Annotated in this window: 54 protein-coding genes (2 of these 54 only partly in view); 41 read left to right on the top strand and 13 right to left on the bottom strand. The window is 64.9% G+C overall.

Annotated elements, in window-relative coordinates; genetic code table 11:
- Positions 1-1,072, top strand: the 3' portion of a protein-coding gene (gene eno, locus ACFFJ6_RS20700) for a phosphopyruvate hydratase (RefSeq protein WP_378391360.1). The gene continues 212 nt to the left of window position 1, outside the view; 1,072 of the gene's 1,284 nt are visible here — the last part of the coding sequence; the start codon falls outside the window, past its left edge; it ends in the stop codon at positions 1,070-1,072.
- 49 nt (positions 1,073-1,121) lie between these two features.
- Here the strand turns inward: eno and ACFFJ6_RS20705 are convergent, their stop codons facing one another.
- Both ACFFJ6_RS20705 and ACFFJ6_RS20710 read right to left on the bottom strand, forming a co-directional pair.
- A complete protein-coding gene (locus ACFFJ6_RS20705; protein ID WP_378391362.1) occupies positions 1,122-1,400 on the bottom strand; it encodes a hypothetical protein in 279 nt (92 codons plus the stop codon).
- Positions 1,401-1,422: 22 nt separating this feature from the next.
- Positions 1,423-2,313, bottom strand: a complete 891-nt coding sequence (locus ACFFJ6_RS20710) for a Y4kA family protein (RefSeq protein ID WP_378391364.1) — start codon at positions 2,311-2,313, stop codon at positions 1,423-1,425.
- Between the two features lie 235 nt (positions 2,314-2,548).
- Here ACFFJ6_RS20710 and ACFFJ6_RS20715 point away from each other — a divergent pair, with 235 nt between their 5' ends.
- Together ACFFJ6_RS20715 and ACFFJ6_RS20720 are read left to right on the top strand one after the other, a co-directional pair.
- On the top strand, positions 2,549-3,685 hold the full coding sequence (locus ACFFJ6_RS20715; RefSeq protein WP_378391366.1) for a zinc-binding dehydrogenase: 1,137 nt from the start codon (positions 2,549-2,551) through the stop codon (positions 3,683-3,685).
- A gap of 85 nt (positions 3,686-3,770) precedes the next feature.
- Positions 3,771-4,574 carry a hypothetical protein gene (locus ACFFJ6_RS20720; RefSeq protein ID WP_378391368.1) on the top strand — a complete coding sequence of 268 codons (804 nt, stop codon included), beginning with the start codon at positions 3,771-3,773 and terminating at the stop codon, positions 4,572-4,574.
- Positions 4,575-4,707: 133 nt separating this feature from the next.
- Here the strand turns inward: ACFFJ6_RS20720 and ACFFJ6_RS20725 are convergent, their stop codons facing one another.
- Entirely contained in the window at positions 4,708-5,322 is a 615-nt protein-coding gene (locus ACFFJ6_RS20725) for a LysE family translocator (protein ID WP_378391370.1), read from the bottom strand.
- A 100-nt stretch (positions 5,323-5,422) separates the two neighbouring features.
- Here ACFFJ6_RS20725 and ACFFJ6_RS20730 point away from each other — a divergent pair, with 100 nt between their 5' ends.
- From ACFFJ6_RS20730 to ACFFJ6_RS20785, 12 genes are all read left to right on the top strand, one after another.
- Positions 5,423-6,568 carry a CaiB/BaiF CoA transferase family protein gene (locus ACFFJ6_RS20730; protein WP_378391372.1) on the top strand — a complete coding sequence of 382 codons (1,146 nt, stop codon included), beginning with the start codon at positions 5,423-5,425 and terminating at the stop codon, positions 6,566-6,568.
- 116 nt (positions 6,569-6,684) lie between these two features.
- Positions 6,685-7,242: an NADPH-dependent FMN reductase gene (locus ACFFJ6_RS20735; RefSeq protein ID WP_378391374.1), complete on the top strand. Its 558-nt coding sequence runs from the start codon at positions 6,685-6,687 to the stop codon at positions 7,240-7,242.
- A 117-nt stretch (positions 7,243-7,359) separates the two neighbouring features.
- The gene (locus tag ACFFJ6_RS20740) at positions 7,360-7,677 is read left to right on the top strand and encodes an FtsB family cell division protein (protein ID WP_378391376.1); all 318 of its coding nucleotides are present in this window, start codon (positions 7,360-7,362) and stop codon (positions 7,675-7,677) included.
- Between the two features lie 151 nt (positions 7,678-7,828).
- Positions 7,829-8,863, top strand: a complete 1,035-nt coding sequence (gene pdhA, locus ACFFJ6_RS20745) for a pyruvate dehydrogenase (acetyl-transferring) E1 component subunit alpha (protein WP_378391378.1) — start codon at positions 7,829-7,831, stop codon at positions 8,861-8,863.
- Positions 8,864-8,946: 83 nt separating this feature from the next.
- Positions 8,947-10,356, top strand: a complete 1,410-nt coding sequence (locus tag ACFFJ6_RS20750) for a pyruvate dehydrogenase complex E1 component subunit beta (RefSeq protein ID WP_378391380.1) — start codon at positions 8,947-8,949, stop codon at positions 10,354-10,356.
- A gap of 6 nt (positions 10,357-10,362) precedes the next feature.
- Positions 10,363-10,659, top strand: a complete 297-nt coding sequence (locus ACFFJ6_RS20755) for a DUF5076 domain-containing protein (protein ID WP_378391382.1) — start codon at positions 10,363-10,365, stop codon at positions 10,657-10,659.
- Between the two features lie 9 nt (positions 10,660-10,668).
- Positions 10,669-12,105, top strand: a complete 1,437-nt coding sequence (locus ACFFJ6_RS20760) for a pyruvate dehydrogenase complex dihydrolipoamide acetyltransferase (RefSeq protein WP_378391384.1) — start codon at positions 10,669-10,671, stop codon at positions 12,103-12,105.
- Positions 12,106-12,306: 201 nt separating this feature from the next.
- Positions 12,307-12,708, top strand: a complete 402-nt coding sequence (locus ACFFJ6_RS20765; RefSeq protein WP_378391386.1) for a hypothetical protein — start codon at positions 12,307-12,309, stop codon at positions 12,706-12,708.
- Between the two features lie 51 nt (positions 12,709-12,759).
- Positions 12,760-13,422 (top strand): hypothetical protein, encoded by a 663-nt coding sequence (locus tag ACFFJ6_RS20770; protein WP_378391388.1) that lies wholly within the window; start codon positions 12,760-12,762, stop codon positions 13,420-13,422.
- A 108-nt stretch (positions 13,423-13,530) separates the two neighbouring features.
- Complete coding sequence (gene lpdA, locus ACFFJ6_RS20775) at positions 13,531-14,955, top strand: dihydrolipoyl dehydrogenase (RefSeq protein ID WP_378391390.1); 1,425 nt, start codon at positions 13,531-13,533, stop codon at positions 14,953-14,955.
- A gap of 255 nt (positions 14,956-15,210) precedes the next feature.
- Positions 15,211-15,993 (top strand): dihydroxy-acid dehydratase domain-containing protein, encoded by a 783-nt coding sequence (locus ACFFJ6_RS20780; RefSeq protein ID WP_378391392.1) that lies wholly within the window; start codon positions 15,211-15,213, stop codon positions 15,991-15,993.
- Positions 15,980-16,801 (top strand): tetratricopeptide repeat protein, encoded by an 822-nt coding sequence (locus ACFFJ6_RS20785; protein ID WP_378391394.1) that lies wholly within the window; start codon positions 15,980-15,982, stop codon positions 16,799-16,801. The genes ACFFJ6_RS20780 and ACFFJ6_RS20785 overlap by 14 nt, the downstream gene beginning before the upstream one ends.
- 126 nt (positions 16,802-16,927) lie before the next feature.
- Here the strand turns inward: ACFFJ6_RS20785 and xth are convergent, their stop codons facing one another.
- Positions 16,928-17,719, bottom strand: coding sequence for an exodeoxyribonuclease III (xth, locus tag ACFFJ6_RS20790; RefSeq protein WP_378391396.1), 792 nt, complete (start codon positions 17,717-17,719; stop codon positions 16,928-16,930).
- Between the two features lie 142 nt (positions 17,720-17,861).
- Between xth and ACFFJ6_RS20795 the strand changes: the two genes are divergently transcribed.
- From ACFFJ6_RS20795 to ACFFJ6_RS20810, 4 genes are all read left to right on the top strand, one after another.
- The gene (locus ACFFJ6_RS20795; RefSeq protein ID WP_378391398.1) at positions 17,862-18,992 is read left to right on the top strand and encodes an efflux RND transporter periplasmic adaptor subunit; all 1,131 of its coding nucleotides are present in this window, start codon (positions 17,862-17,864) and stop codon (positions 18,990-18,992) included.
- A gap of 4 nt (positions 18,993-18,996) precedes the next feature.
- Positions 18,997-22,125, top strand: a complete 3,129-nt coding sequence (locus ACFFJ6_RS20800) for an efflux RND transporter permease subunit (protein WP_378391400.1) — start codon at positions 18,997-18,999, stop codon at positions 22,123-22,125.
- Positions 22,126-22,338: 213 nt separating this feature from the next.
- The gene (locus ACFFJ6_RS20805) at positions 22,339-22,719 is read left to right on the top strand and encodes a helix-turn-helix domain-containing protein (protein WP_378391402.1); all 381 of its coding nucleotides are present in this window, start codon (positions 22,339-22,341) and stop codon (positions 22,717-22,719) included.
- A gap of 142 nt (positions 22,720-22,861) precedes the next feature.
- Complete coding sequence (locus ACFFJ6_RS20810; RefSeq protein ID WP_378391404.1) at positions 22,862-23,824, top strand: hypothetical protein; 963 nt, start codon at positions 22,862-22,864, stop codon at positions 23,822-23,824.
- Positions 23,825-23,953: 129 nt separating this feature from the next.
- On the opposite strand, the gene erpA is transcribed toward ACFFJ6_RS20810, so the two are convergent.
- Complete coding sequence (erpA, locus tag ACFFJ6_RS20815; RefSeq protein WP_378391406.1) at positions 23,954-24,286, bottom strand: iron-sulfur cluster insertion protein ErpA; 333 nt, start codon at positions 24,284-24,286, stop codon at positions 23,954-23,956.
- Between the two features lie 108 nt (positions 24,287-24,394).
- Between erpA and ACFFJ6_RS20820 the strand changes: the two genes are divergently transcribed.
- The 13 genes from ACFFJ6_RS20820 to surE all read left to right on the top strand — a co-directional run bounded on the left by ACFFJ6_RS20820 (position 24,395) and on the right by surE (position 39,938).
- Positions 24,395-25,609 (top strand): deoxyguanosinetriphosphate triphosphohydrolase, encoded by a 1,215-nt coding sequence (locus tag ACFFJ6_RS20820; protein WP_378391408.1) that lies wholly within the window; start codon positions 24,395-24,397, stop codon positions 25,607-25,609.
- Positions 25,610-25,657: 48 nt separating this feature from the next.
- Positions 25,658-27,451, top strand: coding sequence for an arginine--tRNA ligase (argS, locus tag ACFFJ6_RS20825; protein ID WP_378391410.1), 1,794 nt, complete (start codon positions 25,658-25,660; stop codon positions 27,449-27,451).
- A gap of 102 nt (positions 27,452-27,553) precedes the next feature.
- A complete protein-coding gene (locus tag ACFFJ6_RS20830) occupies positions 27,554-29,179 on the top strand; it encodes an SPOR domain-containing protein (RefSeq protein ID WP_378391412.1) in 1,626 nt (541 codons plus the stop codon).
- A 48-nt stretch (positions 29,180-29,227) separates the two neighbouring features.
- Positions 29,228-30,253 (top strand): beta-N-acetylhexosaminidase, encoded by a 1,026-nt coding sequence (gene nagZ, locus ACFFJ6_RS20835; RefSeq protein ID WP_378391414.1) that lies wholly within the window; start codon positions 29,228-29,230, stop codon positions 30,251-30,253.
- Positions 30,250-31,080: a segregation and condensation protein A gene (locus ACFFJ6_RS20840; RefSeq protein WP_378391416.1), complete on the top strand. Its 831-nt coding sequence runs from the start codon at positions 30,250-30,252 to the stop codon at positions 31,078-31,080. The genes nagZ and ACFFJ6_RS20840 overlap by 4 nt, the downstream gene beginning before the upstream one ends.
- A 20-nt stretch (positions 31,081-31,100) precedes the next feature.
- Entirely contained in the window at positions 31,101-32,312 is a 1,212-nt protein-coding gene (scpB, locus tag ACFFJ6_RS20845) for an SMC-Scp complex subunit ScpB (protein WP_378391418.1), read from the top strand.
- A gap of 151 nt (positions 32,313-32,463) precedes the next feature.
- Positions 32,464-32,703, top strand: coding sequence for a twin-arginine translocase TatA/TatE family subunit (locus ACFFJ6_RS20850; RefSeq protein WP_378391420.1), 240 nt, complete (start codon positions 32,464-32,466; stop codon positions 32,701-32,703).
- A gap of 190 nt (positions 32,704-32,893) precedes the next feature.
- Positions 32,894-33,442 carry a Sec-independent protein translocase protein TatB gene (gene tatB / locus ACFFJ6_RS20855; RefSeq protein ID WP_378391422.1) on the top strand — a complete coding sequence of 183 codons (549 nt, stop codon included), beginning with the start codon at positions 32,894-32,896 and terminating at the stop codon, positions 33,440-33,442.
- Positions 33,439-34,236: a twin-arginine translocase subunit TatC gene (gene tatC, locus ACFFJ6_RS20860; protein WP_378391424.1), complete on the top strand. Its 798-nt coding sequence runs from the start codon at positions 33,439-33,441 to the stop codon at positions 34,234-34,236. Before tatB ends, tatC begins: the two co-directional genes overlap by 4 nt.
- A 216-nt stretch (positions 34,237-34,452) precedes the next feature.
- A complete protein-coding gene (gene serS, locus ACFFJ6_RS20865) occupies positions 34,453-35,880 on the top strand; it encodes a serine--tRNA ligase (protein ID WP_378391426.1) in 1,428 nt (475 codons plus the stop codon).
- 92 nt (positions 35,881-35,972) lie between these two features.
- Complete coding sequence (locus ACFFJ6_RS20870) at positions 35,973-36,539, top strand: CAP domain-containing protein (protein WP_378391428.1); 567 nt, start codon at positions 35,973-35,975, stop codon at positions 36,537-36,539.
- A 297-nt stretch (positions 36,540-36,836) separates the two neighbouring features.
- Positions 36,837-39,032, top strand: coding sequence for a TonB-dependent siderophore receptor (locus ACFFJ6_RS20875; RefSeq protein ID WP_378391430.1), 2,196 nt, complete (start codon positions 36,837-36,839; stop codon positions 39,030-39,032).
- A 138-nt stretch (positions 39,033-39,170) separates the two neighbouring features.
- Complete coding sequence (gene surE / locus ACFFJ6_RS20880; RefSeq protein ID WP_378391432.1) at positions 39,171-39,938, top strand: 5'/3'-nucleotidase SurE; 768 nt, start codon at positions 39,171-39,173, stop codon at positions 39,936-39,938.
- A 37-nt stretch (positions 39,939-39,975) separates the two neighbouring features.
- Here surE and ACFFJ6_RS20885 read toward each other — a convergent pair whose 3' ends face one another.
- Positions 39,976-40,347, bottom strand: coding sequence for a response regulator (locus tag ACFFJ6_RS20885; RefSeq protein ID WP_378391434.1), 372 nt, complete (start codon positions 40,345-40,347; stop codon positions 39,976-39,978).
- Between the two features lie 210 nt (positions 40,348-40,557).
- Between ACFFJ6_RS20885 and ACFFJ6_RS20890 the strand changes: the two genes are divergently transcribed.
- Positions 40,558-41,211, top strand: a complete 654-nt coding sequence (locus ACFFJ6_RS20890; protein ID WP_378392239.1) for a protein-L-isoaspartate(D-aspartate) O-methyltransferase — start codon at positions 40,558-40,560, stop codon at positions 41,209-41,211.
- Positions 41,212-41,323: 112 nt separating this feature from the next.
- Positions 41,324-42,748 (top strand): peptidoglycan DD-metalloendopeptidase family protein, encoded by a 1,425-nt coding sequence (locus tag ACFFJ6_RS20895; protein ID WP_378391436.1) that lies wholly within the window; start codon positions 41,324-41,326, stop codon positions 42,746-42,748.
- A gap of 240 nt (positions 42,749-42,988) precedes the next feature.
- On the opposite strand, the gene ACFFJ6_RS20900 is transcribed toward ACFFJ6_RS20895, so the two are convergent.
- Both ACFFJ6_RS20900 and ACFFJ6_RS20905 read right to left on the bottom strand, forming a co-directional pair.
- Positions 42,989-44,719, bottom strand: a complete 1,731-nt coding sequence (locus tag ACFFJ6_RS20900) for an outer membrane protein (protein WP_378391438.1) — start codon at positions 44,717-44,719, stop codon at positions 42,989-42,991.
- Between the two features lie 108 nt (positions 44,720-44,827).
- Positions 44,828-45,817 (bottom strand): ATP-binding protein, encoded by a 990-nt coding sequence (locus ACFFJ6_RS20905; protein WP_378391440.1) that lies wholly within the window; start codon positions 45,815-45,817, stop codon positions 44,828-44,830.
- Positions 45,818-46,005: 188 nt separating this feature from the next.
- On the opposite strand from ACFFJ6_RS20905, the gene yajC reads away from it, so the two are divergent.
- The 5 genes from yajC to ACFFJ6_RS20930 are packed head-to-tail and all read left to right on the top strand — an operon-like array spanning position 46,006 to position 50,425.
- Positions 46,006-46,428: a preprotein translocase subunit YajC gene (yajC, locus tag ACFFJ6_RS20910; RefSeq protein ID WP_378391442.1), complete on the top strand. Its 423-nt coding sequence runs from the start codon at positions 46,006-46,008 to the stop codon at positions 46,426-46,428.
- Positions 46,429-46,469: 41 nt separating this feature from the next.
- Positions 46,470-48,071, top strand: coding sequence for a protein translocase subunit SecD (gene secD, locus ACFFJ6_RS20915; protein ID WP_378391444.1), 1,602 nt, complete (start codon positions 46,470-46,472; stop codon positions 48,069-48,071).
- A gap of 25 nt (positions 48,072-48,096) precedes the next feature.
- The gene (secF, locus tag ACFFJ6_RS20920) at positions 48,097-49,185 is read left to right on the top strand and encodes a protein translocase subunit SecF (protein WP_378391446.1); all 1,089 of its coding nucleotides are present in this window, start codon (positions 48,097-48,099) and stop codon (positions 49,183-49,185) included.
- A gap of 2 nt (positions 49,186-49,187) precedes the next feature.
- The gene (locus ACFFJ6_RS20925) at positions 49,188-49,571 is read left to right on the top strand and encodes an Mth938-like domain-containing protein (RefSeq protein ID WP_378391448.1); all 384 of its coding nucleotides are present in this window, start codon (positions 49,188-49,190) and stop codon (positions 49,569-49,571) included.
- Positions 49,568-50,425, top strand: coding sequence for a phytoene/squalene synthase family protein (locus tag ACFFJ6_RS20930; RefSeq protein WP_378391451.1), 858 nt, complete (start codon positions 49,568-49,570; stop codon positions 50,423-50,425). Before ACFFJ6_RS20925 ends, ACFFJ6_RS20930 begins: the two co-directional genes overlap by 4 nt.
- Before the next feature lie 104 nt (positions 50,426-50,529).
- Here the strand turns inward: ACFFJ6_RS20930 and trmFO are convergent, their stop codons facing one another.
- From trmFO to ACFFJ6_RS20945, 3 genes are all read right to left on the bottom strand, one after another.
- The gene (gene trmFO / locus ACFFJ6_RS20935; protein WP_378391453.1) at positions 50,530-51,972 is read right to left on the bottom strand and encodes a methylenetetrahydrofolate--tRNA-(uracil(54)-C(5))-methyltransferase (FADH(2)-oxidizing) TrmFO; all 1,443 of its coding nucleotides are present in this window, start codon (positions 51,970-51,972) and stop codon (positions 50,530-50,532) included.
- Between the two features lie 138 nt (positions 51,973-52,110).
- A complete protein-coding gene (locus ACFFJ6_RS20940) occupies positions 52,111-52,263 on the bottom strand; it encodes a DUF1127 domain-containing protein (RefSeq protein ID WP_378391455.1) in 153 nt (50 codons plus the stop codon).
- A 466-nt stretch (positions 52,264-52,729) separates the two neighbouring features.
- Positions 52,730-53,629: a DUF2189 domain-containing protein gene (locus ACFFJ6_RS20945; protein ID WP_378391457.1), complete on the bottom strand. Its 900-nt coding sequence runs from the start codon at positions 53,627-53,629 to the stop codon at positions 52,730-52,732.
- A 415-nt stretch (positions 53,630-54,044) separates the two neighbouring features.
- On the opposite strand from ACFFJ6_RS20945, the gene ACFFJ6_RS20950 reads away from it, so the two are divergent.
- The gene (locus ACFFJ6_RS20950) at positions 54,045-54,437 is read left to right on the top strand and encodes a DUF3597 domain-containing protein (RefSeq protein ID WP_378391459.1); all 393 of its coding nucleotides are present in this window, start codon (positions 54,045-54,047) and stop codon (positions 54,435-54,437) included.
- A gap of 200 nt (positions 54,438-54,637) precedes the next feature.
- Entirely contained in the window at positions 54,638-55,429 is a 792-nt protein-coding gene (locus ACFFJ6_RS20955) for a fumarylacetoacetate hydrolase family protein (protein WP_378391461.1), read from the top strand.
- 44 nt (positions 55,430-55,473) lie between these two features.
- Here ACFFJ6_RS20955 and ACFFJ6_RS20960 read toward each other — a convergent pair whose 3' ends face one another.
- The gene (locus ACFFJ6_RS20960; protein ID WP_378391463.1) at positions 55,474-55,764 is read right to left on the bottom strand and encodes a GNAT family N-acetyltransferase; all 291 of its coding nucleotides are present in this window, start codon (positions 55,762-55,764) and stop codon (positions 55,474-55,476) included.
- 225 nt (positions 55,765-55,989) lie between these two features.
- On the bottom strand, positions 55,990-56,022 hold the final stretch of the coding sequence (locus ACFFJ6_RS20965) for a potassium channel family protein (RefSeq protein WP_378391465.1). Its footprint extends 744 nt past the window's final position; 33 of the gene's 777 nt are visible here — the last part of the coding sequence; the start codon falls outside the window, past its right edge; the stop codon is at positions 55,990-55,992.

Below are 56,022 nucleotides of genomic sequence, written 5' to 3' on the forward strand. Positions count from 1 at the left end.
CAACGGCGAGCTGTTCGATGCGCTGGGCGGCATGGACGCCGAGCAGCAGGTGCAGATCGACCAGACCATGATCGAGCTCGACGGCACTCCGAACAAGGGCCGCCTCGGCGCCAACGCGATCCTCGGCGTGTCGCTCGCGGTCGCCAAGGCCGCGGCGGCGTCGTACGACCTGCCGCTGTATCGCTACGTCGGCGGCACCTCGGCGCGGACGCTGCCGGTGCCGATGATGAACATCATCAATGGCGGCGTGCATGCCGACAACCCGATCGACTTCCAGGAATTCATGATCATGCCGGTCGGCGCGCCGACCTTCGCCGACGCGCTGCGCGCCGGTTCGGAAATCTTCCATACGCTGAAGGGCGAGCTGAAGAAGGCCGGCCACAACACCAATGTCGGCGACGAGGGCGGCTTCGCGCCGAACCTGCCGTCGGCCGACGCCGCGCTCGACTTCGTCGTCTCGGCAATCGGCAAGGCCGGCTACAAGGCCGGCGAGGACGTGATGCTGGCGCTGGACTGCGCCGCCACCGAGTTCTTCAAGGACGGCAACTACGTCTATGGCGGCGAGAACAAGACCCGCTCGCGCAGCGAGCAGGCCAAGTATCTCGCCGATCTTGTCGCGCGCTATCCGATCGTGTCGATCGAGGACGGCATGAGCGAAGACGACATGGACGGCTGGAAGGAGCTGACCGATCTGGTCGGCAGCAAGTGCCAGCTGGTCGGCGACGATCTGTTCGTCACCAATGTCACGCGCCTCGCCGACGGCATCAAGAACGGCCGCGCCAATTCGATCCTGATCAAGGTCAACCAGATCGGCACGCTCACCGAGACGCTCGCGTCCGTCGAGATGGCCCACAAGGCCGGCTACACCGCGGTGATGTCGCATCGCTCGGGCGAGACCGAGGACTCGACCATCGCCGACCTCGCGGTCGCCACCAATTGCGGGCAGATCAAGACCGGCTCGCTGGCGCGCGCCGACCGCACCGCGAAGTACAACCAGCTGCTGCGCATCGAGCAGGAACTGGGCTCCAGCGCCCACTATGCCGGCAAGGCCGCGCTGAAGGCGTTCCGCTGAAGCGGAGCGCATCGCGTGCGGGGCGCCCGGTCTCGGGCGCCATCCGCCACTAATTGCGGTGCTCGAAGCAGGTTTCTTCGGCCATTGTGCGTGCCTCCAGAGGAGACAGCCGGTCGTCGTGGCGAAGTTTGTGTTCGAGCCCGTGCTTGGCCAGAAAGTCCTTCACCAGGTGGACTATCTTCGGTCCGACGACGACAAATCGGTCTGACTGCAGCGTGAGGCATTCACGCAGAAATTCCGGCTCGAGTTTGGCGTCGACGATCGCCTTCATCACTTCGAGAACCTTCTGGATTGCAACGTCGTAGGACGGATCTGCGGATTCTGTCATGACCTTGCTCCTGGCGTTTCGATCAGGGTGAGTTGCCGAGTTTGTTGATGATACTGCGCTGAATCGCGCCGTCGGCGGCGGCGTTGCTCTGCTCCGTGGCGGTGGCCGGCGCGCGAAGCGGCGCACCGCCGAAGAGGCCAGTGCTCGGCGGTGGCCCGTTTGGCGGCGGCGGCAGGGCCAGCGCGACAATCACTTGGTGGATGTCCTTGCGCATCGCCGATGCCGTCAGCGAGCCGCCCGCCAGATAAGTGCGCTGGCCTAGCGGCGCCAGCGTCACCTGCGGGCCGACGGATCCGGAGAATGTGGTCTGGAACTTGAAAGTATCGGTGAGCGTCGGCACCTTGTCTTCCTTGCCGGTGAGCTTTTGGAACTGGTTCAGATCCACGAAGGTCTTAATCATCTCGGCGAGGCCGATGGTTCCGCTGACCGGATAGAGTAAGTTTTCCGGCGAGCCGTCGTCAGTGCAGCGACGTGACGGGAACAGCATCAGTTCGTGGAAGGTGTCGTTGGCGCGGAATATTCGCACGGTCTGGCGCTGCAGGTCTCCGGTCCCCCTCGGGCCGACGCTGAGCACGCCGCGGCTGAAAAGGTGAACGATGTCGGCTTCTCCCGACAGCGTGTTCTGTTCGGTGATGTCGAAAGTGAAATCGTAAGTAATCGCCGCGCCCCGATACTTGATGATGTTGTCCCGCGCGGGCTGCGCGAGCTCGCCCAGGCCCCGCGTGAATTCCTCGAACGGCAATTCGCCGGATTGCAGTCGCCCCGCTATCGCCATCAATTCGGGCTTCTTGGTGTGTCGGAAGTAATCGACGATGGCCGATTTGATCGCGGCGCGGGCTTCGCAGCGGATGTGATGCACGATCTCGCTAGTCCGGAACTCGGCACCAATGACGTCTTCGGGCAACGGATGCACAGAGCATCCGGCCACAAACAATGGCGCCAATCCCGCAATTACAAGCCGAAGCATGAAATGCCTCGCTGAAATAAATAACTGCACAACTATGCGGAGCAGAATGACAGTTTCCCGTGTTGGTGTATGTAGCCATCGTGCCACAATCGGATTTTTAGCGTGGTGGCGCGGCGCGGCTTGAACCCTGCGCGCGGCTGCCCCAAGGTGCGGCCGCGCTGACACAACAGGGAGAAGACGCGTGACCGAGGCCACCACCGGACTGCAACTGCGCTCGCTGATCAAGGCGAGCGGCGACCTCGAAGTGTCGCTGGTGCCTGTCACGCTTCCCGAGCCCGGCCCCGACGAAGTTATCGTCCGGGTCGAGGCCACCCCGATCAACCCGTCCGATCTCGGCCTGCTGTTCGGCGCCGCCGATATGTCGACCGCCAAGGCGTCCGGCACGGCCGACGCGCCGGTGATCACCGCCCGGGTGCCCGAAGCCGCCATGAAGGCGATGGCGGGGCGACTCGACGAGTCGATGCCGGTCGGCAACGAAGGCGCCGGCACGGTGATCAAGGCCGGCAGCTCGGATGCAGCGCAGGCGTTGCTCGGCAAGACCGTGGCGATGATCGGCGGCGCGATGTACGCACAGTACAGGACGATGAAAGCCGCCGACTGCCTGCAGCTGCCGGACGGCACCACGGCCGCCGAAGGCGCCTCGTGCTTCGTCAATCCGCTGACCGCGCTCGGCATGACCGAGACGATGAAGCGCGAGGGACACAAGGCGCTGGTGCACACCGCGGCGGCGTCGAACCTCGGCCAGATGCTGAATCGCATCTGCCTCAAGGATGGCATCGATCTGGTCAACATCGTGCGCAGCGAGGCCCAGGCCAAGCTGCTGCGCGACATCGGCGCCAAATATGTCGTCGACTCCACGGCGCCGAGCTTCATGGACGACCTGACCGAGGCGCTGGTCAAGACCGGCGCGACCATCGCGTTCGACGCGATCGGCGGCGGCCGGCTCGCCGGGCAGATCCTGAGCTGCATGGAAGCTGCGATCGCCAAAACCGCGAGCGGCCCCTACAGCCGCTACGGCTCGAGCGTGCTGAAGCAGGTTTACATCTATGGCGGGCTGGACACACGTCCCACCGAGATCGTGCGTAACTTCGGGATGATCTGGGCGGTTGGCGGCTGGCTGCTGTTTCCGTTCCTGCAGAAGATCGGAGCCGCCGACGCCGCGAAACTGCGCGCCCGGGTGGCCGCTGAGATCAAGACCACCTTCGCCAGCCACTACACGCGGACGGTATCGCTCGAGGAAGCGCTGAGCCTCGATGCCATCGCGGTCTACAACAAGCGCGCCACCGGGGAGAAATTCCTGATCACCCCCAGCGCATAGCTGCCATCGGGGGTGCGAAATCCGCTGGTGCTGATCGCAGTTGCTAGCTAGTCTCAACAAGGCGAAGCAGCCCAGCGGAGATTTCATGGATCAAATGGCTGAACGGCGTCCGTCGGAACTGGCGGAGGCAACTGCTGCGTTGATCAATCACATCGTCGGCGCAATCGAGTCGGCGGCTGTCGTGATGGAGCCGTTCTATCACCTCGAATTCGTCGGGATATTTCCGGCGCTGGTCTACGCCGCAATGCTCCAGGCTCTGCCGCGGAGCAACGACTACCGGCCGATGCACGGCCGCAGCAAGGGCAACGATCTCGCCGACGGTACCCACACCCGTGTAAAGATCGATCTGTTCCCGGAGTACATCCGCCATCTGCCGCCGCAGCAGCGCTCGATCTGGCGCATGGTCGGTGATGCGCTGTGCTCGGAGCCGGTCAAGGACGCGTTCCGGCGCAAGCTGGCACCGGCGCTGGAAAAGCGGTTCGGCCCGGGTGCGCAGGATGTCGGCATGTTTCCGATCCCGATCCTGACCCGCGACATCCCGGGCTACAAGATCACGCCGCACACCGACACGCATTGGAAGGGCATCACCGTGCAGCTCTATCTGCCGCACGACGAGTCCCACACCGACATCGGCACCATCTTCCACGACGTGTTGCCGGACGGTTCGATGCCGAAGACGCGGCAGATGAAGTTCGCGCCGAACTCCGGCTATGCCTTCGCGGTCGACAAGCACACCTGGCACTCGGCCGATACGGTGCCCGTCGGCGTCGAGACCCGCGACAGCATCCTGCTGACCTATTTCGTCGATCAGGGCGTGCTGAAAGTCCTGCGTAACCGCGGCAAGCGCGTCGGCAATTTCCTGCTCAACGAAATCCGCGCGCGGACTTAAGCAACACCGTCATTGCGGGGAGCACTCGGATCGGCGCGTCGCGCCGTCCGAGCATAGGCTCCGCGACGAAGCAATCCATGCCGTTTGTGGGGCGCTGGATTGCTTCGCTTCGCTCGCAAGGACGCTGACCCGGTCAGCGCTCCGCCGTCGCCAGCTTCGCACCCAGCGCGACGAAAGCGGCGGCGAACCCGCGGCGCATCCATGTCAGCACGCGGGGGCGGGTGATGACGTGGTCGCGGAGCCATGCGGCGAACAGCCCGTAGATCACGAACACCACGAAGGTCATCAACATGAAGATGGCGCTCAGCTCGACCATGCGGCCGAGCGGATGCGCCTCGTCGGTCGACACGAACTGCGGCAGGAACGCGAGGAAGAAGATCGACAGCTTCGGATTGAGGATGTTGATCAGCACGCCGGTTACCGTCATCTGCAGCGCCGAAGGCGCGCCGACCTCGGTCTCGACGCTGAGCGGCCCGCGCTCGCCCAACGTCTTCCAGGCCATGTACAGCAGATAGGCGACGCCGAGATATTTGAAGGTCTGGAACGCCACCGCGCTGGTGTGGAGCAGGGCGGCGAGGCCGAGGATCGCCGCCGCCATGTGGGGCACAATCCCGATGGTCGAGCCGAAAGCGGCGATCACGCTGGCGCGCGGTCCGCGGGAAAGCCCTGCCGCGAGCGTGTAAAGCACGCCTGTGCCCGGGGAGGCGACCACGATCAACGAGGTGAGGAGGAATTCGGCACTGATCATGGCTGGGTTCCACAGATGCGAGAAGCTTGCAATTTCGATCGCGGCACGGAAACAGTGCCACGACCATTACGACGGTTCGACTGTAAAATTGGAGACGCACATGGCTGGACCCCTCGCCGGGATCAAGGTGATCGAGATCGCTCAGGCGATCGCCGGTCCGATGGCCGGCATGATCCTTGGCGACATGGGCGCCGATGTGATCAAGGTCGAAAAACACGACGGCGGTGATGATGCCCGGCACTGGGGCCCGCCCTTCATCGAGGGCGACTCGCTGTTCTTCCACGGATTCAACCGCAACAAGCGATCGGTGACGCTCGACATCAAGAGCCCGGACGACGTCGCGCGGCTGAAGGAGCTGGTGAAGGACGCTGACATCCTGATCCAGAACCTGCGCTCCGGCGTGGTCGCGTCCTGCGGGATCGGACCGGACGTGATGTGTGCGATCAATCCGCGGCTGATCTATTGCTCGGTCTGGGCATTCGGCAAGACCGGCCCGCTCAGCAAGGAGCCCGGCTTCGATCCGCTGCTGCAGGCCTATGGCGGGGTGATGTCGCTGACCGGCCGGCCCGACGATCCACCGGCATTCTGCGCGCCCGCGATCAACGACTGCGCCACGGCGCAATGGTGCGTGATCGGCGCGCTGGCGGCGCTGCAGCAGCGCGCCGTCACCGGCAAAGGCTGCGTCATCGACACCTCGCTGTTCGACACCGCGATCGGATGGGTCGGCACCCAGCTCAACGGCTATCTGTTCTCCGGCGAGGCGCCGCCACGCCACGGCACCGCCAGCGCGACGCTGGCGCCGTATCAGGTGTTCGAGACCGCCGACCGGCCGATCGTGATCGCCGCCGGCAACGACCGGCTGTTCGCCAAATGCGCCGAGGTGCTCGGCCATCCGGAATGGAGCGTGGATCCGCGGTTCGCGCGGGTGCGCGACCGCGCCGAACATCGCCACGAACTCGTCGCGCTGATCCAGCCGGTGCTGGCCGCGCGGCCGGCCGCGGACTGGCTGAGCGCCCTGAAGCGCGCCGGCGTGCCGGTGAGCCCGGTCAACGACATCCCCGAACTCGCGGCAACCGAGCAGTTCGCGGCGGCCGATATGATCCGCACGATGCCGGAGACCGGCCTCAAGGTCGCCGGCCTGCCGATCATGTTCGACGGCCAGCGGCCGCATCCGGTCCTCAACACGCCGAAACTCGGCGCGGATAATGAAGAGGTGCTCGGCGGACGTGCCGATGCGGCCGAGTAGAGATCACAACTTCGTCAGCAGGGCGCGTGGGCAGTACGTTGTCGTGCCCGCGCTTGCCACGTCACGTTAGGTTCGGGCGTCGTCCGACCCCTCCTTCAGAACCAGGATAGATCCGTATGCCCAATCCATATCGCGTCGCTGTCGTCGTCGGCAGTCTGCGCAAACAGGCCTTCTCGCTCCGTATCGGACAGGCGCTGGCCAAGCTCGCCCCCGACGCGTTGAAGCTCGAGATCGTCACGCTGCACGATCTGTCGTTCTACAACCAGGATCTGGAAGCACAGGCGCCGGCGGACTGGCTGGCTTTCCGGGACAAGATCAAGAGCGCCGACGCGGTGCTGTTCGTTACGCCGGAATACAATCGATCCATTCCGGGCGTGCTGAAGAACGCCATCGACGTCGGCTCGCGGCCCTACGGCCAGAGCGCGTTCGACAAGAAGCCGGCCGGCGTGGTGTCGAATTCGCCCGGCGCGATCGGAGCGTTCGGCGCCAACCACCACCTGCGGCAGTGCCTGACCTTCCTCAACATGCCGGTCCTGCAGCAGCCCGAAGCCTATGTCGGCGGCGTCGGCGACGCCTTCAACGAGCAGGGCGATCTGGTGAAGGATTCGCTGCGGGAATTCCTGCAGAAGTACATCGACGCCTTCGCCGCCTGGGTGGCGCAGCAATACAAATAGTCCGCGCGGCGCACGCCTGCCTTGCGGGCGTGCGCCGATCGTTTCGCGGTATATCGGATATGCCGCTGGCGATGCGCCGTTAGTGCTGCATTAACCGCAGCCGGGCATGGTTGACCCATGGTTAGCCGCAGTCGCCTCAAATCCATTCTTGTCGGTATCGCGCTCTACGCAATCGCCTCGGCGGCGATCGCGTATTTCGGCATGAACGCCTATACGGGCCGCTACGGCCTGACGGCGCAGCAGGAGCTCGACCAGGAAATCATCGCGCTGACCTCCGAACTGGTGCGCCTCCGAGCCGAGCGGGCCGAGGGTGAAAAGCGCGTGGCGCTGCTGCGCTCGGATCGACTCGATCCCGATATGCTCGACGAACGCGTGCGCTATCAGCTCGACTTCGCGCATCCCGCGGATCTGGTTCGGATGAATCCGACCCGCTGAGTCTCATATTCCAAAAACCAAGATAAACGATCGCGAAAATTTCACGACGTTGCACTGCGGCACAAGCTTTTGCGTGCTGCGGCACGCGGCTCCTTTCACAGCGGAATAAGTTACGGTAGAGAGGCTGATCTACTCTCTCATCGGAAACGCCATGGCCGCACCAAAGAAGAGCGCCGCGAAAGAGACGGGGCAGGACACTTCGTCCGCACCGAGCAAACCGCGGGTCCCGGACTTCTCCAAGGAACAGGAGCTGCACGCCTTCCGCGACATGCTGCTGATCCGCCGCTTCGAAGAGAAAGCCGGCCAGCTCTACGGCATGGGTGCGATCGGCGGGTTTTGCCACCTCTATATCGGCCAGGAGGCCGTCGTCGTCGGCATGCAGATGGCGCTGCGCGAAGGTGATCAGGTGATCACCGGCTATCGCGACCACGGCCATATGCTCGCCTGCGAGATGGACCCCAAGGGCGTGATGGCCGAGCTGACCGGACGGCGCGGCGGCTATTCGAAGGGCAAGGGCGGCTCCATGCACATGTTCAGCATGGAGAAGCACTTCTACGGCGGCCACGGCATCGTCGGCGCGCAAGTCTCGCTCGGCACCGGCATCGCCTTCGCCAACCGCTATCGCGACAACGGCAATGTCTGCCTCGCGTATTTCGGCGACGGCGCCTCCAATCAGGGCCAGGTCTACGAGAGCTTCAACATGGCGGAGCTGTGGAAGCTCCCCGTGGTCTACGTCATCGAAAACAACCGCTACGCGATGGGCACGTCGGTGACGCGTTCCTCGGCGCAGACCGATTTCTCCAAGCGCGGCGTGTCGTTCAACATTCCGGGCGAGCAGGTCGACGGCATGGATGTGCGCGCGGTGAAGGCCGCCGGCGACAAGGCGGTTGCGCATTGCCGCGCCGGCAACGGCCCCTACATCCTCGAGATGCAGACCTATCGCTATCGCGGCCACTCGATGTCGGATCCGGCGAAGTATCGGACCCGCGAGGAGGTCGACAAGATCCGCAACGATCAGGATCCGATCGAGCAGGTCCGCCAGCGCTTGCTGCAGCAGGGCATGACAGAGGACGACCTCAAGAAGATCGATGCCGAGGTTCGCAAGATCGTCAACGAGTCCGCCGACTTCGCCCAGAACGATCCGGAACCCGATCCGTCGGAACTCTACACCGATGTGTATCGCTGATGTTCGCGCCGGCGCTCGCACGCCGGTTGTTCTCTCCTGTCGCCTTGCGGCGATCCCGCGCTTGATCTGACTGCGGAGCCACGATGCCTACTCAAATTCTGATGCCCGCGCTGTCGCCGACCATGGAAAAGGGCAACCTTTCGAAATGGCTCAAGAAGGAAGGCGACAAGGTCAAGAGCGGCGACGTGATCGCGGAGATCGAGACCGACAAGGCGACGATGGAAGTCGAAGCCGCCGATGAAGGCACGCTCGGCAAGATCCTGATCCCCGAAGGCACCAACGACGTCGCGGTGAACACGCCGATCGCCACCATCCTGGGCGACGGTGAAAGCGCCGCCGACGCGGATAAGGCCGCAGAGCCCGCGGCGCAGACCAAGGCCGCGCAATCCGCGCCGCCGGCCGCCGAGCCGGAAGCCGCGCAGGCCAAGTCCGCCGCGGCTCCGGCGCAGCACGCACCCGAAGCGCCGACTGTCTCTGCTGCGGCCGATTTGGATATTCCGGCCGGCACCGAGATGGTGACGCAGACCATCCGCGAAGCGCTGCGCGACGCGATGGCCGAGGAAATGCGCCGCGACGCCGACGTGTTCGTGATGGGCGAAGAGGTCGCCGAGTATCAGGGCGCCTACAAGGTCACGCAGGGGCTGCTGCAGGAATTCGGCGACCGCCGGGTGATCGATACGCCGATTACCGAGCACGGCTTCGCGGGCGTCGGCGTCGGCGCCGCGATGGCCGGGCTGAAGCCGATCGTCGAATTCATGACCTTCAACTTCGCCATGCAGGCGATCGACCAGATCATCAACTCGGCGGCCAAGACGCTGTACATGTCGGGCGGCCAGCTCGGCTGCTCGATCGTGTTCCGGGGCCCGAACGGCGCCGCCTCGCGCGTCGCCGCCCAGCACAGCCAGGACTACTCGTCCTGGTACTCCCAGATCCCGGGCCTCAAGGTCGTGGCGCCGTATTCGGCCGCCGACGCCAAGGGGCTGCTCAAGGCGGCGATCCGCGATCCGAATCCGGTGATCTTCCTCGAACACGAGATGCTGTACGGGCAACACGGCGAAGTGCCGAAGCTCGACGACTACGTGATCCCGATCGGCAAGGCCCGCGTCGTGCGCGAGGGCTCGCAGGTCACGCTGATTTCTTGGTCCCACGGCATGACCTACGCGCTGAAGGCGGCCGAGGAATTGGCCGGCGAGGGCATCGACGCCGAAGTCATCGACTTGCGCACGCTGCGGCCGCTCGACACCGACACCATCATTGCGTCGGTCAAGAAGACCGGCCGTGCCGTGACGATCGAGGAAGGCTGGCAGCAGAACGGCGTCGGCGCCGAGCTCGCCGCGCGTATCATGGAGCACGCCTTCGATTATCTCGACGCGCCGGTGACGCGCGTGTCGGGCAAGGACGTGCCGATGCCTTACGCGGCCAATCTCGAAAAGCTGGCGCTGCCGAGCGTTGCCGAAGTCGTCGAGGCGGCGAAGGCCGTCTGTTATCGGTAAGCCCCGATGGCTGGTCCCAAGCAACAGCCGCTGCCGCCCGACGTCGAGGGCCGCGAGGACGCCACCGAGGTGCTGCGCGCCTTCGTGCTCGACGGCGGATTGTCGATCGCGTTCATGCGCGCGTTCGAAGAGCCCGAGATGTGGGGGCTGCTGCTGGTCGACATCGCCCGTCATGCCGCGCGCGCTTATTCGCGCGAGAGCAACTACACCGAGGACGAAGCGCTGGAGCGCATCGTCGAGATGTTCGAGTCCGAGATCGCGCGCCCGTCCGACATGGGCAGCACGACCGAACGGCCGCAATAAGGTTTCGCCATGCCGATCAACATTCTGATGCCCGCGCTGTCGCCGACCATGGAGAAGGGCAACCTTGCGAAGTGGCTGAAGAAGGAGGGCGACAAGGTCAAGAGCGGCGACGTCATCGCCGAGATCGAGACCGACAAGGCGACGATGGAAGTCGAAGCCTCCGACGAGGGCACGCTGGCCAAGATCCTGGTGCCCGAGGGCACGCAGGACGTGCCGGTGAACGACGTCATCGCGGTGCTCGCCGGCGACGGCGAGGACGTCAAGGCGGCGGGAGCAGGGGCCGGCAAAGCCGCGCCGAAGCAGGACGTGGCCAAAGCCGACGACGCGCCCAAGCCCGCAGCGGCATCCTTCGAGACGCCCGCTGCGCGGGCTCCTCAGGATGAGGGCAGTGCAGGGAGCAAGGCTGCGTCCGAGACAAACGCGTCCGCAAACAAAGCTGCAACACATACAGCTCCTCGTCCTGAGGAGGGCGCGAAAGCGCCCGTCTCGAAGGACGCAGCCACGAGCAACGGTGCCCGCGTGTTCTCGTCGCCGCTGGCGCGGCGGCTGGCGAAAGATGCCGGCATCGAGCTATCACGGATCAACGGCACCGGCCCGCATGGCCGTGTCGTCGCGCGCGATGTCGAGCAGGCCAAGGCCGGCGGCGGCCTGAAGGCGGCGCCTGGCGCGGCACCCGCAGCAGCCGGTCCCGCCATCGCGCCGTCGATGTCGGATCAGCAGATCCGCGCGCTGTATCCGGAGGGCAGCTACGAGGTGGTGCCGCACGACGGCATGCGCCGGACCATCGCGCAGCGGTTGACGCAGTCGACCCAGACCATCCCGCATTTCTATCTGACGATCGACTGCAACCTCGACCGGCTGCTGTCCGCGCGCGAAGACATCAACGCCGCCGCGCCGAAGGACAAGGACGGCAAGCCGGCCTACAAGATCTCGGTCAACGATTTCGTGATCAAGGCGATGGCGGTCGCGCTGCAGCGCGTGCCCGACGCCAACGTGTCGTGGACCGAAGCCGGGATGCTCAAGCACAAGCACTCCGACATCGGCGTCGCGGTGGCGATGCCGGGCGGCCTGATCACGCCGATCATCCGCAGCGCCGAGGTGGCCTCGCTGTCGTCGATCTCCGCGCAGATGAAGGATTTTGCCGCGCGCGCGCGGGCCCGCAAGCTGAAGCCCGAAGAGTATCAGGGCGGCACCACCGCGGTGTCGAACCTCGGCATGTACGGCATCAAGGACTTCACCGCGGTGATCAACCCGCCGCACGCCACCATCCTTGCGGTCGGCACTGGCGAGCAGCGCGCCATCGTCAAGGACGGCAAGATCGAGATCGCCACCATGATGAGCGTGACGCTGTCCTGCGATCACCGCGCCGTTGACGGCGCCCTCGGCGCCGAACTGATCGGTGCGTTCAAGACGCTGATCGAAAATCCAGTGATGATGATGGTGTAGCCCAAAGGATGGCTGCTCAATCTGGAGTAGTTTCTGGAATCTTGCCTGTTCTGATGCTAATCACCCGCTGTTCATTTCAAATTTGAGAATGCAATGACGGTAACAGAGTATTTCAAGACTTTATGTGTGAGGCGACGGACTCTCGCTTGGGTCCTTGCTCTAATTATCAGCATAGGTCCATTTCTCCTCTTAAGATATTTCATGGAGTGGCAAAATACTGCGTTCTTTGCGAATGGCTTCTGGTCAGGTGTTCTGATCAAGGATCTCCTTCCTGATTCTTGCTACGTATGTGTGGCGGTTGGGCTCGCCTATTGGTCGGACTTGTTTCTTTCGAAGCGCCAGTTTGACCCGGCAGCTAGCGGAAGGGCTTTTTTTCTGAACTACATCAACCTTGTACTTGCCTTGGTGATGATTTTTTCTGGTGTATTGTATTTTATTTCATCTTTGATTGATAAGCATGTTCTTTCGATATCGTTTGATCCCACTAATTTAATCAGAACTGCTGTGATCTGCCTCTTTTTTACGGTGGTGATGCTCACATTTGTGGGCGAGCAGTTGCTTCACGAATTGGAGCTGAAGCAAAGTGAAGGACGTGCTGATTAGCAAAGGACGGTCGTGGCTGGGTCTGGGATTGTGCAGATTGGAGACCAAGGATTGTGGACTGAAGCAATTGTCTATTTGCTAGTCGGTCTGGCTTGGGTGGTGTTTTCGGTCACCCTGCTAGCATTCGGCTCCTTCTTCTTTTTCTCATTCCGAAGTGCTAAGAAGCAAGAAATGCGGCGTCGGCTTCGTAGATTGGCGCCTGAGATGCATCGCGCTAGGCCAGAGCTTGTTGCCGTTCGCTCCTTCGATAATATTGTCGCTGAATTAGGAAAAACTGGGGGCGGTGAGGCTGAGGCCGATCTCAAATATCTTGCGCATCAGTACTCAAAAGTATTGGCGTCACGGCTAGTTGTAGATGCTGAATTCAAGTCGCTTTTGAGGAATCACGTCGCACTTAAAAAGAAGGAAGGTGTGCTCCCGCAGACGCCAGCGCTGTTAATGCAGCTGCTATTGCTAATTCGCGGTCAATTTGAACGTCAGAATGCAGCAGACGTCTTAGGTTTTGCTAGATCCAGGATGGTTCAAGGAAGCGACCTCTGGTTTTGGGATCGATCTTATGAATCTTGGGTTGCGGAAGAGGTCCTTCGCCGACATGCCGATGATCTATTTAGGGACTTGGCGATAAGCTTAGTCAGTTTATCTGCATCAGCAGAAGATGTTCGAGACGCGCCAGTCATTCCCAGTAATTCGAGTTTACCCGACCTGCTTGATTAATCGTGGTGGCCTGCTAAGGCGTACCAAATCCTAGGATTGGTTCAGCAGTAATTGACGTGGTCGTCAATGCTGGTCTGGTGTGTCTCTTTTGTTTGGCGGGAGCTTTTTGTGCCGGTCGACACCTCCTTCGACGTCATCATCATCGGCTCCGGTCCCGGCGGCTATGTCGCGGCGATCCGGGCGGCGCAGCTCGGGTTCAAGACCGCGATCGTCGAGAAGACGCATCTCGGCGGCATCTGCCTGAACTGGGGCTGCATCCCGACCAAGGCGCTGCTGCGCTCGGCCGAGATCTATCACTACATGCAGCACGCCAAGGACTACGGGCTGTCGGCCGACAATATCAGCTACGATCCGAAGGCCGTGGTGCAGCGTTCGCGCGGGGTGTCGAAGCGGCTCAACGATGGCGTTGGCTTTCTGATGAAGAAGAACAAGGTTTCGGTGATCTGGGGCCAGGCGACGATCGACGCGCCCGGCAAGATCACCGTCACGGCCTCGAAGACCGAAGCCCCGAAGGGCACGATCGGCCCGGGCAGCTATCAGGCCAAGCACATCATCATCGCCACCGGCGCGCGGCCGCGGGCGTTGCCCGGGCTCGAGCCGGACAAGAAGCTGATCTGGACCTATTTCGAGGCGATGGTGCCCGAGAAGATGCCGAAGTCGCTGCTGGTGGTCGGCTCCGGCGCGATCGGCATCGAGTTCGCCTCGTTCTTCCACACCATGGGCTCCAAGGTGACCGTGGTCGAGGTGCTGCCGCAAATTCTGCCGGTCGAGGACGCCGAGATCGCCACGCTGGCGCGCAAGCGGTTCGAGAAGCAGGGCATCCGGATTTTGTCCGGCACCAAGGTCACCAAGCTCGACAAGAAGGCCGACAGCGTCGTCGCCACCATCGATGCGGGTGACGGCAAGCCGTTCACCGAGGAGTTCGAGCGGGTGATTTCGGCGGTCGGCGTCGTCGGCAATGTCGAGAATCTCGGGCTGGAGAAGCTCGGGGTGAAGATCGAACGCGGCACCATCGTCACTGACGGGCTTGGCAAGACCAACGTGCCGGGGATCTACGCGATCGGCGACATCGCCGGACCGCCGATGCTGGCGCACAAGGCCGAGCATGAGGGCGTGGTCTGTGTCGAGGCGATCAAGGGCCTGCACCCCCATCCGCTCGATAAGAGCCTGATCCCGGGCTGCACTTACTGCAACCCGCAGATCGCCTCCGTGGGCCTCACTGAGGCCAAGGCGAAGGAGCAGGGGCGCGACATCCGGGTCGGCCGCTTCCCGTTCACTGCCAACGGCAAAGCCATCGCACTCGGCGAGGACCAGGGCCTGGTCAAGGTGATCTTCGAAAAGAAGACCGGCCAGCTGATCGGCGCTCACATGATCGGCGCCGAAGTCACCGAGCTGATCCAGGGCTACGTCGTGGCGATGAACCTCGAGACCACCGAGGAAGAGCTGATGCACACCGTCTTCCCGCATCCCACCCTGTCGGAGATGATGAAGGAAGCCGTGCTCGACGCCTATGGCAAAGTGCTGAACGCCTGAGGCGTCGGCTTCCAGCCGCATTCTAATCAGTTAGGCGACCGATTAGTGGTGGCTGCCGGGCAACGTTTGTTGCGTCTCCGCCACAGTTCCGGATGATTTAACCGTCTTTGACGGTCGCTCTTGCACGCGCCGCTTTTTAGCCACACCGGTCAATGAGACCATCGTCCCAAGACAGGCTCATGAAGGCATGGGCCCAGGTCGGTGGAATTGTTCGTTGTGGCGCTGGCCGAGAATCGGCCGGGATGCGGGTCAAGGATGGACGCGAAGGCGGATAGCAAGTCGAAGCTTCCGGAGCGGCAAGCGCCCGCGTTGTCGGCGCGCGCTTTCGCCGTTCGCGATCTCGACTCCATCGTCGCGCCAGCCGAACGGACCTCCGATGCTGCATCGCAGTGGCGGTCCCTTACCCAACAAAGCCGTATCAGCAGCGACCGATTTGTAACCGCCGCAGTCTTCAAAAAGACACCATGTGTCGCGGATTTGCAGTCAGCCGGCCGTGATGTCGCCAAAGACAAAGCAGATGTTGGCAACATACCGCTCTTGATGAAGACCCAGCTCGATCAAGGCTTCCTGCGCGGCGACCGTCCGACCAATTCCGGCCGGACGATCGTTGAAGGTGGGACGTTCGTGACGTGGACTTTGCATCGAGAGCTGGTGCGGCAGACGCAGCGCTCGGTCGTTTTGGCCGGCTCCGTCGGGCCGAACGGAAATCTCGCACCAGAAGGTGCGATCTGGAAGGTCGCGGGAATGTCGAAGCTGCCGTCGTCCTGGCCCGCACGCTGGTTGGAGCGCGATCATGCCGTTCCGATGCGTGCGCAAGACGCTGTGGCCGCCCCGATCGACTACGCTGCGCCCGGCGCGGCCGTTAACACGAATTTGACCGACGATCTCGTGCCCGGCCCGTCCGAATGGACAGCTCGCGCGACAGATGACTCGTCGGATGCGCTTTCGGAATATGCCCTGCAGGTCGGACACGCCTTTTTCGGCGCCATGACCCGTCCGGGCGGGGCGGTCGAGAAGCATTGCTATGCGGATGTTTAAGCGTACGGTTTGTGTCGCGTGGGTGATGGGCGCTACGGCTGCCCTGGCGCCGGCGTTCGCCTTCGAGGGCACCCCGGTGAACCCGGAGAACACCGCGATCCCGGTCGCGTCGTCTCAGCCCGGCACGGCGCCGGCGCTGAAGAAGGCGATCCCCCCCGAGACCACCACGACCTCGCTGAGCGCGCTGCAATACGCGGCCGAGGGCGGCCACCCGATCGCCCAGTGGCGGCTCGGCCGGATGTACGCCGACGGTAACGGTGTGGTGCAGGACGACCTGCGCGCTTTCGATTACTTCAGCAAGATCGCCAACGCCCATGCCGAGGACAGCCCGTCCGCGCCGCAGGCGGCGATCGTCGCCAACGCCTTCGTGGCGCTCGGGCGCTATTATCTCGACGGCATTCCGAACTCGAAGATCAAGCGTGATCCGGAGCGGGCACGCGAGATGTTCTCCTATGCCGCCTCGTATTTCGGCAACGCCGACGCGCAGTATGATCTCGCCCGGCTGTATATCGAAGGCATCGGCATGCCGCGCGACTTCCGCTACGGCGCACGCTGGCTCGGCCTCGCGGCGCAGAAGGGGCAGCACCAGGCCCAGGCGATGCTCGGCCAGTTGCTGTTCAACGGCGAGAAGCTGCCCCGGCAGGCCGCCCGCGGCCTCATGTGGCTGACGCTCGCCCGTGACAGCGCCGCGCCGGAAGAGACCTGGATCAAGGACAGCTATAACCGCGCCTTCTCCAAGGCTTCGGACGACGACCGCGCCATGGCGCTGCAGATGCTCGAGCACTGGGTGCAGGGCCGGCGGGACTGAGGCTCTATCCAGTCGTCGCTGCCGGCTCCTGCTAGCGATGACGTGCTGAAGGCGGGCGTATCCGGATCGTCTGAATTGTCGGCGCCTCGCCTTAGAGTGACGGTGCCTTGTTCGAGGTGGTTGACCTCACGCCGTCTCCAGGTCGAAATCCGCCCACACCGGCACGTGATCGGACGGCTTTTCCCAATTCCGCACATAGCTGTCGATGCCCACGCCACGCAGCCTGTCGGTGGCCTGGGGCGATAGCAGCAGGTGGTCGATGCGGATGCCCCAGTTCTTCTGCCAGGCGCCGGCCTGATAGTCCCAGAAGGTGTACTGACCGGGCGCGTCGGTGGTGGCGCGCAGAGCGTCGGTCAGGCCGAGGCCGAGCAGGGCCTGGAAGCTCTCGCGGGTCTCCGGCCGGAACAGCGCGTCCTCGACCCAGGCGGCCGGATTGTGGACGTCCTCGGGCTGCGGGATGACGTTGAAGTCGCCGGCCAGGATCAGCGGCTCCTCCGTCTTCATCCGTTCCTGCGAATACTGAAGAAGTCGCGACATCCAGCTCAGCTTGTAGGGATATTTCTCGCTGCCGACCGGGTTGCCGTTGGGCAGATAGAGGCAGGCGACGCGGACGACGCCGCGCTTCAGCGAGATCACGCCCTCAAGGAAACGGGCATGGACATCGTTCTCGTCACCGGCCAGCCGCGGGGTGGCTTCTTCCAACGGATATTTGGATAGCAAGGCTACGCCGTTGAAGGTCTTCTGGCCGTGGGTGACGACGTTGTAGCCGAGCGCCTCGATCGGCTCTCGGGGGAATGCCTCATCGATGCATTTGATCTCCTGCAGGCAGACCACGTCCGGCTGACAGTCATTCAGCCAACTGAGAAGATGATCGAGCCGCTGACGGATCGAGTTCACATTCCAGGTCGCAATCCGCATCGAGGCACCCGTGGCAATATATCCGGCCGCTGCCATACCATGGCGCCGGCCGCTGTGATAAGTCTTTGTAAAATCGAGCGCTAAATTCAGGGAGCGGGACGGGCTGTGGCGCGGCCCCGCGACAGGCCGGCCACGGAGTGTCATGACGAAGCGACGCTGGATCATCATCGCCATCGTGCTCGCCGCGGGCGGTTTTGCCGCCTACGAGCTGCGGCCGTACTGGTCGGACAAGCACACGGCGACCAAGACCGCGCCGCGCAGCCGCGTGGTCGCCGTCGATGCAGCGAAGGCGGTCCGCAAGCCGGTTCCGATCGATGTCGATGCGATCGGCATGGTGACCCCGATCTCCAGTGTTGCTCTGAAGTCGCGGCTGGAGACGACGATCGTCAGCGTGCACTTCGAGGATGGGGCGCGGGTCAACGAGGGCGATCTGCTGTTCACCCTCGACGCGCGGCAGATCGATGCCCAGATCGAGCAAGCCGAAGGCAATCTGGCCCGCGACCGCGCGCAGCTCGCCGGCGCCGAGCGCGATCTGAATCGCTACAACGAGCTCATCGGCAAAGGCGCCACCACCCAGGTCAATCTCGACAACGCCAAGACCCAGGCCGACATCCTCGCCGGCACCATCAGGGGCGCGCAGTCGGCGCTCGACAATCTCCGCGTCCAGAAGAGCTACACCATCATCCGCGCGCCGTTCCCCGGCCGGATCAGCGCCGCCAATGTCAAGATCGGCAACTTCGTCCGCCCCGCCGACACCGCACCGCTCGCGACCATCAATCAGATGGCGCCCGTCTATGTCACCTTCGCCGTGCCTCAGCGCGTGCTGGGCGATCTGCGCGACGCGATGAAGGCCAACACCGCCAGCGTCACCGCGACGATTCCCGGCAGCGGGAGGTCGGAGCAGGGCAAAGTCGCGATGGTCGAGAACACCGTCGACGCCACGACCGGCATGGTGACGGTTCGCGGCATCATGGACAACGACAACGAAACGCTATGGCCGGGCACGCTGGTCAACACACGGCTCACTGTGCGAACCGAGGAAGCTGTGACGGTGCCGACGGTGGCGGTTCAGCGCAGCCAGAGCGGCAATTTCGTGTTCGTCATCCGGGATGGCGTTGCCCATGTGCAGCACGTCAGCGTCAGCCGCACCCATATGGGCGAGAGCGTGATCGTGGAAGGGCTGGCCGGCGGTGAGGACATCGTCACCGATGGCCAGCTGCTGCTGTCCGAGGGCACAAAGGTCGAACCGCGCAGCCGGAAGGCCGGGGCCTGATCCGATGACGCTCTCCGAGCTGTGTATCCGCCGGCCGGTGATGACGATGCTGATCACCGCGTCGATCGTCGTCTTCGGGATTTTCGGTTATCGGCTGCTGCCGGTCTCGGCGCTGCCCAAGGTCGACTTTCCGACCATCGCCGTCACCGCGACGCTGCCGGGCGCCAGCGCCGATACCATGGCGGCCTCGGTCGCCGGGATCATCGAACGCCAGCTCTCGACCATCGCCGGCATCTCCTCGATGTCGTCGAACTCGTCGCAAGGCACGTCGGTGATCACGATCCAGTTCGATCTCGGCCGCAACATCGACGCGGCCGCGCTCGACGTGCAGACCGCGCTGACGATCGCGCAGCGGCGGTTGCCGATCGAGATGACGACGCCGCCGAGCTTCCGCAAGGTGAACCCCGCGGAGTTTCCGGTGCTGTTCGTGGCGCTGAGCTCGGCGACGCTGCCGCTGTCGACCGTCAACGAATATGGCGACATCACCATCGGCCAGGCGCTGTCGCAGATCCCCGGCGTCGCGCAGGTGGTGATCTACGGACCGCAGAAATTCGCCGTGCGGGTGCAGGCCGATCCGGAAGCCGCGGCTGCGCGCGGGCTGTCGCTCGAGGACATCCGCGCTGCTGTGGCGCGCGCCAACTCCTCGACGCCGGTCGGCACGATGAGCGGCCCGAAGCAGGACTTCGTGCTGCAGGCCTCCGGCCAGATGGACAAGGCCGCCGACTATCGCCAGATCGTGGTGGCGTGGCGGAATGGCTCGCCGGTCAAGCTCGACGAGGTCGCGCGGATCTACGACAGCGTCGAGAACGATCGGCTCGCCACCTGGCTGAACGACGATCGCGCCATCGTGCTGGCGATCCAGAAGCAGCCGGACGCCAACACGGTGGCGGTGGTCGATCTCGTCCGCGAGCGGCTGCCGTCGCTGCGCGCGCAGATCCCGCCGTCGGTCGAGATGACGGTGACGATGGACCGCTCGATCTCGGTGCGGCAGGCAGTGTTCGACGTGCAGGAGACGCTGGCGATCGCCGTGGTGCTGGTCGTGCTGGTGATCTTCCTGTTCCTGCGCAAGGCCTCGGCGACCTTCATCCCGGCGCTGGCGGTGCCGATCTCGCTGCTCGGCACCTTCGCCGTGATGTACATGCTCGACTTCTCGATCAATAACATGACGCTGCTGGCGCTGACGCTGTCGGTGGGCTTCGTGGTCGACGACGCCATCGTGATGCTCGAGAACATCATGCGCCATATCGAGGACGGCATGCGGCCGTTCGAGGCGGCGCTGAAGGGCGCGCGCGAGATCGGCTTCACCATCATCTCGATCACGCTGTCGCTGATCGCGGTGTTCATCCCGGTGCTGCTGATGGGCGGCATCGTCGGCCGGGTGTTTCGCGAATTCGCCGTCACGATCTCGATTGCCATTTTGGTGTCCGGCTTCGTCTCGTTGACGCTGACGCCGATGCTGTGCGCGCGGATGCTCAAGGCGCACGATCCGCACAAGCGCGAGAACATCGTGCTGCGCGCTTTCGAGGCGATGTTCGCCGCCTGGCTGCGCGGCTACGAATGGGCGCTCGACAAGGTGCTGGCGCACAAATTCCTGATGTTGATGGTGACCTTCGCGACGCTCGGCGGCACGATCTATCTGTACATGGTGGTGCCGAAGGGCTTCTTTCCGCAGGAAGACACGGGCTTCCTGATTGGCGTCACCGAGGCCGCGACCGACACCTCGTTCGAGGCGATGAAGGAGCGCCAGCTCGCGCTGGTGCAGATCCTGCGCGAAGACCCGGCGGTCGACTACATCAACAGTACGGTCGGCGCCGGCGGTCCAAATCCGACCGCCAATTACGGCCGGCTGTTCGTCGGCCTGAAGCCGGTCAAGGAGCGCGATCCGGCCCCAAAGGTAATCGCGCGGCTGCGCCAGCAGGCGGCGCAGGTGCCGGGTGTCCAGGCGTTTTTCCAGAGCATTCAGAACCTGAACATCGGCGGGCGTATCTCGAAGAGCCAGTATCAATATGTGATGCAGGGCAGCGACACCGAGGCGCTGTATCGCCTCGCGCCCGAGATGCGCGACAAGATCGCCAAGCTGCCGGGCCTGCTCGACGTCACCACCGATCTCTATATCCGCAATCCGCAGATGACGGTCGAGATCGACCGCGAGAAAGCGGCCGTCTACGGCATCACCGTCGACCAGGTGCGTAACCAGCTCTACAATGCCTACGGCTCGCGGCAGATCGGCACGATCTATACGCCGACGAATGATTACCAGATCATCCTCGAGGTCCAGCCGCAGTTTCGCGCGGATCCGAATGACCTCTCGAAACTCTATCTGAAGACCCAAAACAATCAGACCATCCCGATCGAAGCAGTGGCGCGGATGGTGCCGACCGTCGGCGCGTTGCAGATCAATCACCAGGGCCAGCAGCCAGCGGTGACGATCTCGTTCAATCTCGCCGAAGGCCGTTCGCTCGGCGAGGCCGTCGATCGCATCACCCAGATCGAACGCGACTCCAATCTGCCGGCGACGATCTTCACCGGCTTCTCCGGCACCGCACAGGTGTTCCAGGAGAGTCTGCGCGGGCAGGGCGTACTGATCCTCGCCGCCGTGTTCGCTGCGTTCGTGATCCTCGGCATTCTCTACGAGAGCTTCATCCATCCGATCACGATCATCTCCGGCCTGCCGTCCGCCGGCATTGGCGCGATCCTGACGCTCATGCTGTTCAAGATGGAGCTGTCGGTGATCGCGATGATCGGCATCGTCATGCTGGTCGGCATCGTCAAGAAGAACGCCATCATGATGGTCGACTTCGCGCTGGAGCGGCGCCGCGTCGGGCTATCGGCCGAGCACGCCATCCGGGAGGCCGCGCTGCTGCGGTTCCGGCCGATCATGATGACCACGCTGTCGGCGATCTTCGGCACGCTGCCGATCGCGCTCGGCGCCGGCGCTGGTGCCGAGTTGCGCCAGCCGCTCGGCGTTGCTGTCGTCGGCGGCCTGCTGGTCTCGCAGTTGCTGACGCTGTTCATCACGCCGGTGATCTACATCTATCTCGACAAGATAGACGGCCGCTTGAAGCGGCGGCTTGAGCCTCAGCTCGAAGAGGTCGGCGAAGGCGTGCAGCCGCGCGCGACCGCGGCAGAGTAATTGCCGTTTCTTATCTCGCACGATCGAGCCGAACGCCCGCGTCGGGAGATGTGACGCATCGGCCGTCTGGCAGCCTCGCCTCCATTCTGAAGCCGTCCTCCCGAGAGCGCTGGCGATCGGGTGATCCTCGTAAATGCACGAGGCTTGTTTCCGTACACGATGCTTGGAGATACACGCTATGGTTGTGTTTCTGGGGCGCGTGCGGAGTACCTGATGTCCAGCCGTGGCGAGAGGATGGTGCAAGCCATGCGGCTGCGGGGCATGACCAAGCAGCACGCTTTGGCATTCGCGATCGGCGTGAACGAGAGCACGATCACGCGGTGGAAAAACAATGCCCCGATGTCGGTCGAGCACGTGGTGCTGCTGTGTCGTGCGCTCGATATCTCGCTCGATTGGTTCTTGACCGGCGAGGGGGCAATCGATGCGCCGAAGCCACCCGCTGGCTCGCTCGATCGGCGGGAGTCCGGATTCCTGTCCAGTATGCGGCAAGCCGAGGTCGCAATGAGTGAGCGGTCCAAAACGCTGCTTGTCGCCTTCGTTCAATCTGTACTTGCTCAAGAAGAACGCGGGCAGGACGTCGGCCGCTTGCGCTGAATGCAAGCAGCCCGGGGTGCGCCTTGCCGGCGACGCAATCAGAAACCGTCGTTCGGTGTAAAATACACGTATAAGTTGTGTGGCGGCTGGTTGATTCAAGCCAGCGGTAATCTGGGCCGGATCGATCCGGCAGGAGGTCAAAATGCCGACGACCATTACGATCAACGTCACGAACAACAGCAACGTGATGCAGAACTTCTTCTTCTTCCAGCAACCCGCTGCGTATTCCGGCGGCCAGCAGGTCTACACCAACAGCCTCTACAGCCAGGCCTTGCTGCCCTACAGCACGTCGGGTGCGGTTCTCACCTTCACGATGATCCTGCAGTACTACGCGGGCGTGCAGCAGCAGGTGCAACCGCCTCAGATCGGCCAGCCGTCCGGGCAACTGGCGGCGATCCAGGCCATCAATCTCACCTCGGCCTCCGGTGGACCGCAGACCAACAACACGACCAACATGACCGTGTCGCCTTCGTTGGGCCTGTCTGTTCCCGCCTACACCGCGGGTCCGCAAGCGGGGTCGTTCCGGATCGTGACGCCGACCTTCAATCCGGTGCTGACCAACTACAACGCGGGCTCCGCCGTGCAGGCGCTGTCCGGCGCCATCACCCTGTCGAACTTCGTGACGGTTCAGCCGAACAACAATCTCGACTGTCAGCCGATCATCAAGTTCTACGTGCAGACCGGGAGCTACACCGCCGGCACGGTCATGAACTTCACCAGTTCGTCGATCAACGCGGCGCTCTGCGACGCGACGCCCGGCTTCACGACGTTCAATGTGACCTACAATGTCGACGGCACCTGGACGGTGAAGAACATGGCGGTGAGTTCGCTGGCCGATGGTACGCTCGGTCTGGTGGAGCGGGCCGTCACCTCGAGCGGTCTGCTGGCGCCGATCGCACCCAACGCGGTGGTCAAGAACGAAGCCGGCACTGGCGTGATCTCGACCGGCAACGCCGTCAATTTCGACCTGCCGACGACGATCACCAATCTCAGCAATCCCGGCGGACTGGCTGTCTTCAAGGAATATCAGGTCGGGCCGACCAACGGTCCCTTCAAGGGGACGATGTGTACCAATCTCGCGGGGACCACGGGAACGTTCTCGTAGGCGACCGAACGGGACCTGAGCCGCTCGAGGTGTAACTCCGTCGGCAGAAACCATTGCGGGCAGATCTCGGGATCGAGATCTGCCCGCAAACGTCTTTTCGCCGCTATCCCGTCAGGAACGGCACCGGGCTCAGATCGAGAAGCTCGTCCCGCAGCCGCAGGATGCGGTCGCATTTGGGTTGTTGACGCGGAACGACGCGCCGATCAGGTCGTCGACGAAATCGACTTCCGAGCCGGCCAAGAACGGTACCGAGGCGGAGTCGACCAGCACCACGGCGCCGTCGCGGGCGATCACCAGGTCGTCGTCGGTCTTGGCGCGATCGACGTCGAACTTGTATTGAAAGCCCGAGCAGCCGCCGCCTTCGACGCTGATCCGCAGCATCGCGCCGTCGCCTTCGCCCTTGAGGATTTCGCCGATCCGGCGCGCCGCGCGCTCGCTGATGGTGACGCTGGTGTCGGTCATCTGTCGCTCCGTATCCCGAATAGGGATTGTGCCGTCATTGGATTTCCATGCAAGCCATAGTTAAGTGCACCGCAATCGAGAATCAAACGGGTCAAGGATAGCTTCAGCGTGTCGGTCGGGATGGCAGCTCCTCGCGCAGCCTATGGCTGCGATCCGGACCGCAGCCGCGGCCGGCAATTCGCCGAGCCGCCGAGCAGCAACCGCAGCGCGTTCCGGCGCGATTGCGACCGGGTGATCCACTCCAACGGCTTCCGCCGGCTCAAGCACAAGACCCAGGTCTTCGTGTTTCATGAAGGCGATCACTACCGGACCCGGCTCACCCACAGCCTCGAAGTCGCCCAGATCGCGCGGGCGATCGCCCGCCAGCTCGGGCTCGACGAGGACCTCACCGAGACGCTGGCGCTGGCGCACGACCTCGGTCATCCGCCGTTCGGCCATGCCGGCGAGCGGGCGCTGGACGCCTGCCTGCGCGATCATGGCGGCTTCGACCACAACGCCCAGACGCTGCGGGTGCTGACGGCGCTGGAGCATCGCTATCCGGAGTTCGACGGGCTCAATCTGACCTGGGAGACGCTGGAGGGCGTGGTCAAGCACAACGGCCCGCTGACCGACCGGGCCGGCAAACCGCTGCCACGCTATGTCGAACGCGGAGTGCCGCCGGGCATCGCCGAATTCAATCTGCGGTTCGACCTCGAGCTGTGGAGCTTCGCTTCGCTCGAAGCGCAGGTCGCGGCGATCGCCGACGATATCGCCTACGACGCGCACGATATCGACGACGGCCTGCGGGCCGGGCTGTTCCGGGTCGACGATCTGCGCGCCGTGCCGCTCGCCGCCGAGATCATCGACGAGATCGATCGCCGGTATCCCATTCTGGCCGAGAGCCGGCGTGGAGCGGAACTGGTGCGGGAGCTGATCTCGCGCCTGATCCGCGCGGTGACAGCCGAGACGGTTCGGCGCCTGGCCGCCACGGCGCCGCGGTCGGCCGAGGAGGTCCGCCGTGCGGCGACCGCGATGGTCGCTTTCCCGGCCGACATCGCCACCGCGGAGGCCGAGATCAAGGCCTTCCTCTGGACCCACATGTACCGGGCCGAGCGGGTAATGGCGGTGATGCGCGATGCCGAAGCGATCGTGGCTGACCTGTTCAAGCGCTACTGCGAGCATCCCGCCGATCTGCCGCCGGACTGGCTGCCGGCGGACGGACCGGTCGCGGAGTGCGAGGCCGACCGCTTCCGCCGCATCCGCAACTTCATTGCCGGCATGACCGACCGCTACGCGATCAACGAGCACCAGCGGCTCTTTGACTCGACCCCCGAATTGCGTTAGGCGGCCCCGGACCGGCCGAATGGCCGCCTTTCCAATCCCATTGCAGCCATGTCCGATCAAACGACGTCCACGCACCTTTTCGCCCATGTTCTGTCGCGCGTGCACGCGGCCTGCGCCGCGCTGATCGCCGAGGGCGTGCTGCCGGCCGGGATCGATCTGGCGCGCATTGTGGTCGAGCCGCCCAAGGACGCCTCGCACGGCGACATGGCGACCAACGCGGCGATGGTGCTGGCCAAGGAGGCGAAGGCGAAGCCGCGCGATCTCGCCGACAAGATCGCCGAGAAGCTGCGGGCCGAAGAGCAGATTGCCGACGTGGCAATCGCCGGCCCGGGCTTTATCAACCTGACCCTCAAGCCGGCGGTGTGGGCGCAGGCGCTCCGCGTCGTGCTCGATGCAGGCGCTGAATACGGCCGCAGCCGGATCGGCGGCGGCGAGAAGGTCAACATCGAGTACGTCTCAGCCAACCCGACCGGCCCGATGCATGTCGGCCATTGTCGCGGGGCGGTGTTCGGCGACGCACTGGCGAGCCTGCTGGTGACTGCCGGCTACGACGTCACGCGCGAGTACTACATCAACGACGCGGGCGCGCAGGTCGACGTGCTGGCGCGCTCCGCGTTCCTGCGCTATCGCGAGGCGCTCGGCGAAGTTATCGGCGAGATCCCGGAGGGGCTTTATCCGGGCGACTACCTCGTCCCGGTCGGGCAGGCGCTGAAGGCCGAATACGGCCCGGCCTTGCGGGAGATGCCTGAAGCGCAGTGGCTTCCGGTCGTCCGCGCCAAGTCGATCGCGATGATGATGGACATGATCAAGGGCGATCTCGCCGCTCTTTCCATCACCCACGAAGTGTTCTTCTCCGAGCGGTCGCTGATCGAGGGCGAGCGCAATCGGGTCGCAGATACCATCGACTTTCTGCGCGCCAAGGGCGACGTGTATCAGGGGCGTCTGCCGCCGCCGAAGGGCGCGCCGGTCGACGATTACGAGGACCGCGAGCAGACGTTGTTCCGCGCCACTGCCTATGGCGACGACGTGGACCGGCCGCTGCTGAAGTCCGACGGCTCCTACACGTACTTCGCCTCCGATATCGCCTATCACAAGGTGAAGTTCGACGCCGGCTGCCCGACCCTGGTGGACGTGCTCGGTGCCGACCACGGCGGCTACATCAAGCGGATGCAGGCTGCGGTCCAGGCGGTGACGGCCGGAAAGGGCGCGCTCGACGTCAAGATCGTCCAGCTCGTGCGTCTGCTGCGGAACGGCGAGCCGGTGAAGATGTCGAAGCGGGCCGGGGACTTCGTCACGCTTCGTGAAGTAGTGGATGAAGTTGGTTCGGACGCCGTCCGGTTCATGATGCTGTTCCGGAAGAACGACGCCGTGCTCGATTTCGACCTCGCGAAGGTGATCGAGCAGTCCAAGGACAATCCGGTGTTCTACGTGCAGTACGGCCACGCCCGGGGGCACTCGATCTTCCGCAATGCTCGGGAGCTGTTCCCGGATCTGCCGGAGGGCACGGCCGCCCGGATCGCGTTCCTGAAGGATGCCGCGGTCGAGCGGTTGACCGATCCCGCTGAGCTCGATCTGCTGCGCCGGCTGGCGCTGTTTCCGCGAACCGTGGAGGCGGCGGCGCTGGCGCACGAGCCGCACCGGATCGCATTCTACCTCTACGATCTCGCCAGCGAATTTCACGCGCACTGGACGCGGGGGCGTGATGCGCCTCATTTACGCTTCATTATCAATAATGATGCAGAGATTAGCAGGGCGCGACTGGCAATGGTTCAGGGCGTCGTCTCGGTTCTGGCATCGGGGCTTGCCATTCTCGGCGTCACAGCGCCGGACGAGATGCGATAGGGGACGGCCGGTCAGATTGGGGATCTGTAGCGGCTTTTGAGAGCGGCTTATCGTCTGCGTAAGCGGGTTTTGGCGGCTTTCCCGAATGGGACGCGACATCACATGACCGATCGATACCACGACCGACCCTTTCCGGCGGATGACGACGAGACCCGCGCAGCCTACGCCCAGCACAAGACTGACAACGATCCTCTCGCCGAGCTCGCTCGCCTGATCGGGCAGACGGATCCGTTCGGCAATCAAGCGCCGCCGGCGCAGGGCCGGCCGTCTTCGCGTGCGACCGATTTCCGTCCGAGCACTCCGGTGCCGCCGCTCGACGAAGAGGTGGCGCCGCAGCCGATGCCGTCGTGGCTGCAGCATCGCCGTGCCGCCGAGCCTGAGCCGGCTCCGGCGCCGCGTCCGGACTTCAGTAAGCCGCCATCCTTCGTCAAAGCGGCCGCGCCGCGGTTGGCCGACTCGCGGGGCTATGATCAGCCACGGTCCAGCGAGCCGCGGTTCGAGCAACCGCAGTTCGATCCGGTCCCGGTGCAGCCTTCGCAATTCGACCCGCAGCAGTTCGACCCGCGAGATTTCGATCAGCAGCAGCTCGATCCGCACCAGTACGATGCGGCTCGGTTCGATACCCGGCCGTCCGCTGATGCGTACGGTGCAGCTCAGCCGTCGTTGCCGCTGGAGCAGCCGCAATTCGTCCCGGCGCGCTATGACGACGCTCTTTACGGCCAGCCCGATCCTTTCCAGGTGCGGCCGGACGCCAACTATCCGGAGTCGCCTTACGGCTACGATGACGGCTATGCCGACGAGCCCGATACGCGCGCCGTCAAGCCGCGCCGCAACAGCATGGTGACGGTGGCCGCGGTGCTTGCGCTGGCTGTCGTCGGCACTGGCGGCGCATTTGCGTATCGCACGTTCAGCGGCGGTAGCCGTAGCGGCGAGCCGCCGGTGATCAAGGCCGACCCGACGCCGACCAAGGTGATGGCGGCGCCGGCGACGGGGGATGCATCGGGCAAGCCGATTCAAGATCGGCTCGCGGCCGGAAATGGTGTCGAGGCGCTGGTTTCTCGCGAGGAGCAGCCAGCCGATCCGTCGCGCGCCGGGCAGGGGACCCGCGTGGTCCTGCCGCAGCTCAATCAGAATCCGAATCCCCCGGCCGTCGGTTCGGTGTCGCCGAACGCACGGCCTAACCTGCCGGCCTCGAGCAATGGCGCTATTGCTAACGAGGAACCGCGGCGGATCAAGACGTTCAGCATCCGGCCGGACCAGGCCGACCAGGCTGCTGCCGCGGTCAATACCGGCGCCGCCAAGCAGGCCGCGCGCACGCCGCCCGCGCCTACAGCGGCGCAACAGCGACCGGCGACCCGACAGGTCGAGGACGCCAATGCGTCGGCCGGCAGCGCGCCGCTGTCGCTGAATCCGAATGCGGCGCCGCAGAGCAATCAACGGGTCGCCTCGCTGCCTCCCGCCGAAGCTCCCGCGACCAGCGGCGGCTATGTGGTGCAGATTTCCTCGCAGCGGAGCGAAGCGGACGCGAAAGCCTCCTATCGCGCCCTACAGGGCAAGTTCCCGTCGGTGCTCGGCTCGCGGTCTCCGTTGATCAAGCGGGCCGACCTAGGCAGCAAGGGCGTCTATTACCGCGCCATGGTCGGACCGTTCGGAACCCCCGATGAGGCGCAGCAGGTCTGCGGCAGTCTAAAATCTGCTGGCGGACAGTGCGTCGTCCAGAGGAATTAACGGCGGTTTCCTTGACCCTGGAGGCGCGCGCGGGCTAAGCGGCCCAGTATGACTTCGCGCGCTTTCATTACCGGTATTTCCGGCCTGGGCATCACGGACGAGGAGCGCGGATTTCTCCGCGAAGCCCGACCGTGGGGTTTCATCCTATTCAAGCGCAATGTCGACAATCCGGCGCAAGTCGCTGGATTGGTTGCTGAGTTGCGCAGATTGATCGACGCTCCCGACGCTCCGGTCCTGATCGACCAGGAGGGCGGCCGGGTGCAGCGGCTCGGTCCACCGCATTGGCCGGTCTATCCCCGCGGCGCCGTCTTTTCCGCACTCTACGACACTGATTCGCAGCTTGGACTGGCCGCCGCACGCCTGAGCGCGCGGTTGATCGCCGCCGATCTGGCCGACCTCGGCATCACGGTCGACTGCCTGCCGCTCGCGGACGTGCCGGTCGCCGGAGCCGACGCAGTGATCGGCGACCGCGCATACGGCAACGAGCCCGCCAAGGTCGCGGCGATCGCCCGGGCGGTCACCGAGGGGCTGGAGCAGGGCTCGGTGCTGCCGGTTCTCAAACATATCCCCGGTCATGGCCGGGCCACCGCGGACAGTCATTTCCGCCTCCCGACCGTAGATGCGCCCCGGGAGGAGCTCGAACGCACCGATTTTGCCGCGTTCCAGCCGCTCGCCGACCTGCCGATGGCGATGACTGCACATGTTGTGTTTAGCGCGCTCGATCCCGCCAAACCCGCGACCACTTCTGCGACAATCATCGATCAGGTGATTCGCGGCCGGATCGGGTTCCAAGGGCTACTGATGAGCGATGACGTCTCGATGAATGCGCTGGACGGCTCGATCGCGGACCGCACGCGGGCGAGCATCGCGGCCGGCTGCGACGTCGTCCTGCATTGCAATGGCAAGCTCGACGAGATGCGGCAAGTGGCGGCCGAAGTGCCCGAGCTGTCCGGCAAGGCGCTTGCGCGCGCCGAGGCTGCGCTGGCGTCGCGCAAGCCCGCGCAGTCGTTCGATCGCACGGCAGCACGGGCCGAACTCGAAACCTTGATCGGCCGCGCAGGGATGAGCGCATGACCGCTGAAATTCTGCAATTCGAGACTGGGCGGCCGGCGGAGCAGGTCGACCAGGACGAGGCGCTCGTTATCGACATCGAAGGCTTTGAAGGCCCGCTCGACCTGCTGCTCACGCTTGCGCGGCAGCAGAAGGTCGATCTGCACAAGATCTCGATCCTGGCGCTCGCCGATCAGTATCTGCTGTTCATCGAGGAAGCGCGGAAGATCCGCCTCGAGCTCGCCGCCGACTACCTGGTGATGGCGGCCTGGCTCGCCTTCCTCAAGTCACGACTGTTGCTGCCGGAGCCGCCGGCGCAGGAAGGCCCGAGCGCCGAGGAGATGGCGACCGCGCTGGCCAACCGGCTACGCCGGCTCGAAGCGATCCGCGAAGCCGCGAACGCGCTGATGACCCGGCCGCAATTGCAGCGCGACGTGTTTCCGCGCGGCGCGGCCGAGTCGATCGACGAGATCCGCCATCCGAAGTTCACGGCGACCCTGTACGATCTGCTCAGCGCCTATGCCACGCAGCGCCAGTCGCGGGTGCTCACTACCGTTCACCTCGCGCGCCGCACGGTTTGGTCGCTGAGCGAGGCGCGCGCGTCGCTGGAGCGGCTGGTCGGCCTCGCCGAGGACTGGAGCCGCCTCGACGAATATCTGCTGCGCTACCTGCCGGATCCTGCGCAGCGGGCCACCGCGCTGGCATCGAGCTTTGCCGCCGCGCTGGAGCTCGTGCGCGAAGGCGAAGTCGAACTGCACCAAGCCGGCCCCTTGGCACCTTTGTATTTTCGTAAGCGTCCGCCGTCTCCAGCGATGGAAGCGGCAGCCGTGCCGGAAGTTCCGGCAGGGTAGTGGAAGAAGGAGAGCGAGCCATGGCAAGTCTGGCGGAGAAGCGCATCGTGGAGTTCGAACCGCATATCGAACGCGACGAAGTCGTCACCGAACAGCAGCCGCAGAGCCGGCCCGAGGAGTTGCGTCTTCTCGAAGCCCTGCTGTTCGCCTCGCCCGAACCGCTCGAACAGGCGGCGCTGGCCAAGCGGATGCCGGAAGGCGTCGATATCAAGGCTGCGCTGGCGCAGCTGCAGGCGGACTACGCGCATCGCGGCGTCAATCTGGTGCGCATCGCCAACAAGTGGACCTTCCGCACCGCTGGCGATCTCGCCTGGCTGATGACGCGCGAGACCACCGAGACCCGCAAGCTGTCCCGCGCTGCGATCGAAATGCTGGCGATCATCGCCTATCATCAGCCGATCACCCGCGCCGAAATCGAAGAAATTCGTGGTGTCGTCACGTCCAAGGGCACCCTCGACGTGTTGCTCGAGACCGGCTGGATTCGACCGCGCGGCCGTCGCAAGACGCCGGGGCGTCCGCTCACCTTCGGCACCACCGATGCGTTCCTGGCTCAGTTCAGCCTCGAAGCGTTGAGCGATCTGCCGGGGCTGGAAGAGCTCAAGGGCTCGGGCCTGCTCGATACCCGCCTGCCGACCGGCTTCAGCGTGCCGACGCCGTCGGACGATCCGACGCTGCGCGAAGACGAGGAGCCGCTGGACGCCGGCGATCTCGATCTGGCGCTCGCCCCGGTCGCCGATCCGGAAACCGACGAAGCCGGACCCGCAGCCTCGCACGAACACGGACAGGCTGAAGCCGAGACTGCCGTCGGGGTGGTCGAGACCACCGACGAGCCGGAGACGGGATTCGCTGAATCGTCCGAGGTGGACGTGGCCGAGGTCGAGGTTGGCTTCGCGGAGACCGGCGAGCCGGCCTCCGATGATCAAGCGTCCGCCGAACAGGAAGCCGCGGCCGATGCCGTTGTTCTGGACGAGGCGGAGGATCACGACACGGCTTCAGATGCCGAGGTTGCGACTGAACTCACTGAAGACGAGACGTCGGACGCCGATCTCGAAGAGGCCGCGCTCGAATCGTTTGAAGACGAGCAGGGTGAGGTCGCAGAGGAGAGCGATGCCGCATTGGCTGCCTCCGATCTCGATGCCGTTGCCGAGGACTCCGATCAGCCCGATGCTGACCAGCCTGACGCCGGCGAGGCGGAGGATGGTGAGGGCGATCCCGACGGCGAGGCGCGCTAAAGGCCGCGGAGCGAGGCAACAGGAACACTGGGGCCGCGGCAATCACGTCGGCGTTGGCGCGGCTTAAATCCTTGTTTTTGATTGCTCTTGCCCCTAGTTTCTCAGACAGGGCACAGGCTGGCGCGCCGGTCGAGTTTCGGGAGATTGCAGGATGGGTTCACTCAGTATCTGGCACTGGATCGTCGTTATCGCGGTCGTCCTGCTGCTGTTCGGTCGCGGCAAGATTTCGGACCTGATGGGCGACGTCGCGCAGGGCATCAAGTCCTTCAAGAAGGGCCTGCAGGACGATGAAAAGACTGCCGAAAAGTCCGAGCCCGTGAAGTCGATCGATCACAATGCGACGGCCGGCACCGCGCCGAACCGCACCGACGTCGGCAGCAAGGCCGTCTGATCCGGCGACGCGCGTCGGACTGTGCGCCGTCACCGGCGCATGAGGCAAACCTGTGGCAGCGCCAACGCGCTGCAGCAAAGCTCTTGTGGTGACCCGGCGCGTCATGCAGGAGTGTCGCAGGGGCGAGTGATCGCCGTGGCGGATGCCGATCTCGGCCCGCCGGCGCAGTTTGGCATGTTCGGCACGTCTCATGTTCGACATCGGGTGGAGTGAACTGGTGGTGATCGGGGTGGTCGCGCTGATCGCGATCGGCCCCAAGGAACTACCCGGCGTGCTCCGCATGGTCGGGCAGTGGATGGGCAAGGCGCGCAAGCTCGCCTCCGAATTCCAGGGCCAGTTCCAGGAAGCGATGCGCGAAGCCGAAATGGCCGACCTCAAGAAGTCGTTCGACGAGGTCAGGGAAGCCACCGCCGGGCTGTCGACCAACAACATGCTGACCAAGCTCGGGACCGAGCTGTCCGAAGCCGCCGCGATCGACAAGAAAGACACCATCGATACGCCGCCGGTCGAGCCGACCACGCCGGTGCCGCCGACCGCGGAGACCTTCATCGAGGCCACCACGCATCAGGCCGTGACCAGCGAGCCGCTCGCGATCGTCAGCGAAGCGCAGGCGAGCGGCGCGCATCTTCCGGTCCCGGCGGAAAGCCATGCGCTGGCCACGCCGGACCTCGCACCGCCCGATCTCGCCCATCCCGAAGCTGCTCCCGCCGAGCCCATCAAGGACGCCAAAGCCTCATGAGCGCCGAGGATATCGAAGCCTCCAAGGCGCCATTGATGGATCACCTGATCGAGCTGCGCTCGCGGCTGATCAAGGCGCTGCTCGGATTCGGCGTGGCGTTCATCTTCTGCTTCTTCTTCGCCAAGCAGATCTACAACGTGCTGGTCTGGCCGTTCGTCTGGGTCGCGGGCGCGGAGAACTCGAAGTTCATCTACACCGCGCTGCTCGAATACTTCCTCACCCAGCTCAAGCTGGCGATGTTCGGCGCCGGCTTCATCTCGTTCCCGATCATCGCCACCCAGATCTACAAGTTCGTCGCGCCGGGCCTCTACAAGCACGAGAAGAACGCCTTCCTGCCGTATCTGGTGGCGACGCCGGTGTTCTTCGTGCTCGGCTCGCTGCTGGTGTACTTCATCGTGCTGCCGATGCTGGTGCGGTTCTCGCTCGGCATGCAGCAGCTCGGCGGCGCCGAGACCGCGCAGATCCAGCTGCTGCCCAAGGTCGGCGAATATCTGTCGCTGATGATGTCGCTGATCTTCGCCTTCGGCCTGGCGTTCCAGCTGCCGGTGATCCTGACGCTGCTCGGCCGGATCGGCGTGCTGACCTCGAAGCAGCTGCGCGAGAAGCGTCGCTACTTTATCGTCGGCGCCTTCGTCATCGCCGCGGTGCTCACCCCGCCGGATGTCATCAGCCAGGCTTCGCTCGCGCTTCCGCTGCTGGTGCTGTACGAGGGCTCGATCATCGCGGTCGGCATGGTCGAGAAGAAGCAGGCGGCGGCTGCCGCAGCGGCCGGCGCGTCTGACGCGGAGTCGTAGAAGCCGGCCGAGTAGGCGTACGTCTTCGGTCATCATGCCCGCGAAGGCGGGGCATCCAATCCGGCGGAACGCAGCGGCTAAATCTCGGACGCTCCGGTATACTGGGTCGCCCGCCTTCGCGGGCGATGACGGTTGAGGCGCGGCGGGCGGCTTTCAAATCCCGCTTATTCAGGCTACTTCAGCCGCTCCGGCCGACCCGCCCTCAGGACGATTCCCATGCACGACATCAAAGCGATCCGCGACAATCCCCAGGCGTTCGACGCGGCCTTCACCCGGCGCGGGTTGGCGCCGATCGCCGACAGCCTGATCAAGCTCGACGAGATCCGCCGCACGGCGATCCTCGCCTCGGAGCAGGCGCAGGCGCGGCGCAATGCGGCGTCGAAGGAAATCGGCGAGGCCAAGAAGGCCAAGGACAACGCCCGTGCCGACGCGCTGATGGCCGAGGTCGCCGAGCTCAAGACCACGATGCCCGCGCTCGAAGCCGCCGTGAAGGAGGCCGACGAGGCGCTGAAGAAGGCGCTGTCGGAAATCCCGAACCTGCCGCTCGCCGAGGTGCCGGAAGGCGCCGACGAGCACGGCAATGTCGAGCACCACCGCTTCGGCGAAAAGCCGAGCTACACGTTCACGCCGAAGCCGCATTACGACCTCGGCGAAGCGCTCGGCATGATGGACTTCGAAGCCGCCGCGAAAATCAGCGGCGCGCGCTTCACTGTGTTGAAGAAAGGTCTGGCGCGGCTCGAACGCGCGATCGGTCAATTCTTCCTCGACGTCCACACCGGCGACCACGGCTACACCGAAGTCAATCCGCCGCTGCTAGTAACTAGCAAGGCGATGTTCGGCACGGCGCAGTTGCCTAAATTCAAAGATGATCAGTTCGGAACGTCACGTGAGCTCAGCGATGCAGACTTTTTTGTTCGCATGAGCGAGAAAGCTGCAGCGCAGGCTGCAGCAAAGGGACGTGATAATCCTCTTATGTCTGACGTGATGGAGGCTTTCGAGGAGACGAGAGCTGAAGTTGCGGGGACTGATAAGCTATGGCTCATCCCCACCGCTGAAGTCTCCCTGACCAATCTCGTCCGCGAGTCCATCCTCGACGAGAAAGAGCTGCCGATGCGGCTCACCGCGTTGACGCCGTGTTTCCGCGCCGAGGCCGGCGCTGCCGGGCGTGATACGCGCGGCATGATCCGGCAGCATCAGTTCACCAAGGTCGAACTGGTGTCGATCACCACGCCGGAACAGTCCAAGGACGAGCACGAGCGCATGCTGAGCTGCGCCGAGGAAGTGCTGCGCCGGCTCGGGCTGCATTATCGCGTCATGACGTTGTGCACCGGCGACATGGGCTTCGCGTCGCAGAAGACCTACGACATCGAGGTGTGGATGCCGGGGCAGGGCGAGGGCGGCGCGTATCGCGAAATCTCGTCGTGCTCCGTGTGCGGCGACTTCCAGGCCCGTCGCATGGATGCACGCTCGCGCGGCCCGGACGGCAAGCCACGCTTCGTCCACACGCTGAACGGTTCCGGCACCGCCGTCGGCCGCGCGCTGATCGCGGTGATCGAGAACTATCAGCAGGAAGACGGATCCATCGCCGTGCCCGAGGTGCTGCAGCCCTATATGGGCGGGCTGAAAGTGATCGCGAAGGCATAGGGCACATGACTCTCCCCGTCATTGCGAGCGCAGCGAAGCAATCCAGGGCGCCTTGCTCGGCGCTGGATTGCTTCGTCGCTGCGCTCCTCGCAATGACGGTGTTACTAATTGGAGCAATCAGCACACCCGCCTTCGCCGCCGGACCCGCCGAGCTGATCTCCGAGTTCCGCGCCAAGAACGGCGAGGGCAAGGTGACGCTCGATGCGACGCTCAATGCGATCGCGCAGCAGCAGGCGGCGGGGATGGCGGCGAAGGATGTGCTCGATCACGACGTGGTCGGCAATTTCAACGTCCGCGTCGCGCCGTCGAAAGCTGGCAGCGCGGCGGAGAACATCGCCTATGGCTACGACAGCTTTCCGAAGACGCTCGGCCAGTGGATCAACTCCCCCGGCCATCGCCGCAATTTGCTGCTGAAGGGCGCCACCAAGGTCGGCGTCGCCAACGCCAAGAGCGCCAGCGGCCGAACCTATTGGGCGATGGTGATCGCCGGGGGCTACGACAAGCCGAAGCCCAAGCCGTCGGCGAAGCCGACCAAGTCAGCCAAGCCGCCCGAGGTCGCTGCGAAGGGCTCGGTCAAAGGGGCTGCCAAGGACAAGCCGGCGAAGCCGAAGCCGGCGCCGCGTGACTGCACCATCAAGATGCTGGGTCTGTGCTTCTGAGCGAGTTGCGGTGCTTACTACCCGCTACTTTCTCGTGTCGCCGCCGCGTTGTCCGTCGCACCATCGACTGGAATCATTCCAGGCCTATGCGGTCGTGCTGCGAGCCCGATGCTCACAGGCCCCATTTCGTGCGGAGTTCTCGCCGCAATGTGGGCGAATGTCGCAGTTTGTTTCTGGACCATTTCAAATTGTTCCAGATCGGTCACCCACGCATAAGCCCGCTCAGTTGTTCGTGCTGGGGGACTTGGAATGCCGGGATGGAAAGTCTCGCGACGCGTGGCGCTCGCGAGCTGCAGCTTGTTGATCGGGGATGCGTGCTGGAGTCGTGAGGGCCATGCCCAGACAACGCTGCCGTCGGTCACGGTCGAGGCGCCGAAGCCGGCGCAGGCGCGGCCCGCGCGCGCCGAGCGCCGCTCGACTGCCACACAGCAGCGCCGAACGGCGCAGCGGGTCTCACCGGCTCAGCCTCCAGCTGCGGTCGCGCCGGCATCCGTGACGACGCTGTCGCGCGCGACCGGGCCGGTCAGCGGTTTCGTCGCATCGGCCAGTGCCACCGGCACCAAGAGCAACACGCCGCTGATCGAGAGTTCGCAGTCGGTCTCGGTCGTGACCCAGGATCAGATCCGCGACACCGGCGCACGCACGGTGGGCGAGGCGCTGGCCTATACGGCCGGCGTACAGACGCAGCCGTTCGGCTACGACGCGCGCTACGATCAGTACATGATCCGCGGCTTTTCGAGCACGCAATTCGGCAACTATCGCGACGGTCTGCGCCAGGGGAACGGCCTCTACGTCTATTTCCGCAACGAGCCCTATGGGGCCGAGCGCATCGAAGTGCTGCGCGGGCCGTCCTCGGTGCTGTACGGCGCCAACGACGCCGGCGGTCTGGTGAACTACGTCAGCAAGATGCCGCTGCCGTACCGGCTCAACGAGGCCGGCTTCGACGTCGGCAATTTCAACCGCTACCAGGGCCGGTTCGATTTCAGCGGACCGGTGCCCGGCCACGACGATCTGCTGTATCGCTTCACCGGCCTGGTGCGCGACAGCGGCACGCAGATTCCCGGCACCTGGGACGACCGCGTCTTCCTCGCGCCGAGCGTCACGGCGAAGCTGGGCGAGGATACGACCCTCACCATTCTGTCGGAGTACACGCGCAGCAAGGCCTCGATGTGGCCGTACTACATGCAGAACCCGCTCACGGGCCACATCACCGATATCCGGCTCGGCGATCCGGCGTTCGACACGCTGAAGATATCGCAGGCCTCGATCGGCTACCGGTTGGAACATCGCTTCAACCCGGCGCTGACGTTCCGGCAGAACGTGCGCATCGGCCACGCCCGGCTTGACGGCGACATGATCGATGGGCTCGGCCTGTCGGCCGATGGGCGCACGCTGAACCGCTATGCGTCCAACTTCAAGGAAACGCTCAACACCTTCGCCATCGACAGCCAGATCGAGGCGAAGCTGGTGACCGGACCGATCCGGCACACCGTGCTGGCCGGCGTCGATTACTTCCGGCAGGCGACGAATTTCGGCTACTCCGTGGGATCAGCGCCGCCGCTCGATTTGACCAATCCGGTGATCGGCGTCGCGTTCCCGACCTCCGAGCTGTCGCTGCTCGCCGCCAACCGGCAGACGCTCGGGCAGCTTGGCCTCTATGTGCAGGATCAGTTGGCGCTCGGTGGCTGGCGCCTGACCGTCGGCGGCCGGCAGGACTTCTCCGAACTCTCGCATTACGACGAACTGGCGAGCACGACCACCACCAGCAAGCCGGATCGCTTCACCGGGCGCGCCGGGCTGCTGTATCTGTTCGACAGCGGTGTCGCGCCTTACGTCAACTACGCAACGTCGTTTCTGCCGCAGGCCGGCACCACGGCGCCGGGGCGGGGCGCGTCGCCGTTCGCGCCGACCACCGGCGAGTCGATCGAGGCCGGCATCAAGTATCAGCCGCGCGGCTGGAACAGCTACTTCACCGCGACCTGGTTCAACCTGACCAAGGACAATGTGCTGACGGTCGATCCGGTGTTCGGCGCGATGTACTCGGTGCAGACCGGGCAGGTGCGGTCGCGCGGAACCGAACTCGAAGCGGTGCTGTCGCTCGCGGAAGGCCTGAAAGGCATCGCCTCCTACAGCTACACCGAGGCCGAGGTGACGCGTAGCAACGACGCCGATCTCGGCAAGGTGCCGATCGGCGTGCCGACCCAGCAGGCTGCGATCTTTATGGATTACACCTGGCAGACCGGGGCGCTCGCCGGGTTCGGTCTGGGCGCGGGCGTGCGCTGGATCGATCGGACCTGGGCGGATTCGATCAATACCGTGCGCAATCCGGCGATCACGGCGGTCGACGCCGGCGTGCATTACGATGTCCGTGGCGTGCGGTTCGCCGTCAACGCGCGCAATCTTGGCGATCAGCGCGTCGGCATCTGCAACGGCGGCAACTGCACCTTCACGCAGGGCCGCACCGTGCTCGGCAGCGTCACCGCCCGCTGGTGACGGTCGCGGCCCCGGGACGCCGCCCGCGTCCCGCGGCCGCCGGCCGATCCGGCCGGCAGCAGCCGAATTTGCCTCTCTGGCCCGGGCCGGATATGACGACGGCCTCAACAACGACCTTCAGAGAGGCGCCCGAGCGACATGCGGATTCTGTGCACCAATGACGATGGTATCCATGCGCCGGGGCTCAAAGTGGTCGAGGAGATTGCGCGGGCGCTGTCCGACGACGTCTGGGTGGTGGCGCCGGAGCTCGACCAGTCGGGCGTGTCGCATTCGCTGTCGCTGAACGATCCGTTGCGGCTGCGCGAAGTTGGGCCACGGCATTTCGCGGTGCGCGGCACGCCGACCGACTGCGTGATCATGGGCGCGCGGCACATTCTCGGCGACAAGGCCCCGGATCTGGTGCTGTCCGGCGTCAACAAGGGCCGCAACGTCGCCGAGGACGTGGTCTATTCCGGCACCATCGCCGGCGCGCTCGAGGGCACCATTCTCGGCTTCCCGTCGTTCGCGCTGTCGCAGGAGTTCTCGATCGACACCCGCAACGCGCCGCTGTGGCACACGGCGAAAGCGCACGGCCCTGACATCCTGCGCAAGGCGATCAAGGCCGGCGTGCCGAAGAACACGGTGATCAACATCAACTTCCCGGCCTGCTTGCCGGACGAGGTGCAGGGCGTGCGGGTGACCCGGCAGGGCAAGCGTAATCAGGGCTTCCTGAAGATCGACCAGCGTCACGACGGCCGCGGCAATCCGTACTACTGGATCGGCTTCGAACGCATTCTGGTTGCCGACATGCCGGCCGAGGGCACCGATCTCGCCGCGCTTGCGGCGCGCTACGTGTCGGTGACGCCGCTGCGCCTTGATCGCACCGACGAGGCGTTCTCGGCGACCTTGGCGCAAACGCTCGGGTGAGGGCGTCGCCGCACCCTGCGGCCCGGTCTGCTGCGGATTACGCCGCGCCGCGCAGGGTGCTGTCGAGGGCCTGCTTGAGCGACTCGATCTGGAACGGCTTCTGCAGCGCCGGACGATCGCGGTAGCCCTCCGGCACGCCCTGGGTGCCGTAGCCCGTGGCGAAAATGAAGGGGCGGTTGCGCGCCTTCAGCACGTCGGCGACCGGCGAAATCACCTTGCCGTTGACGTTAACGTCGAGGATCGCGACGTCGAATTCGGTGGTGCCGGCGAGCTTGACGGCTTCGTTGATCTCGCCAGTCTCGGCCGCAACGCTGAAGCCGAGTTCTTCCAGCATATCGACGACCATCATCCTGATCATGGCTTCGTCTTCCACCAGGAAGACGGTGCCGGCCGGCTTATCGATCGTCATTGGGTCATCCCTTGGAAGCCGCCCGCAATCTGGGTCGGCTGTTCGCCATAAGTTCGCAAATAAGGCCTTGCGGCGCAATCTCAACCTTTGGGGTTTGCGACGCACTGAAGCACAGGCTTGCCAGAATTCCGGCGGCAATCCAACAATTTGATGGAAACGGCGAGTCGGCTGCGGAACTCGCGTCGATTCGGGCCGGCGCGCGAGAGGGCGATGAATAGTTCCGTGGCGGCTCCGCCGGAAAAGATGATGTTCCAGTTGAGCCTGCGCCGGCGCGGGATCAGCGACCGCGGGGTGCTGCAGGCCATGGAGGCCGTGCCGCGCGACCGGTTCGTCGATCCGATCCATCGGCCGAACGCGTGGCGCGACACCGCGCTGCCGATTCCCTGCGGCCAGACCCTGAGCCAGCCGTTCGTCATCGCCTACATGACCGAGCAGCTGCGCATCGAGCCCGGCCACCGCGTGCTCGAGATCGGGACGGGTTCCGGCTACCATGCCGCGGTATTGTCACGGCTGGCGCGCGACGTGGTCAGCGTCGAGCGATTCCGGACGCTGGCCGACCGCGCCCGGGCGCGGCTGCGCGAGCTGAACTACGGCAATGTCGAGGTGGTGCTGGCGGACGGCTTCGCGCTGCCGGATGGGCAGGGCACGTTCGACCGTATTCTCGTTACCGTCGCGACCCCCGAGCTGCCGCAGTCCCTGCTGGACCTGCTCGACCCCGGCGGCGTCCTGATCGCGCCGGTCGGCCCGGCCAACGGTCGGCAAACGCTGATCCGGGTGCAGCGCAAGGACGACGAACTGATCCGGCGGCCGCTGGTCGACGTGCGCTTCGTCGGCGCCCTGCCGGGCATTGCCCGCGAGCTGTGACCGAACTGCACCAAGGTGTGTCGTCAAGGCCCGTCTCGGCTCTGGCTTAAAGCGTTGTTTACTCCGTACGTGTTTACTCAATTTACCTTAAGTTGCGTATGAGTGAGTAACCATGTCCCGCGTAGTCGAGTTGCTTTGCTCGCGTCGGGCTCCGCAAATGGCGGTGCTGGCGTTTGTGTCGGTCGGATTCAGCGCCTGTAGCGCGGACATGCAGACCCGGTTTCAGCAGGCGCCGTTCGGGCCTGTCGAATCCACCGGCTCTGTGCAACAGCGCCCTCAGCCCCAGCGTTACGCTGAGCCGCGCGAGTTGCCGCAATACTCCCGTCCGCAGTATCAGCCGGCGCAGCCCCAATATCAGTCGCAGGCTCTGCCGCCGATCTCGGCGCCGGCGTCCTATCCGGTCGCGGGTGGCGCTGGCGGCGTGTCGGGTGGTGGCCGCGGTGTCGCGTCCTACGAGCCGCCGCCGCGTTATGAAACTCCGGCTCGTCCCCCGGTGGAGGCGACCGGCACCGTTGCGCCGCGCTCCGTCGCCGCCGCGCGTCCGGCTGTCGCTCCCGCTCCGGTGGCTCCGGCGGGTACCACGATCATCGTCGGCACCAGCGACACGCTCGAAGGCCTGTCGCGGCGCTACAACGTTTCGACCGCCGACATCCTGCACGCCAACGGCTACAAGGGGCCGCGCCGCCTGCAGCCTGGCCAGTCGCTGGTCATTCCGCAGCGGACCGCCGCGCTGCAGCCCCCGGTCGCGGCAACGCCGCCGGCCGCGCGCCCTGTCGCCGCTGCTCCGGCTGCCGCACCCGCGCGGGTGCACTACGTCAACAGCGGCGATACGCTGATGAATCTCTCGCGCCGGAACAACGTCTCGCTGTCCGAGCTCGCGCGCGCCAACAATCTGCCCACGACCGCGCACCTCAAGCCGGGCATGAAGATCAACATCCCGGGCGGGCAGGCCACCGCGATGGTCGCACCGGCTCCTGCGCCGGCCCCCGTCGCCCAGGCTCCGGCCCCGGTTGCCGCCGCCCCGGTGCGGATGGCCACCGCTGCGCCGGTCGAGCCGGTGCAGAAGGCCCGCATGGTCGCGCCGACCGAAACGCCGGCTGCGGCTGCCGAACCTGCCGAGACGTCGCCGGTCAAGGCGGCCGAAGCCACCGGGGCGCTGCCGAGCTTCCGCTGGCCGGTGCGTGGCCGCGTGATCACCGCTTACGGCGCCAAGACCAACGGCAAGTCCAACGACGGCATCAACCTCGCGGTGCCGGAAGGCACCCCGATCAAGGCAGCCGAAGACGGCGTGGTGGCCTATTCGGGTAACGAGCTGAAGGGCTACGGCAACCTCGTGCTGGTGCGCCATTCGAACGGCTACGTCACCGCCTACGCCCATGCCAGCGAACTGATGGTCAAGCGTGGCGAGACCATCAAGCGTGGCCAGGTGATCGCCAAATCCGGACAGTCGGGCGAGGTGGGCTCACCGCAGCTTCACTTCGAGATCCGCAAGGGATCGTCACCCGTCGATCCGCTCAAGTTCCTCAACGGCGCCTGAGCAACGCCGTCGAGAGAAAGTGCCTGACAAGCTGAATGCCCGGCGCCAATGCCGGGCATTTTTTTGTTGTCCGCGTCCGCTCTCTTTCGTGTCCCGGACAAGACGCGCAGCGTCGCCGATCCGGGACCCCGGTTTACTTCGCGTGGATGAAGCGCGCGCGGCGGCGCGCAAAACCGGGGCCCCGGATCTGCGGCGCACCCCGCCGTGCGGCGGGTTGCGCCTTGTCCGGGGCACGGGTGATTAGTTCACGTTGAATTTGTACGACGCCTGCAGGAAGGTGCCGTAGCGCTCGACGCGGATCGGCAGCAGTTGCGTCGCCACCGGGCTGCCGAACCCGGCGGTCTCCACGTCGGTCGCCCACATCGCCCAGTAACGGCCGCCGACGCCGACGTTGAAGGTCGGTGTCACGTCGTAGCTGAGGATCGCTTCGAGCTGAACGCCCTGTCCGACGCCCCACGCCGGGGAGTCTTTGGAGCCGACGTCGGTCCTGTTGTGATGGATGTCGAGCGCCGAAATGTGCGTGTAGGGAAGGTAGGCGGCGTCGATCGAAAGCTTTGCGCCGGGAGCAATCATCAGGCTGCCGTTCGCGCCGATCCGCAGCGAGTGCCAGTCTTCATACTGGCTGATCGACAGGCGGTTGGGCGGACCGCAAAACGCCTCGGGATCGGGCTGCGCGATCTGGCTGCAATTGAACGCATCCTTGCGATCGCGATAAAAGTTGTAGCCGACGAATACGCCAAGCTTGGCGGATGCATCACTGATCAGGTCGATGCCGCCGTCCAGTGTTGCGTAGGCGATCGTGCCGGTGACCTTGGTGTGATACGTGTTGGAATAGGCCGTCGCGGTGGTCGGGTCGGTCGGGAACCAGTCCTCGTCGGTCATCTTCCCCGCGACCAGCCCGCCGCCGCCGGCAAAGCCTTTTACGAACAGCTTGTGCGGACCGTCGATCCGCCAGAACGCTTCGCCCGAATGCCCCTCGCTTTCATAGGTGAGGCGCGAGACGAGATGGTTCTGCTGCGCAGTGATCGTGCTCAGCGTGAGGTCGTTCTGGTAACGGCCGTGGCTGTACCAATAGCGCGCGCCGACATCGATCTGCCAGGTCGACCACCGGGTCACGGCTGGCGCTTTCACAGGGAGAAATCCGCCGGATTCGCTGGAGCCGTCGGGGCGGCCGAAATAGTAGTTCAAGCCCAGCTTGACCAGATGCGCGTCCTGCCTTGCCCGTGTGGGCGAGCCGACGGTGTCGATCAGGCTGTTGATGTCGCCCGGTGTCTGCTGAAATCCGCCGTTGGGGCTGTTGATCCCGCGGCTGCCGAAGTTGGCGTAATCGTATTCGGCGCGCACGGCCCAGCGCGACGACAGCGCGTGCTCGATGCCCGCGCCGACGGTCCAGCCCCAGCGCGTCGCGCTGAAGTCCGTCGCGGGCTGGTTGATGTAGTCGGACGCATTGGTCGTTATCGTCAGATCACCGACCAGAAATGCCGCGCCGCCTTTGACGTAGACGAGCGAGCGTCCCTGCGGTCCGAATGCCTGGCCGAACCGGCCGGTGAGGGTGCCCATCGCGTGTTCGCGCGCCCGGCAGTTCGCGGACACGAATTGTCCCGAGTAGGCCAAGCAGGTGTCGGTGCCGTCGGCGTCGATCGCCGATGCGTCGACTTCCACACCCAGCACCCAGGGCGAGCCCGGGAGCTGCCAGTTATAGCCGGCCTGCAGGCCGCCGAGCGCTTTCGGGACTCTGATCGTATCGCCGTAGATCGACGGTCCGTATGGATTGTCGACTTTCGCGGTTCCAAATCCTGCACCGAGATGCGCGCCGAGATAAAAGCCGGTCCAGCTCCAGGCCGCATTCAGAGGCGCCGGCGACGGGCGCGCGAGGTCCGAGGCCTCGGCCGCGCCGCAAGACGCGACCAGCGCTGTGGAAAGACAGATCATCGATTTGCGCACGCCCATTGCCCCCGTATTGCGGATCATTGGCATCGCCGTCCCAGCGACGGCGGTGCCCCGAATCATACGCACAGTTTGAGACGGCGAGCGTCGTTTTCGAAGCGGAACCAGCCCGAGGCGATTACTTGGTTTGGATTACTTGGTCTCGAGCCGTACCTTGAGCCGACCGGCAAGGTCCTGCACGAACTGCCAGGCGACGCGGCCGGAGCGTGAGCCGCGCGTCGTCGACCACTCCAGTGCTTCGCGTTCGAGCTCGGCGTCGTCGATCGCCACGCCGAAATGGGCGCAATAGCCACGCACCATTGCGAGGAATTCGTCCTGGCTGCATTTGTGAAAACCGAGCCAAAGGCCGAACCGGTCCGACAGCGACACTTTTTCCTCGACCGCTTCGCCGGGATTGATCGCGGTCGAGCGCTCGTTCTCCATCATGTCGCGCGGCAGCAGGTGCCGCCTGTTGGATGTGGCGTACAGAATCACGTTGTCGGGCCGTCCTTCGATGCCGCCTTCCAGCACCGCCTTCAGCGACTTGTAGGAGGCGTCGTTGCCGTCGAACGACAGGTCGTCGCAGAACACGATGAAGCGATAGTCCGAGGCGCGCAGCAACGTCATCAGCGCCGGCAGGCTCTCGATGTCCTCGCGATGGATTTCGATCAGCTTCAGTCGGCCGGCGACGTCGGATCGCGCGTTGACATGCGCGTGAGCGGCTTTGACCAGCGACGATTTGCCCATGCCCCGCGCGCCCCACAACAGGGCGTTGTTGGCGGGCAGGCCGGTGGCGAACCGCTCGGTATTTTCGATCAGCGTGTCGCGCATCCGGTCGACGCCCTGCAGCAGCGACAGGTCGACTCGGCTAACCTTGGGAACCGGCGAGAGCCGGCCCTCGGGGTGCCAGATGAACGCCTCCGCCGAAGCCAGAGCGGCATCGGCCGGCGGGGCGGAAGTGCCGGCCAGATGGGCGGAAATGCCCTCCAGGGCACGTGCGATCCGCTCCAACATCGCGTCGTCGAGCGCGGCGGCGGCCGGCTTGGCGACCGGGCTGCGGCGCTTCGTGGCGGCCGGGCGGGCGTTGCGGGCGGCCGATTTCGGGGCGGGACGGGCGGAGCGTGATTTGGTTGTCTTGGCCATTCTTGCACTTCCTGACGGCGCAGCCATATCGGGCTGTGGCACCCCGGGCAAGCCGCGGAAACGGGACGCCATGAACCAGGTGGCAGCGTTGCAATTGGGACCGCGGCCGCTATAGTCCGCGCGAATTTGCGCCCCCCGGACGTCGCCCCCGCGCCGCGCCGGCTCGCTTGTTTTCACGGGGAATCCGGATGTTTGTTACTCCTGCGTTTGCTCAGGCCGCTGCCGCTGGCGGCGATGCCAACAGCATGTTGATGTCGCTGCTGCCGTTCGCGCTGATCTTCGTCATCATGTACTTCCTGATTCTGCGGCCGCAGCAGCGGAAGGTGAAGGAGCACGCCGAGCTGGTGAAGAACGTCCGCCGGGGTGACACCATCATCACCTCGGGTGGTCTGGTCGGCAAGGTCACCAAGGTGATCGACGACGACACCGTTGAATTCGAGGTTGCCGACGGCGTGCGCGCGCGGCAGATGCGGCAGATGATCACCGGCGTCCGCAGCAAGGGCGAGCCTGTCAAGGACGTGCCGGAAAAGGGCAAGGGCAAGGGTAAGGACGCCGCCAAGGAGAGCGAGGCCAAGGCCGAGCCTGCCAAGGACGACACCGCGTCGACCTGATGCGGACGCTGCGCCTTTTCGGTTTCTGACGGGACAACTCGATGCTGTATTTCACACGGTGGAAGGCGCTGGCGGTCATTCTGACGGCGCTGGCGGTTTGCCTTTGCGCCGTTCCGAACTTCTTCGCCGAACATACCGTCAAGACCTGGCCGAAATGGGCGCAGCGCCATCTGGTGCTGGGTCTCGACCTGCAGGGTGGCTCGCACATTCTGCTCGAGGTCGATGCCAATTCGGTCAAGAAGGACAAGCTCGAGTCGGTGCGCGACGATGCTCGCCGCGTGCTGCGCGAGGCGCGGATCGCCTATACGGGGCTCGCCATCAAGGGTGACGTCGTCGAGGTGAAGATCAGCAAGGACAGCGATGTCCCGCAGGCGCTGACCAAGCTCCGCGAGCTGTCGCAGCCGCTCGGCGGGCTGCTGGGATCGAATGGCCAGCGCAGCCTGGAAGTTGCCGACGCCGGCGGCGGCGTGATCCGGCTGACGGTGCCTCAGGCAGCGATCGCCGAGCGGGTCCGGCAGTCGGTCGATCAGTCCATCCAGATCGTCGAACGCCGCGTCAATGAACTCGGCACCGTCGAACCGCTGATCCAGCGTCAGGGCTCCGACCGCATCCTGGTGCAGGTGCCGGGTCTGCAGGATCCGACCCGCCTGAAGGAACTGCTCGGCAAGACTGCCAAGCTCGACTTCCGCATGGTGGATTCGTCGGTCTCGCCCGATCAGGCGCTGGCTGGCCGCGCGCCGCCGGATTCCGACGTGCTGATGAGCGCGCAGGCGCCGAAGACGCCCTATGTCATCAAGAAGCAAGTTCTGGTGTCCGGCGGAGACCTCACGGACGCGCAGCCGGGCTTCGACCAGCGCACCAGTGAGCCGATCGTCAGCTTCCGCTTCAACACCAACGGCGCCCGCAAATTCGCCCGGGCCACCACCGAGAACGTCGGCCAGCCGTTCGCCATCGTGCTCGACAACGAGGTGATCTCGGCACCGGTCATTCGCGAGCCGATCACCGGCGGCTCCGGCCAGATCTCGGGCAACTTCACCGTTCAGCAGGCCAACGACCTCGCGATCCTGCTGCGTGCCGGCGCACTGCCGGCACCGCTGACGATCATCGAGGAGCGCACCGTCGGTCCCGGCCTCGGCCAGGACTCAATCGCCAAGGGCGAGCTCGCTGCCTATGTCGGCTCGATTCTCGTCATCATCTTCATGCTGCTGACCTACCGGCTGTTCGGCGTGTTTGCCAACATCGCCGTGGCGGTCAACGTGGCGATGATCTTCGGCGTGCTGTCACTGCTCAACGCCACCCTGACGCTGCCCGGCATCGCCGGCATCGTGCTCACCGTCGGCATCGCGGTCGACTCCAACGTGCTGATATACGAGCGCATCCGTGAAGAATTGCGCGCCGGACGCAACGCGATCTCGGCGATCGACGCCGGCTTCAAGCGGGCGCTGGCGACGATTCTCGACTCCAATATCACCACCTTCATCGCCGCCGCGGTGCTGTTCTACATCGGCACCGGCCCGGTGCGCGGCTTCGCCGTCACCTTCGGCATCGGCATCATCACCACTGTGTTCACCGCCTTCACGGTGACCCGGCTGATCGTGGCCGCCTGGGTCCGCTGGAAGCGGCCGCAGGTCGTGCCGGTCTGACGACGCTAATCCGAGAGAGCTGCAAGTGACATCGACACAGTGGGTTTTGATCGGACTGGGCGCGCTGGTGACGGTGCTGACGATCGTCAGCATCATGAACTGGCTGCCGTCGCTGCGGATCGTCCCGGACAATACGCATTTCGACTTCACCCAATTCCGGCGCATCAGCTTCCCGATCTCGGCGATCCTGTCGATCGCCGCGATCACGCTGTTCTTCACCCACGGGCTGAATTTCGGCATCGACTTCAAGGGCGGAACGCTGCTCGAGGTGAGGGCGCATTCCGGCACGGCCGACATCCCGGGGATGCGCGAGACCCTGGGCAAGCTCAATCTCGGCGACGTGCAATTGCAGCAGTTCGGCGGTCCGGCCGAGGTGCTGATCCGCGTCGCGCAGCAGCCCGGCGGTGATCAGGCGCAGCAGGAAGCGGTGCAGAAGGTCCGCGCCGCCCTCGGCGACTCGGTCGACTATCGCCGCGTCGAAGTGGTCGGACCGCGCGTCTCCAGCGAGCTGCTCGCCTACGGCATGCTCGGCCTGATCCTCGCGATCATCGGCATCCTGGTTTATCTGTGGTTCCGCTTCGAATGGCAGTTCGCGCTCGGCGCCATGATCGCCAACGTCCACGACATCGTGCTGACGATCGGCTTCATGTCGATCAGCCAGGTCGACTTCGACCTGACCTCGATCGCGGCGCTGCTGACGATTCTCGGCTACTCGCTGAACGACACCGTGGTGATCTACGACCGGATCCGGGAGATGCTGCGGCGCTACAAGAAGATGCCGATGCCGCAGCTTCTGAACGAGTCGATCAACTCGACGCTGTCGCGATCGATCATCACCCACGTCACCGTGACGCTGGCGTTGCTCGCGCTGTTCCTGTTCGGTGGCCAGGCGATCCACTCCTTCACGGCCGTGATGATCTTCGGCGTCGTGCTGGTCGGCACCTACACCTCGATCTTCATCGCCGCGCCGATCCTGATCTACCTCGGCGTCGGCACGCATCGCCTCGATACGCCGGACGATCAGCCCGAGCTTCCCGAGCCGGCTGCGGCCGCCGTGACGCCAGCGCCTGCCGCCAAGAAGCCGGCCAAGGCCGGCAAGTCTGGGAAGCGCTGAGTTTGGCGGAGCGCCCAGAGATCCCGCATTTTCCCCGGACGGCGTCGGTCGACGCCTACGGCAAAGGCGGGTTCTACTTCGGTGACATGTCGCATGTCGGCTCGCTGCTGTTCCTGCCGGATGCGGTGTGGGGCTGGGACGTCACGCGTCCCGAGCAGATCGACCGCTATGCCTTGCAACGCGTGTTCGACAATGCCAACGCGATCGAGACGCTGATCGTCGGCACCGGCACCGACGTCTGGATCGCGCCGCGGCCGTTGCGTGAGCAACTTCGCGCCGCCGGCATCGTTCTGGATACGATGCAGACCGGACCCGCCGTGCGCACCTACAACATCATGATCGGCGAACGCCGCCGTGTCGCGGCCGCGCTGATTGCGGTGCCATGAGCGAGGGGAGCGGCGAGGCCGATGCGGCGTTCTGCGCCGCGCTGGTGCGCAGCGCCGATTTCGACCGCTACGCCGCGACGCTGTTCGTCGATCCCCCGGCGCGGCGGTCGCTGCTGGCGCTGTATGCCTTCAACACCGAAATCGTCCGCATCCGCGAACAGGTCAGCCAGCCGCTGCCCGGCGAAATCCGGCTGCAATGGTGGACCGACACGCTGGCCGGCAGCGGCCATGGCGGCGTCGAGGGCAATCCGGTCGCCGCAGAACTTCTCCGGGCGGTCCAGCGGCACAGTCTGCCGGTCGCGGCGCTGTCGCAGCTGATCGATGCGCATCTGTTCGATCTCTACAACGATCCGATGCCGACCGTAACGGCGCTCGAGGCCTATGCGGCCGATACCGATGGCACGCTGCTGGCGCTGGCGGCGCGGATCGTCGATCAGGGCTCTGAGGCGATCGACCATCTCGCCCGGCACGCCGGAATGGCTCTCGGCATTACACGGGCGATCGCGCGGCTGCCGTACGATGCGTCACGGCGGCAGCTTTTCCTGCCGCTCGAACTGATCGAGCGCCACGGCAGCAACGAAGCCGACGCCTATGCGGGCAAGGAAACGCCGGCGCTACGGCAGGCGCTCAACGACCTGATCGGCGTGGCGCTGCGCCATCTCGACGCCGCGCAGCAGTTGCTCGCGGAGGCTCCGCCGGCGGCACGCCGCGCCTTCCTGCCGCTCGCGCTCGCCCGCCGCGACCTCGGCGTCATGGCCCAGGCCGACACCGACCTGTTCGCGCCCTTCGACCGCTCGCGCCTCACGACGCTCTGGACGCTGTGGAAGGCGTCGCGAACGAAGGCGTTTCGCTAAGAGAGCCCGTCATTGCTAGCAAAGCGAATCAATCCAGAAGCCGCAGCGTGCGGCGCTGGATTGCTTCGTCGCTTCGCTCCTCGCAATGACGGAGAAGCTGAGATTTACGCCGCCGCCGCCGTGCGAGGCAGGGCTTCGGCGATCCATCCGTCCATGTCGGCCAGAGCGCGGGCGCTCAGCGCCTGCTTCTTGGCGACCGACTTTTCCGGGCCGCGCAGGCGCTTGCCGTCCGGGCCCTTGGTCGGCGGGTTGGCGAGCGGCGGGAACAGGCCGAAATTGATGTTCATCGGCTGGAAGGAGCGCGGACCGGCGTCGATGGTCTCGATATGGCCGCCGGTGATGTGGCCGAGCAGCGCGCCGAGCGCAGTAGTCGGCGGCGGTGCGGACAGCGGCGCGCCGAGCACATCGGCGGCGGCGGCGAGGCCGGCGAATAGCCCGACGGCGGCGGATTCGACGTAGCCCTCGCAGCCGGTCATCTGCCCGGCGAAGCGCAGGCGCGGCGCCGCATGCAGCCGCAGGCTTGCGTCGAGCAGCTTTGGCGAGTTCAGAAACGTGTTGCGATGCAGCCCGCCAAGCCTTGCGAATTCAGCATTTTCCAGGCCCGGAATGGTACGGAAAACGCGCTGCTGGGCGCCATAGTTCAGCTTGGTCTGGAAGCCGACCATGTTGTACAGCGTGCCGAGCTTGTTGTCCTGGCGCAGCTGGACGATGGCGTAGGCCTTCACGGTGGGATTGTGCGGGTTGGTGAGACCGACCGGCTTCATCGGCCCGTGGCGCAGAGTCTCGCGGCCGCGCTCGGCCATCACCTCGATCGGCAGGCAGCCGTCGAAATACGGCGTGTCCTTTTCCCAGTCCTTGAAGTCGACCTTCTCGCCCGCGATCAGCGCATCGACGAAGGCGTCGTACTGCTCGCGGGTCATCGGACAGTTGAGATAGTCGGCGCCGGTGCCGCCGGGGCCGGCCTTGTCGTAGCGCGACTGAAACCAGGCGATCGACATGTCGATCGAGTCGCGATGTACGATCGGGGCGATCGCGTCGAAGAAGGCCAGCGCGGATTCGTCGGTCAGCTTGCGGATCGCCTCGGCGAGCGGTGCCGAGGTTAGCGGCCCGGTGGCGACGATGACGTTGCCCCAGTCTTCCGGCGGCAGCCCGTCGATCTCCTCACGGCGGATCTCGATCAGCGGGTGCTCGGCCAGCGCCTTGGTCACCGCGGCGGAGAAGCCGTCGCGATCGACCGCCAGCGCGCCGCCGGCCGGCACCTGGTTGGCGTCGGCCGCGCGCATTACCAGCGAGCCGAGCTTGCGCATCTCGGCATGCAGCAGGCCGACCGCGTTGTTGGCGGCGTCGTCGGAGCGGAAGGAGTTGGAGCAGACCAGTTCGGCGAGACCGTCGGTCTTGTGCGCCTCGGTCGAGCGGTGCGGCCGCATCTCGTGCAGAATCACGCGCACGCCGGCGCGCGCCACCTGCCAGGCGGCTTCGGAGCCGGCGAGGCCGGCGCCAATGATGTGGACGGGCTGCTGCGAGGTGGGGAGGGGGGTGCTGGTCATGCGCTACAGCTAGCGCGTTTCAGCACCGGGTCAATTCGTTTCGACCCGGCTACGTGGTGCAGCCGCAATCGCGAGGTCCAGATACGACAACGCCCGCAGTGATGCGGGCGTCATCCGTGAACGGGTCGGTTCGGACGGTCAGCCATTATAGTGACCGGACGCCACGCGCGGGATATCCGAGCGGTCGAGTCCGATGTCGGCCAGTTCGCGATCGCTGAGCTGCGAGAGTTCAGCGAGGTTGCGCTGATAGTCGCGGAACGCGCGAAGGGCGCGAATGAGCGAAAGCAACATGACGAAGTCTCCTTATGTCGCGGTTCAGTCCTTGGAGGGGCGAACCGTTGATCGAAATATAGGGGTGACTCGTCGAAACCAGCAGCGAAAATGTTGCACCGCAGCTAAGCGATATTGGCATACCTTCAACAAGGAATGATTAACCGTTTCCGCGCAGCTCGCGGCCCGCAGTCATTCCGTTAAGAGGGATCACACTTCGATCACATAGCGCCAAATGCGGCAATATAGTTCACATGTCTGCGCTGAAAGGGCACATCTGGAGCAGGCCAGCGAAGGAAAAGAGGAAAAATTGCTCCGTTGCCATCGGAGGCGGGTTAAAGGCTCCTCCTCAATCCCAATATATTCTATGCGTTAAACGCATAATGAACTCGTATTCATACAGGGGAGGCGTTTGATCTGTCGCAATGCACAATCGCCGCAGCGCAGCCGCAGCAGCGGCGGCAGTTCGCAGGGAGCGACGGAACCGTCAGGAATCGTTTCGAGGCTTCCACTGCAGCAGGGTCGCCGGGAAATCGGCGGCTGAGCGCCGAATCCGGCGGGACGGCCGGATCCGCGGCGTCATGGCGGATGGCTCGACCGCCTTGCGGTAGAGGTGCCAGGTTGCGTGGCCGAGGAGGGGAATCACTACCGCCAGGCCCAGGAAAGCGGGCAGCGATCCCAACACCAGCAGCGCGGCGACGATCAGGCCCCAGGCGCCGATCTGCAGGGGATTGCGCGCGGTCACGCGCAGGGAGGTGGCGATCGCCTCCGCGATGCCGGCATGGCGATCCAGCATCATCGGAAACGATACGACGCTGACGCACAGCGCCAAGATCGCAAACAGCAGGCCGACGCCGCAACCCATGAGGATCAGCGTCCAGCCCTCCGGCGTGGTCAACACCTGCGTGGCGAAGTCGGGAATCGCTGCGGCCGGCGCATAGCCGAAAGCTGCGACGTAGATCGCCTGCGCAGTCGCGATCCACACGACGAAGACGGCGAGCAGGAGTACGCCGAGGCCGAGCATCGCGCCGAACGACGGCGAGCGCATCACGTCGAAGGCGTGCCACGCCGAAATGTCCTCACCGGCCTCACGGCGGCGGCTCAGTTCGTAGAGCCCGAGCGCGGCGAATGGGCCGATCAGCGCGAAGCCGGCGGCGAGTGGAAACAACAGCGGCAGCACCGAGTAACCCAGCACGAACCGCGCCAGCGCCAGACCGAGCGCCGGATAGATCACGCACAGCAGGATGGCGTGGCTCGGCACCGCTTTGAAATCTTCCCAGCCGCGCCGCAGCGCGTCGTGCAGGTCGGCGAAGCTGAGGCGATGGACCATCGGCTCCGCCGGACTCGCCGCAGGTCCGGAAATATCGACAGGGTAGATCGTCGCCATGTTCGTTTCTCCCATGTTGATACATGTTGCGAACCGGCTCTTGCGCCTCGATGGGCGGGCCGGCTTGGTTCGCGGAAACGATCAGGATCAATCAACCAGACGCGAGAGCAACTTCCGAACTGGTCTTGTGACCGAGCGTGCCGCGACCTGTGGGTGAAGCTTAGCGGCATTCCGGGGCGGCGCTCGTCACGCTTCGGTGAGAGCGAACCAATGTGCGGCTGCTTAGTTAGTTGTTGCGGTGCGATCGAAGCAGCGAGGCGCTTGGTGTGATTTGTTCAGTTACTTCACATCGGCGGCAGCGCCTGAGCTTCATCGCACTGCCATATTTGGCAAGCTCACTGCAACGCGGTAGCTTCACGTCCCGCACGCGGCAGGTTTGTCACGTCGGGTCGTCACCCATCCACCTGGAGGAACCATGAGCATTTTCGGCAAGATCATGAGCGCGATTTTCGGCAGCAGCGCGGATGCTGCAACGCCCGGCGCGCCCACCGCAAGCTCGACGACGACCGCGGGCGCCGGAAGCGCACCGGCGCAGACGGCTCCCACTCAGTCCGTCGACGTCGCGCCGATCCTCGACAAGGCCGTGGCCGACAAGGGCGAGAAACTGGAATGGCGGACGTCCATCGTCGACCTGATGAAAGCGCTCGACATCGACTCCAGCCTGTCGGCCCGCAAGGAACTCGCCAAGGAACTCGGCTTCAGCGGCGACACCAACGACAGTGCCAGCATGAACATCTGGCTGCACAAGCAGGTGATGACCAAACTCGCGGCCAACGGCGGCAAACTGCCCGCCGATATCAAGCACTGATCGCGGTCCCGTCGGACTCGGTCGGGAAGGCCCGCTTCGGCGGGCCTCCTTTTTTTGCAGCCTGCGTCCTTGCAACCGACACGTCGCAAAAATCTCCGCGTTCGCGGCTCGGAAGATCTGGCACGCCGCGGTGTTTGATGCTGAGGTGGTGGCGCCCGGACGACAAGAAGCCGGGCGACCAACAAATCTGGGAGGACTTCATGACCATGCTCGACCGCCGATCCGTGCTGGCCAGCGGCGCGCTCGCGCTTGCAGGCGCCGCGATCGACAGCCGGCCTGCTGCCGCCGCGCCCGTGGCGCAGCCGATCTTCACCGTTGCGGCCGTGACCATTCCGATCGCCGGCGAGAGCGGCGTGTTTCCGGTGCGGCGGATCTACTGCATCGGCCGCAACTACGCGGCGCATGCGATCGAGCGTGGCTCCGACCCCAACCGCGAGCCGCCGTTCTTCTTCCAGAAGCCGACCGACGCGATTCAGAACGTTGCGCCCGGCGAGACCGCTGAGCATGCGTACCCATCGCTGACGCAGAACTATCATCACGAAGTCGAACTGGTTGCGGCGCTGAAATCCGGCGGCACCAATATCCCGGCCGACAAGGCGCTCGAGCACGTCTATGGCTATGCGCTCGGTCTCGATATGACGCGGCGCGATCTGCAGAACGGAATGTCGGCGCAGAAGAAGCCGTGGGAGATCGGCAAGAGCTTCGACCACGCCGCGGTGATCGGACCGATCCATCCGGTCGCAAAGACCGGGCATTTCGACAAGGGCGCGATCTCGCTCGCGGTCAACGGCACCGTGCGGCAGAATTCGGATCTGTCGAAGATGATCTGGAGTGTCGCCGAGCAGATCGCCAAGCTGTCGGAGGCGTTCGAGCTGAAGGCCGGCGACATCATCTACTCGGGCACGCCGGAGAATGTCGGGCCAGTGGTGAAGGGCGACGTGCTGCTCGCCAAGCTCGACGGCCTGCCGGACCTGTCGATCAAGATCGTCTGAGCCGGCGCAGGCCGCATCGTGCGAGGCGGCCTGCCACGCCCGGCTCAGGCCGTGAGGTCGGCGTATTCCGGGTGGGTGTCGAGATAGTCGGCGACGAAGCCGCAGCCGGCGGTCACCTTCAGGCCATCGGCGCGGATCAGATCGAGCGCGCCGCGCACCAGATTCGAGGCGATGCCGCGGCCGCGCAGCGGGGCGGGAGTCTCGGTGTGGGTGATGACGACGCGGCCGCCGGAGCGGCGATAACTCGCGAAGGCGACCTCGCCATGGGCGTCGAGCTCGAAGCGGCTTTGCGCCTTGTTGTCGCGCACGTCGGCCGCGGTTGTGGTCCCGCTCATGGCGTCCCCCTTAAAGTTGTATGTGCCGTGCTGGCTGTGGTCCCTGCGGCATCGGCAGCGCCGTGGCCTTCAGGTGTTGTCGCGTCCGCTCATGTCAAGGGTGGTGCGGCATTGCAAGCCGGTCACGGCTGCAATGCGCACCGCTTTGGATGGCTGCGCGCTTCAAGCCATAGGGAGACGCCGGACGCAATACGGGAAATCCCTGAGGCGCGGTGCTGGACTGCATCAGGCCAGGCCCTCGTCCGGAATGTTGAGAAT

The sequence above is a fragment of the Rhodopseudomonas telluris genome (assembly GCF_042432815.1).
GTDB classification, from domain to species: domain Bacteria; phylum Pseudomonadota; class Alphaproteobacteria; order Rhizobiales; family Xanthobacteraceae; genus Rhodopseudomonas; species Rhodopseudomonas telluris.

Excerpts from the sequence above, each read along its gene's own strand:
- nagZ (WP_378391414.1), top strand. The coding sequence starts at position 29,228 with ATGACTTCGCGCGCTTTCATTACCGGTATTTCCGGCCTGGGCATCACG.
- ACFFJ6_RS20890 (WP_378392239.1), top strand. The coding sequence starts at position 40,558 with ATGAATAGTTCCGTGGCGGCTCCGCCGGAAAAGATGATGTTCCAGTTG.
- ACFFJ6_RS20960 (WP_378391463.1), bottom strand. The coding sequence starts at position 55,764 with ATGAGCGGGACCACAACCGCGGCCGACGTGCGCGACAACAAGGCGCAA.
- ACFFJ6_RS20730 (WP_378391372.1), top strand. The coding sequence starts at position 5,423 with ATGGCTGGACCCCTCGCCGGGATCAAGGTGATCGAGATCGCTCAGGCG.
- pdhA (WP_378391378.1), top strand. The coding sequence starts at position 7,829 with ATGGCCGCACCAAAGAAGAGCGCCGCGAAAGAGACGGGGCAGGACACT.
- ACFFJ6_RS20950 (WP_378391459.1), top strand. The coding sequence starts at position 54,045 with ATGAGCATTTTCGGCAAGATCATGAGCGCGATTTTCGGCAGCAGCGCG.
- tatC (WP_378391424.1), top strand. The coding sequence starts at position 33,439 with ATGAGCGCCGAGGATATCGAAGCCTCCAAGGCGCCATTGATGGATCAC.
- ACFFJ6_RS20750 (WP_378391380.1), top strand. The coding sequence starts at position 8,947 with ATGCCTACTCAAATTCTGATGCCCGCGCTGTCGCCGACCATGGAAAAG.
- ACFFJ6_RS20945 (WP_378391457.1), bottom strand. The coding sequence starts at position 53,629 with ATGGCGACGATCTACCCTGTCGATATTTCCGGACCTGCGGCGAGTCCG.
- ACFFJ6_RS20800 (WP_378391400.1), top strand. The coding sequence starts at position 18,997 with ATGACGCTCTCCGAGCTGTGTATCCGCCGGCCGGTGATGACGATGCTG.
- ACFFJ6_RS20740 (WP_378391376.1), top strand. The coding sequence starts at position 7,360 with ATGGTTAGCCGCAGTCGCCTCAAATCCATTCTTGTCGGTATCGCGCTC.
- ACFFJ6_RS20785 (WP_378391394.1), top strand. The coding sequence starts at position 15,980 with ATGCGGATGTTTAAGCGTACGGTTTGTGTCGCGTGGGTGATGGGCGCT.
- secD (WP_378391444.1), top strand. The coding sequence starts at position 46,470 with ATGCTGTATTTCACACGGTGGAAGGCGCTGGCGGTCATTCTGACGGCG.
- xth (WP_378391396.1), bottom strand. The coding sequence starts at position 17,719 with ATGCGGATTGCGACCTGGAATGTGAACTCGATCCGTCAGCGGCTCGAT.
- ACFFJ6_RS20900 (WP_378391438.1), bottom strand. The coding sequence starts at position 44,719 with ATGATCCGCAATACGGGGGCAATGGGCGTGCGCAAATCGATGATCTGT.
- ACFFJ6_RS20725 (WP_378391370.1), bottom strand. The coding sequence starts at position 5,322 with ATGATCAGTGCCGAATTCCTCCTCACCTCGTTGATCGTGGTCGCCTCC.
- ACFFJ6_RS20720 (WP_378391368.1), top strand. The coding sequence starts at position 3,771 with ATGGATCAAATGGCTGAACGGCGTCCGTCGGAACTGGCGGAGGCAACT.
- ACFFJ6_RS20830 (WP_378391412.1), top strand. The coding sequence starts at position 27,554 with ATGACCGATCGATACCACGACCGACCCTTTCCGGCGGATGACGACGAG.
- ACFFJ6_RS20850 (WP_378391420.1), top strand. The coding sequence starts at position 32,464 with ATGGGTTCACTCAGTATCTGGCACTGGATCGTCGTTATCGCGGTCGTC.
- erpA (WP_378391406.1), bottom strand. The coding sequence starts at position 24,286 with ATGACCGACACCAGCGTCACCATCAGCGAGCGCGCGGCGCGCCGGATC.
- ACFFJ6_RS20795 (WP_378391398.1), top strand. The coding sequence starts at position 17,862 with ATGACGAAGCGACGCTGGATCATCATCGCCATCGTGCTCGCCGCGGGC.
- yajC (WP_378391442.1), top strand. The coding sequence starts at position 46,006 with ATGTTTGTTACTCCTGCGTTTGCTCAGGCCGCTGCCGCTGGCGGCGAT.
- serS (WP_378391426.1), top strand. The coding sequence starts at position 34,453 with ATGCACGACATCAAAGCGATCCGCGACAATCCCCAGGCGTTCGACGCG.
- ACFFJ6_RS20705 (WP_378391362.1), bottom strand. The coding sequence starts at position 1,400 with ATGACAGAATCCGCAGATCCGTCCTACGACGTTGCAATCCAGAAGGTT.
- ACFFJ6_RS20805 (WP_378391402.1), top strand. The coding sequence starts at position 22,339 with ATGTCCAGCCGTGGCGAGAGGATGGTGCAAGCCATGCGGCTGCGGGGC.
- ACFFJ6_RS20780 (WP_378391392.1), top strand. The coding sequence starts at position 15,211 with ATGGACGCGAAGGCGGATAGCAAGTCGAAGCTTCCGGAGCGGCAAGCG.
- ACFFJ6_RS20905 (WP_378391440.1), bottom strand. The coding sequence starts at position 45,817 with ATGGCCAAGACAACCAAATCACGCTCCGCCCGTCCCGCCCCGAAATCG.
- ACFFJ6_RS20940 (WP_378391455.1), bottom strand. The coding sequence starts at position 52,263 with ATGTTGCTTTCGCTCATTCGCGCCCTTCGCGCGTTCCGCGACTATCAG.
- ACFFJ6_RS20755 (WP_378391382.1), top strand. The coding sequence starts at position 10,363 with ATGGCTGGTCCCAAGCAACAGCCGCTGCCGCCCGACGTCGAGGGCCGC.
- ACFFJ6_RS20955 (WP_378391461.1), top strand. The coding sequence starts at position 54,638 with ATGACCATGCTCGACCGCCGATCCGTGCTGGCCAGCGGCGCGCTCGCG.
- ACFFJ6_RS20930 (WP_378391451.1), top strand. The coding sequence starts at position 49,568 with ATGAGCGAGGGGAGCGGCGAGGCCGATGCGGCGTTCTGCGCCGCGCTG.
- tatB (WP_378391422.1), top strand. The coding sequence starts at position 32,894 with ATGTTCGACATCGGGTGGAGTGAACTGGTGGTGATCGGGGTGGTCGCG.
- scpB (WP_378391418.1), top strand. The coding sequence starts at position 31,101 with ATGGCAAGTCTGGCGGAGAAGCGCATCGTGGAGTTCGAACCGCATATC.
- ACFFJ6_RS20735 (WP_378391374.1), top strand. The coding sequence starts at position 6,685 with ATGCCCAATCCATATCGCGTCGCTGTCGTCGTCGGCAGTCTGCGCAAA.
- ACFFJ6_RS20885 (WP_378391434.1), bottom strand. The coding sequence starts at position 40,347 with ATGACGATCGATAAGCCGGCCGGCACCGTCTTCCTGGTGGAAGACGAA.
- surE (WP_378391432.1), top strand. The coding sequence starts at position 39,171 with ATGCGGATTCTGTGCACCAATGACGATGGTATCCATGCGCCGGGGCTC.
- trmFO (WP_378391453.1), bottom strand. The coding sequence starts at position 51,972 with ATGACCAGCACCCCCCTCCCCACCTCGCAGCAGCCCGTCCACATCATT.
- argS (WP_378391410.1), top strand. The coding sequence starts at position 25,658 with ATGTCCGATCAAACGACGTCCACGCACCTTTTCGCCCATGTTCTGTCG.
- ACFFJ6_RS20765 (WP_378391386.1), top strand. The coding sequence starts at position 12,307 with ATGGAGTGGCAAAATACTGCGTTCTTTGCGAATGGCTTCTGGTCAGGT.
- ACFFJ6_RS20895 (WP_378391436.1), top strand. The coding sequence starts at position 41,324 with ATGTCCCGCGTAGTCGAGTTGCTTTGCTCGCGTCGGGCTCCGCAAATG.
- ACFFJ6_RS20840 (WP_378391416.1), top strand. The coding sequence starts at position 30,250 with ATGACCGCTGAAATTCTGCAATTCGAGACTGGGCGGCCGGCGGAGCAG.
- ACFFJ6_RS20810 (WP_378391404.1), top strand. The coding sequence starts at position 22,862 with ATGCCGACGACCATTACGATCAACGTCACGAACAACAGCAACGTGATG.
- ACFFJ6_RS20760 (WP_378391384.1), top strand. The coding sequence starts at position 10,669 with ATGCCGATCAACATTCTGATGCCCGCGCTGTCGCCGACCATGGAGAAG.
- ACFFJ6_RS20870 (WP_378391428.1), top strand. The coding sequence starts at position 35,973 with ATGACGGTGTTACTAATTGGAGCAATCAGCACACCCGCCTTCGCCGCC.